The sequence below is a fragment of the Azoarcus sp. DN11 genome, from assembly GCF_003628555.1.
In the GTDB taxonomy this organism is placed as follows: domain Bacteria; phylum Pseudomonadota; class Gammaproteobacteria; order Burkholderiales; family Rhodocyclaceae; genus Aromatoleum.
Map to the genome: position 1 here is coordinate 1,520,990 of NZ_CP021731.1, position 54,856 is coordinate 1,575,845.

Annotated in this window: 59 protein-coding genes and 2 pseudogenes (2 of these 61 cut by a window edge); 26 read left to right on the forward strand and 35 right to left on the reverse strand. The window is 65.3% G+C overall.

Annotated elements, in window-relative coordinates:
- From CDA09_RS06980 to CDA09_RS06990, 5 genes and pseudogenes are all read right to left on the reverse strand, one after another.
- Positions 1-598: the start of an IS1182 family transposase gene (locus CDA09_RS06980; protein ID WP_121427554.1), read on the reverse strand. Its footprint begins 725 nt before the window's first position; 598 of the gene's 1,323 nt are visible here — the first part of the coding sequence; it begins with the start codon at positions 596-598; its stop codon lies beyond the left edge, outside the window.
- A 42-nt stretch (positions 599-640) separates the two neighbouring features.
- Positions 641-865: a TniQ family protein gene (locus CDA09_RS23820; protein ID WP_502697090.1), complete on the reverse strand. Its 225-nt coding sequence runs from the start codon at positions 863-865 to the stop codon at positions 641-643.
- A 134-nt stretch (positions 866-999) separates the two neighbouring features.
- Positions 1,000-1,308 (reverse strand): annotated as a pseudogene (locus tag CDA09_RS23825) (integrase catalytic domain-containing protein); the annotation flags it as partial.
- 220 nt (positions 1,309-1,528) lie between these two features.
- Positions 1,529-1,828, reverse strand: a complete 300-nt coding sequence (locus CDA09_RS23120; protein WP_128106536.1) for a hypothetical protein — start codon at positions 1,826-1,828, stop codon at positions 1,529-1,531.
- A 413-nt stretch (positions 1,829-2,241) separates the two neighbouring features.
- Entirely contained in the window at positions 2,242-2,916 is a 675-nt protein-coding gene (locus tag CDA09_RS06990) for a DUF6988 family protein (protein ID WP_121430765.1), read from the reverse strand.
- A gap of 100 nt (positions 2,917-3,016) precedes the next feature.
- On the opposite strand from CDA09_RS06990, the gene CDA09_RS06995 reads away from it, so the two are divergent.
- The 3 genes from CDA09_RS06995 to CDA09_RS07005 all read left to right on the forward strand — a co-directional run bounded on the left by CDA09_RS06995 (position 3,017) and on the right by CDA09_RS07005 (position 4,405).
- A complete protein-coding gene (locus tag CDA09_RS06995) occupies positions 3,017-3,655 on the forward strand; it encodes a DUF429 domain-containing protein (protein WP_121427961.1) in 639 nt (212 codons plus the stop codon).
- A 109-nt stretch (positions 3,656-3,764) separates the two neighbouring features.
- A complete protein-coding gene (locus CDA09_RS07000; RefSeq protein WP_121427962.1) occupies positions 3,765-3,977 on the forward strand; it encodes a FitA-like ribbon-helix-helix domain-containing protein in 213 nt (70 codons plus the stop codon).
- A complete protein-coding gene (locus CDA09_RS07005; RefSeq protein WP_121427963.1) occupies positions 3,977-4,405 on the forward strand; it encodes a type II toxin-antitoxin system VapC family toxin in 429 nt (142 codons plus the stop codon). Before CDA09_RS07000 ends, CDA09_RS07005 begins: the two co-directional genes overlap by 1 nt.
- 130 nt (positions 4,406-4,535) lie before the next feature.
- On the opposite strand, the gene CDA09_RS07010 is transcribed toward CDA09_RS07005, so the two are convergent.
- The 4 genes from CDA09_RS07010 to CDA09_RS07025 form a co-directional block, all read right to left on the reverse strand.
- Positions 4,536-5,399, reverse strand: coding sequence for a nucleotidyl transferase AbiEii/AbiGii toxin family protein (locus CDA09_RS07010; RefSeq protein WP_217351286.1), 864 nt, complete (start codon positions 5,397-5,399; stop codon positions 4,536-4,538).
- A complete protein-coding gene (locus CDA09_RS07015) occupies positions 5,396-6,208 on the reverse strand; it encodes a type IV toxin-antitoxin system AbiEi family antitoxin domain-containing protein (RefSeq protein ID WP_121427964.1) in 813 nt (270 codons plus the stop codon). Before CDA09_RS07015 ends, CDA09_RS07010 begins: the two co-directional genes overlap by 4 nt.
- A gap of 119 nt (positions 6,209-6,327) precedes the next feature.
- Positions 6,328-6,792, reverse strand: a complete 465-nt coding sequence (locus CDA09_RS07020; protein ID WP_121427965.1) for a hypothetical protein — start codon at positions 6,790-6,792, stop codon at positions 6,328-6,330.
- 26 nt (positions 6,793-6,818) lie between these two features.
- The gene (locus CDA09_RS07025; RefSeq protein WP_121427966.1) at positions 6,819-7,334 is read right to left on the reverse strand and encodes an HAD domain-containing protein; all 516 of its coding nucleotides are present in this window, start codon (positions 7,332-7,334) and stop codon (positions 6,819-6,821) included.
- An 897-nt stretch (positions 7,335-8,231) separates the two neighbouring features.
- On the opposite strand from CDA09_RS07025, the gene CDA09_RS07030 reads away from it, so the two are divergent.
- The 3 genes from CDA09_RS07030 (at position 8,232) to CDA09_RS07040 (ending at position 10,325) form a co-directional block, all read left to right on the forward strand.
- The gene (locus CDA09_RS07030; protein ID WP_174718482.1) at positions 8,232-8,549 is read left to right on the forward strand and encodes a metal-sulfur cluster assembly factor; all 318 of its coding nucleotides are present in this window, start codon (positions 8,232-8,234) and stop codon (positions 8,547-8,549) included.
- A 58-nt stretch (positions 8,550-8,607) separates the two neighbouring features.
- The gene (locus CDA09_RS07035) at positions 8,608-9,669 is read left to right on the forward strand and encodes a DUF8744 domain-containing protein (protein ID WP_286164400.1); all 1,062 of its coding nucleotides are present in this window, start codon (positions 8,608-8,610) and stop codon (positions 9,667-9,669) included.
- Between the two features lie 149 nt (positions 9,670-9,818).
- Positions 9,819-10,325, forward strand: a complete 507-nt coding sequence (locus CDA09_RS07040) for a TIGR00645 family protein (RefSeq protein ID WP_121427968.1) — start codon at positions 9,819-9,821, stop codon at positions 10,323-10,325.
- A 37-nt stretch (positions 10,326-10,362) separates the two neighbouring features.
- Here CDA09_RS07040 and CDA09_RS07045 read toward each other — a convergent pair whose 3' ends face one another.
- Together CDA09_RS07045 and map are read right to left on the reverse strand one after the other, a co-directional pair.
- On the reverse strand, positions 10,363-12,942 hold the full coding sequence (locus tag CDA09_RS07045; RefSeq protein ID WP_121427969.1) for a [protein-PII] uridylyltransferase: 2,580 nt from the start codon (positions 12,940-12,942) through the stop codon (positions 10,363-10,365).
- A gap of 22 nt (positions 12,943-12,964) precedes the next feature.
- Positions 12,965-13,780 (reverse strand): type I methionyl aminopeptidase, encoded by an 816-nt coding sequence (gene map / locus CDA09_RS07050; RefSeq protein WP_121427970.1) that lies wholly within the window; start codon positions 13,778-13,780, stop codon positions 12,965-12,967.
- Between the two features lie 279 nt (positions 13,781-14,059).
- Here map and rpsB point away from each other — a divergent pair, with 279 nt between their 5' ends.
- Genes rpsB through CDA09_RS07135 form a run of 17 tightly spaced genes read left to right on the forward strand, consistent with a single transcriptional unit; the run spans position 14,060 to position 29,465 of the window.
- On the forward strand, positions 14,060-14,815 hold the full coding sequence (rpsB, locus tag CDA09_RS07055; protein ID WP_121427971.1) for a 30S ribosomal protein S2: 756 nt from the start codon (positions 14,060-14,062) through the stop codon (positions 14,813-14,815).
- A gap of 55 nt (positions 14,816-14,870) precedes the next feature.
- Positions 14,871-15,776 carry a translation elongation factor Ts gene (gene tsf / locus CDA09_RS07060; RefSeq protein WP_121427972.1) on the forward strand — a complete coding sequence of 302 codons (906 nt, stop codon included), beginning with the start codon at positions 14,871-14,873 and terminating at the stop codon, positions 15,774-15,776.
- A gap of 10 nt (positions 15,777-15,786) precedes the next feature.
- Complete coding sequence (pyrH, locus tag CDA09_RS07065) at positions 15,787-16,503, forward strand: UMP kinase (RefSeq protein ID WP_121427973.1); 717 nt, start codon at positions 15,787-15,789, stop codon at positions 16,501-16,503.
- 10 nt (positions 16,504-16,513) lie between these two features.
- Entirely contained in the window at positions 16,514-17,071 is a 558-nt protein-coding gene (frr, locus tag CDA09_RS07070; protein WP_121427974.1) for a ribosome recycling factor, read from the forward strand.
- A 49-nt stretch (positions 17,072-17,120) separates the two neighbouring features.
- Positions 17,121-17,930 (forward strand): polyprenyl diphosphate synthase, encoded by an 810-nt coding sequence (gene uppS / locus CDA09_RS07075; RefSeq protein WP_121430768.1) that lies wholly within the window; start codon positions 17,121-17,123, stop codon positions 17,928-17,930.
- A complete protein-coding gene (locus CDA09_RS07080) occupies positions 17,923-18,750 on the forward strand; it encodes a phosphatidate cytidylyltransferase (protein ID WP_121427975.1) in 828 nt (275 codons plus the stop codon). Before uppS ends, CDA09_RS07080 begins: the two co-directional genes overlap by 8 nt.
- Before the next feature lie 3 nt (positions 18,751-18,753).
- Positions 18,754-19,956: a 1-deoxy-D-xylulose-5-phosphate reductoisomerase gene (gene ispC / locus CDA09_RS07085; protein WP_121427976.1), complete on the forward strand. Its 1,203-nt coding sequence runs from the start codon at positions 18,754-18,756 to the stop codon at positions 19,954-19,956.
- Entirely contained in the window at positions 19,953-21,317 is a 1,365-nt protein-coding gene (gene rseP, locus CDA09_RS07090; protein WP_121427977.1) for an RIP metalloprotease RseP, read from the forward strand. The genes ispC and rseP overlap by 4 nt, the downstream gene beginning before the upstream one ends.
- 7 nt (positions 21,318-21,324) lie before the next feature.
- On the forward strand, positions 21,325-23,637 hold the full coding sequence (bamA, locus tag CDA09_RS07095; RefSeq protein ID WP_121427978.1) for an outer membrane protein assembly factor BamA: 2,313 nt from the start codon (positions 21,325-21,327) through the stop codon (positions 23,635-23,637).
- Positions 23,638-23,671: 34 nt separating this feature from the next.
- Positions 23,672-24,175 carry an OmpH/Skp family outer membrane protein gene (locus CDA09_RS07100; RefSeq protein WP_121427979.1) on the forward strand — a complete coding sequence of 168 codons (504 nt, stop codon included), beginning with the start codon at positions 23,672-23,674 and terminating at the stop codon, positions 24,173-24,175.
- Between the two features lie 18 nt (positions 24,176-24,193).
- Positions 24,194-25,216 (forward strand): UDP-3-O-(3-hydroxymyristoyl)glucosamine N-acyltransferase, encoded by a 1,023-nt coding sequence (lpxD, locus tag CDA09_RS07105; protein WP_121427980.1) that lies wholly within the window; start codon positions 24,194-24,196, stop codon positions 25,214-25,216.
- A 5-nt stretch (positions 25,217-25,221) separates the two neighbouring features.
- Positions 25,222-25,659 (forward strand): 3-hydroxyacyl-ACP dehydratase FabZ, encoded by a 438-nt coding sequence (gene fabZ, locus CDA09_RS07110; protein WP_121427981.1) that lies wholly within the window; start codon positions 25,222-25,224, stop codon positions 25,657-25,659.
- Positions 25,656-26,426, forward strand: coding sequence for an acyl-ACP--UDP-N-acetylglucosamine O-acyltransferase (gene lpxA, locus CDA09_RS07115; RefSeq protein ID WP_121427982.1), 771 nt, complete (start codon positions 25,656-25,658; stop codon positions 26,424-26,426). Before fabZ ends, lpxA begins: the two co-directional genes overlap by 4 nt.
- 4 nt (positions 26,427-26,430) lie before the next feature.
- Positions 26,431-27,606: a lipid-A-disaccharide synthase gene (gene lpxB, locus CDA09_RS07120; protein WP_121427983.1), complete on the forward strand. Its 1,176-nt coding sequence runs from the start codon at positions 26,431-26,433 to the stop codon at positions 27,604-27,606.
- Complete coding sequence (gene rnhB / locus CDA09_RS07125) at positions 27,579-28,193, forward strand: ribonuclease HII (protein WP_121427984.1); 615 nt, start codon at positions 27,579-27,581, stop codon at positions 28,191-28,193. The genes lpxB and rnhB overlap by 28 nt, the downstream gene beginning before the upstream one ends.
- Entirely contained in the window at positions 28,190-28,645 is a 456-nt protein-coding gene (locus tag CDA09_RS07130) for a CopD family protein (protein WP_121427985.1), read from the forward strand. The genes rnhB and CDA09_RS07130 overlap by 4 nt, the downstream gene beginning before the upstream one ends.
- A gap of 25 nt (positions 28,646-28,670) precedes the next feature.
- On the forward strand, positions 28,671-29,465 hold the full coding sequence (locus tag CDA09_RS07135) for a TrmH family RNA methyltransferase (RefSeq protein WP_174718419.1): 795 nt from the start codon (positions 28,671-28,673) through the stop codon (positions 29,463-29,465).
- Between the two features lie 25 nt (positions 29,466-29,490).
- On the opposite strand, the gene bioD is transcribed toward CDA09_RS07135, so the two are convergent.
- Genes bioD through bioA form a run of 5 tightly spaced genes read right to left on the reverse strand, consistent with a single transcriptional unit; the run spans position 29,491 to position 34,216 of the window.
- A complete protein-coding gene (bioD, locus tag CDA09_RS07140) occupies positions 29,491-30,168 on the reverse strand; it encodes a dethiobiotin synthase (protein ID WP_121427986.1) in 678 nt (225 codons plus the stop codon).
- The gene (bioC, locus tag CDA09_RS07145) at positions 30,161-30,976 is read right to left on the reverse strand and encodes a malonyl-ACP O-methyltransferase BioC (protein WP_121427987.1); all 816 of its coding nucleotides are present in this window, start codon (positions 30,974-30,976) and stop codon (positions 30,161-30,163) included. Before bioC ends, bioD begins: the two co-directional genes overlap by 8 nt.
- Positions 30,969-31,709, reverse strand: coding sequence for an alpha/beta fold hydrolase (locus CDA09_RS07150; protein WP_286164484.1), 741 nt, complete (start codon positions 31,707-31,709; stop codon positions 30,969-30,971). The genes bioC and CDA09_RS07150 overlap by 8 nt, the downstream gene beginning before the upstream one ends.
- Before the next feature lie 5 nt (positions 31,710-31,714).
- Positions 31,715-32,875: an 8-amino-7-oxononanoate synthase gene (gene bioF, locus CDA09_RS07155; protein ID WP_121427989.1), complete on the reverse strand. Its 1,161-nt coding sequence runs from the start codon at positions 32,873-32,875 to the stop codon at positions 31,715-31,717.
- Between the two features lie 6 nt (positions 32,876-32,881).
- Positions 32,882-34,216: an adenosylmethionine--8-amino-7-oxononanoate transaminase gene (gene bioA, locus CDA09_RS07160; RefSeq protein WP_121427990.1), complete on the reverse strand. Its 1,335-nt coding sequence runs from the start codon at positions 34,214-34,216 to the stop codon at positions 32,882-32,884.
- Between the two features lie 136 nt (positions 34,217-34,352).
- On the opposite strand from bioA, the gene yaaA reads away from it, so the two are divergent.
- Positions 34,353-35,138, forward strand: coding sequence for a peroxide stress protein YaaA (yaaA, locus tag CDA09_RS07165; protein WP_121427991.1), 786 nt, complete (start codon positions 34,353-34,355; stop codon positions 35,136-35,138).
- A 10-nt stretch (positions 35,139-35,148) separates the two neighbouring features.
- Positions 35,149-36,276: a M14 family metallopeptidase gene (locus tag CDA09_RS07170; RefSeq protein WP_121427992.1), complete on the forward strand. Its 1,128-nt coding sequence runs from the start codon at positions 35,149-35,151 to the stop codon at positions 36,274-36,276.
- 99 nt (positions 36,277-36,375) lie between these two features.
- Here CDA09_RS07170 and serB read toward each other — a convergent pair whose 3' ends face one another.
- From serB to CDA09_RS07195, 5 genes are all read right to left on the reverse strand, one after another.
- Positions 36,376-37,206, reverse strand: a complete 831-nt coding sequence (gene serB / locus CDA09_RS07175) for a phosphoserine phosphatase SerB (protein WP_121427993.1) — start codon at positions 37,204-37,206, stop codon at positions 36,376-36,378.
- Positions 37,203-38,282, reverse strand: a complete 1,080-nt coding sequence (locus CDA09_RS07180) for a 3-deoxy-7-phosphoheptulonate synthase (protein ID WP_121427994.1) — start codon at positions 38,280-38,282, stop codon at positions 37,203-37,205. The genes serB and CDA09_RS07180 overlap by 4 nt, the downstream gene beginning before the upstream one ends.
- An 82-nt stretch (positions 38,283-38,364) precedes the next feature.
- Entirely contained in the window at positions 38,365-39,525 is a 1,161-nt protein-coding gene (locus CDA09_RS07185) for an NAD(P)/FAD-dependent oxidoreductase (RefSeq protein WP_121427995.1), read from the reverse strand.
- 150 nt (positions 39,526-39,675) lie between these two features.
- A complete protein-coding gene (locus CDA09_RS07190; RefSeq protein WP_121427996.1) occupies positions 39,676-39,840 on the reverse strand; it encodes a rubredoxin in 165 nt (54 codons plus the stop codon).
- Positions 39,841-39,892: 52 nt separating this feature from the next.
- Positions 39,893-40,378, reverse strand: a complete 486-nt coding sequence (locus CDA09_RS07195; protein ID WP_121427997.1) for a rubrerythrin family protein — start codon at positions 40,376-40,378, stop codon at positions 39,893-39,895.
- A gap of 279 nt (positions 40,379-40,657) precedes the next feature.
- Here CDA09_RS07195 and CDA09_RS07200 point away from each other — a divergent pair, with 279 nt between their 5' ends.
- Positions 40,658-41,116: a c-type cytochrome gene (locus CDA09_RS07200; RefSeq protein WP_121427998.1), complete on the forward strand. Its 459-nt coding sequence runs from the start codon at positions 40,658-40,660 to the stop codon at positions 41,114-41,116.
- Positions 41,117-41,177: 61 nt separating this feature from the next.
- Here the strand turns inward: CDA09_RS07200 and CDA09_RS07205 are convergent, their stop codons facing one another.
- The 14 genes and pseudogenes from CDA09_RS07205 to narJ form a co-directional block, all read right to left on the reverse strand.
- Positions 41,178-41,534: a hypothetical protein gene (locus CDA09_RS07205; protein WP_121427999.1), complete on the reverse strand. Its 357-nt coding sequence runs from the start codon at positions 41,532-41,534 to the stop codon at positions 41,178-41,180.
- Complete coding sequence (locus tag CDA09_RS07210; protein ID WP_121428000.1) at positions 41,531-41,803, reverse strand: MJ0235 family protein; 273 nt, start codon at positions 41,801-41,803, stop codon at positions 41,531-41,533. Before CDA09_RS07210 ends, CDA09_RS07205 begins: the two co-directional genes overlap by 4 nt.
- Positions 41,804-41,812: 9 nt before the next feature.
- A complete protein-coding gene (locus CDA09_RS07215; RefSeq protein ID WP_121428001.1) occupies positions 41,813-42,355 on the reverse strand; it encodes a nitrous oxide reductase accessory protein NosL in 543 nt (180 codons plus the stop codon).
- The gene (locus tag CDA09_RS07220; protein WP_121428002.1) at positions 42,352-43,167 is read right to left on the reverse strand and encodes an ABC transporter permease; all 816 of its coding nucleotides are present in this window, start codon (positions 43,165-43,167) and stop codon (positions 42,352-42,354) included. The genes CDA09_RS07215 and CDA09_RS07220 overlap by 4 nt, the downstream gene beginning before the upstream one ends.
- A 12-nt stretch (positions 43,168-43,179) precedes the next feature.
- Positions 43,180-44,121, reverse strand: coding sequence for an ABC transporter ATP-binding protein (locus CDA09_RS07225; RefSeq protein WP_121428003.1), 942 nt, complete (start codon positions 44,119-44,121; stop codon positions 43,180-43,182).
- Positions 44,093-45,391 (reverse strand): annotated as a pseudogene (locus tag CDA09_RS07230) (nitrous oxide reductase family maturation protein NosD). Before CDA09_RS07230 ends, CDA09_RS07225 begins: the two are co-directional and overlap by 29 nt.
- 1 nt (position 45,392) lies before the next feature.
- Positions 45,393-45,827, reverse strand: a complete 435-nt coding sequence (locus CDA09_RS07235; RefSeq protein WP_121428004.1) for a transcription regulator — start codon at positions 45,825-45,827, stop codon at positions 45,393-45,395.
- A gap of 17 nt (positions 45,828-45,844) precedes the next feature.
- A complete protein-coding gene (locus CDA09_RS07240) occupies positions 45,845-48,025 on the reverse strand; it encodes a NosR/NirI family protein (protein WP_121428005.1) in 2,181 nt (726 codons plus the stop codon).
- Positions 48,026-48,246: 221 nt separating this feature from the next.
- Positions 48,247-50,196, reverse strand: a complete 1,950-nt coding sequence (nosZ, locus tag CDA09_RS07245; RefSeq protein WP_121428006.1) for a TAT-dependent nitrous-oxide reductase — start codon at positions 50,194-50,196, stop codon at positions 48,247-48,249.
- Positions 50,197-50,397: 201 nt separating this feature from the next.
- Positions 50,398-50,907, reverse strand: coding sequence for a hypothetical protein (locus CDA09_RS07250; protein WP_121428007.1), 510 nt, complete (start codon positions 50,905-50,907; stop codon positions 50,398-50,400).
- A 21-nt stretch (positions 50,908-50,928) separates the two neighbouring features.
- Positions 50,929-51,618 (reverse strand): response regulator, encoded by a 690-nt coding sequence (locus CDA09_RS07255; RefSeq protein WP_121428008.1) that lies wholly within the window; start codon positions 51,616-51,618, stop codon positions 50,929-50,931.
- Complete coding sequence (locus tag CDA09_RS07260; protein WP_121428009.1) at positions 51,618-53,564, reverse strand: type IV pili methyl-accepting chemotaxis transducer N-terminal domain-containing protein; 1,947 nt, start codon at positions 53,562-53,564, stop codon at positions 51,618-51,620. The genes CDA09_RS07255 and CDA09_RS07260 overlap by 1 nt, the downstream gene beginning before the upstream one ends.
- Positions 53,565-53,657: 93 nt before the next feature.
- Positions 53,658-54,365, reverse strand: coding sequence for a respiratory nitrate reductase subunit gamma (gene narI / locus CDA09_RS07265; protein ID WP_121428010.1), 708 nt, complete (start codon positions 54,363-54,365; stop codon positions 53,658-53,660).
- A gap of 9 nt (positions 54,366-54,374) precedes the next feature.
- On the reverse strand, positions 54,375-54,856 hold the 3' portion of the coding sequence (gene narJ, locus CDA09_RS07270; protein ID WP_121428011.1) for a nitrate reductase molybdenum cofactor assembly chaperone. It continues 61 nt past the right edge of the window; 482 of the gene's 543 nt are visible here — the last part of the coding sequence; its start codon lies beyond the right edge, outside the window; its stop codon occupies positions 54,375-54,377.

Consider the following 54,856-nt stretch of genomic DNA (forward strand, 5'->3'; position numbering starts at 1 on the left):
GCCGCGCGATCTCGGCCGGCACATCCAGCTCGGGCTCGTTCCTCTCGGCGTCGTCGGCGGCCTTGGCCCGATTGAGCAGCGCCTCGATCTGCCGTTTCAATTCGGCCTCCGCCTTCACCATGTGGCCGTAACTCATCGCCTTGTGGCGGCTGGCGTTCGCCTTGACCTTGGTGCCGTCGATGGCCACCGTCCCGAGCTTCACCAGCCCCATCTCGCGAGCCAGTCGCACCACCTGCACGAACAACTCGCTCAGCTCCTTCAAGTGGACAGCGCGAAAGTCGCTGAGCGTGCGGTGGGCCGGGAAGTTGCCTGCCGCCAGCACCCGGAACGCCACATCCTCGTGCAGCTTGCGCGCGATCTTGCGCGAGCTGAACACGCCCGTGGCGTACGCATACAGCAGCACCTTGACCATCATGGCCGGATGAAACGGCTGGTTGCGCGGTCCGCCCCCGGCATACCGGGTGTGGAACGCGCTCAGGTCCAATCCGTCGACCGCGTCGCTAATGAAGTACGCCAGGTGGCCTTCGGGTAGCCACTCCTGCAGCGCCTGGGGCAGCAGCATCTGCTGCTGCGGGCAATAGGGCAGATAGCTCGTCATCTCGACAGTCTACCGGCCCCGACACGCCAGGGAGGGCTTACCTCACCGACGCTTGGCTTCTGCCGCGCAGACTCCTAGCCGCAGGTACGGTTCAACGTTGTTGGCTTTGTCCTCGGCCAGGCAGCACGGGCACCAACGGTCGGATTTCGGCGCCAAGCCCGGGACGCCCAACACGGGGCGCCAAGGGGCCAGGGTGTGACGGTCCAGTGATGCCATGCCCGTGAGTTCGGCCAGCCTGGCCGCCCATTGCTCGCTCTCCGGCGACATGCTCGAGAAGCTACGCTGATGCCAGACGATTGGTTTGCGGACCCACTGGGCGCACAACCTTCCCGGTTCGTGTTACCCGCCAAGTTGTGGATGTACTCGGTGTGAATGCGTCCGAAGATGCGCTCCATGACCGAACCGTGGCGCGGATTGCCGGCGGGACAGTAGCGGACGTGAATGCGCATCAGTTCGGCGAAGTGCTTGAAATCCTCGCTGCGGAAGTCCGCCCCATTGTCGACGACGATGAACTGCGGCAAACGGCGGTGGCGACGGACGATGTCGCGCAGGAGCATCATGTTCGAGCGGTACGACGGCGGGTCGAACGAGAGATAGATGCCCACGATTCGCCGCGTGAATGCGTCGATGGCCAGCGACAGCCATGGCCGACCGAGCGACTTGCCGGTCTTCAGTGAGACCAGTTCGATATCGAGTTCCGTGTGGTCCATGTGAACGTACTGGAGTGCGCGCGACCCGTGGACTGGCGTATCGGCGTAGAGCACATTCACGAACTCGGCATTCTGGTAGCGCTGCGTTTCTGCCTGCTTTCTTCTCTCTTCGTCTTCTGCGAGAAGACGGGCGATGTGCGCGTGCGGATTCGCGAGCGACCGTGGGAGCGCTGCCTTCCCCGCCTGCTTCCTGGCCCGTTCGAAGACGACGTCCAAGGTTTCAGCGAATTCGGGGCGAGGGGGGAAGCTCGCTTATCGGTTCGTCGTAGTACCAGCCGGTGCGGCGACCGATTTCGACACTACCGGACTCTCCGAGTCCCCGGCGGGGCAGAGGAATGCGGCGAACCGGCTTGCCAGCCGCGTGGGCCGCCCAGTAGCCGCGGGGTGGAACCGGTACGCGGGCAGCTGCACAGGCTTTTCCGAGCGCAACGTCCGACAATCCGAATTCCTTGGCCAGGACGGTTTTTGGCTTACGCCATACCAGTTCGTACAGGTCTTCGCGTGTCAGCGTTTGCGACATGGGACGTGCTCCTCACGGTCGTAGGCGTAATGGTCTAACTTGCCGACCACTGCGACTAGGGTGAGGGCCATGTCCCGTACTCGCCGTTGTGCGTTTCACGGAGCATTGAGAGTCAGGGGGGCGGCTGAAGACGGGCTCGAGGAGCCGCATCGGGCGCGGCGACCGCACCGACTGTGCCGACATGAGCTGGCGGGCGCCTCCGAACGGCTTCCCCGGTCGTCTTCGAGCCTGAAAAGAAAAAAGCCCGAGCAACGGGGCCCGGGCTTAAATCCACACCAAGGAGGAGGGTGGAGGAGACGGGTGAACGATACGCCTACGTATTGATGCGATGCAACAAATAATTTTTATCGCCCCATTGCAGAGGCTTCGGTCGCCTCCGTTGCCCTTCGGGTCACCAACGTCGGCTGCGCGCATCAACCCACGTGCGTCCCACGCGTGCTCGCAGCCGTTGAATGGACAATGGGCAACACGTCGGCGAAATGCTCGTGCATCTTCCTCACCGGCTGCATGTTTTCAGCAACTCCTGTCAGGATGGACTGCAGCTGCGCGGTCAGTGCGACGACCGCGTTGGAATTGCGGATGACGTCGTAAATGAGCTGCGGCGGGTAACCCGTCATGGTGCGGGACAGCGGATGCAGACCGCCGTGCGCATAGCTGTTCATCGCCTTCCACGTGACTTCCTTGTACTCGCGCAGTTGCGCGACGATGGGCGCGGGCGCGTCGGGGTGGGCTTCTAACTCCTTGAGCATATCGGCCAATCCCAGCCCCTCATTGGCGCGCTTGGCGGTTTCCATCGTGAGGGGCTCGGAAAGCTTGGCGACCCAGTTGTCGCTGGCCGCGTGGAGGAGCCAGACGCCTCGAACCAAGCTCTCGAACTGCGGGCGGGTGAGCGCAATCGCTGATGAGAACAGCCCTTGGTCGACCAGCATCAAGATACTGAGTGCGTGTTCCAGCGAAAGCAGGCCGGACTGGAATGCTGCCACGAAGCGCTGGTCCGGCGCGGGCAACAGCGACTGTACATGGCGCTGCACCTCCGTGTGGTACTGGGCGGTTCGGTCGAGGAGTCGATGAAGGTTTTCGTCGGTCATATAGAGGTGAGGGAAATGCGGGAAGACAGATGGCATACTAGCGGAACGGCCGGCGACCATGTCTCCGCGATGCGTGATGGTGTGTGAGGGAAAAGATTGAATGGTTTTCGATAGTCCGCTCACCGTGGCCGGCATCGACATCGGCGGGACCAAGAAGGGCTGTCACCTCGTCGTCCTGCACGGCAACGACATCGTCTGCAGCATCCGTAGCGGCGACCCTGACCATCTGGCGCGAACGTGCCAGGAGCTTGGTGCGGTAGCGGTCGGCATCGATTCGCCCTGCCAATGGGGGCAACCGCAATCGGGCCGGCGGGCGGAAAAGATGCTCGCCAAGGAGCGGATATTTTCCTTCGCGACGCCGACGCGGGAGCGCGCTGAGGCGAACACGTCTGGGTTCTATGGCTGGATGTTCTGCGGTGAGCGCGTCTATCAGGCCCTGGCTGCCACCCACCCGCTGTTGAGTGACGTGGGCTACGCCGGCGGGAAGGTCTGCTTCGAGACGTTCCCGCATGCCATCACCTGCGCGATGCTTGGCACCGCCGAGGCCTCGGCGAAACGCAAGCGCGTGCAGCGCCGACAGCTGCTGAGGGATGCGGGCATTGACCCGACACCATTGAAATCCATTGATGCAGTGGATGCGGCCCTGTGCGCGCTGACCGCCACATATGTGATTGCCGGTCGGAGCGAGGCATACGGGGATACCGAGGGCGGCTACATTTTCGTTCCCGCCTCGCTGTAGGCCATTTGATTCTTGCAGGGCCTTGACCGGACAGTGGAGCCGGCGATAGTGATTGCAATGATTGCGGTCCGCGCTAAAATGCAAGCATTGCAATCGTCAGGAGGGCGCCATGGCGACCAATCTTGTTGTGCGCAACGTCGAGCCCGAGGTCGCGCAGGCCTTGAAGGAGGCGGCGGCTCGGCACGGGCGTAGTGCTGAAGCGGAGCACCGCGAAATTTTGCGGGTGGCCCTTTCGCGACCGCCTCGCCGAACCTTCAAGGACGTGCTTGCGATCATGCCCGACGTGGGTACCGACGAAGACTTCAACTTCAGGCAGGGCTGATGTACCTGCTCGACACCAACATCATCAGCGAGCTGCGCAAAGGCGGGCGCGCCAATCCCGGCGTTACCGCCTTTTTTGCGACTCTGGCAGCGGAAGACATCTATCTATCGGTGCAGACCGTCGGCGAGATTCGTCGCGGCGTCGAGACCATCCGTAAACGAGGTGACCGCGAGCAGGCGAATCGCCTCGAGGCCTGGCTGGACCTGGTGATTGCCGACTACTCGGACCGGATACTGGGCTTCGACCTCGACTGCGCGCAGGTATGGGGAAAGCTCATGTCGCCGAGTCCCCAGCATCCCGTCGACAAGCAGATTGCTGCCATTGCGCTCATCTACGACCTGACGGTGGTCACGCGTAACACGGAAGATTTCGAGTCCACCGGAGTGCGGAACATCAATCCCTTCAGCTCGCCTCAGCCGATAACCTGACAGGTGGTGACGCACGCTCACCAGTATCCGGGGCGTTTCTGTTCCGGCGCGTCGAGCGGTCGCCGGAGGTATTGGAGAGGTTTGCGGACCCGGCTGTCGTCGCGCCCGCCCGTGCATCGGGGCAGTTCCGTTAGCCAAGAGCATCTAGGTGCGGCAGAAACACCTCGAAAAACACGTCGCAGGCCTGCCGAGGAGAGTAGGTAATTCCACTTGGCAGGAATCCCTCCATGTCGGTCAGGAACTTCCGCGACGACATCCGCCGCTCCAGTTCGCTCCGCACCTTCGTGGAATCCAAGGTGCTTCCCTCCTGCGCCATGTAGAAGCGGAAAGCCTCCCCAACGCGGGCAGGATTCACCCGAACATCGGCGCCCGCCGCTTGCGATGCGTCCCAAGCTCGCCACAGGTCGAAGAGGTCCCGCCCGTGTTCGCGCTGCAGGAGCGCACGCAGCTTTGTGCCCAGCATTTCGTCCAAGTCATAGGACAAGACCTCGACCTTGCGGACGCCGCCGGCGCCCGTGGGCACCTCGATTTGAATCGGCACAAGGGGGAACAGGCTCTTGCGCTCGTTGATGTTCACCTCGACCTTCAGCTTGGCCATCGCCCCTTCCTTGCTGTGCGGGTCGTAGATGTAGGTGCTGCGTATGAGCTTGGATTTGGCTGCCAGGTTTCTGACGGCGAGCGTCACCGTGGCGATGACGGACTCGTTCGGCTTGCCAAGCAGCGGGTGCAGTACGCGCGTGAGCGCTTGCTTGATGTGTCCGGCTGGCCGGTCGCCTACCAGGACCAAATCGATGTCCTCGGAGTAGCGGCTGGCCGGCGCCAAGTGCGCCTTGTGCAGTACGGTGCCACCGCGCATCGCGAGCTGGCTCTTCAGGAAAGGGTCTTCGAAAATGGCTGCGACCGCCAGGCAGAGCAGGTAGTCCTGCTCGACCATCAGGTCGTTCAGCCACGGGGCGCAGCTGCGCCAGACGTTTATTTCGCGCGCGGATATCATCGAATCTCATCTAAGAACAACAGGCGGCCGGGGGCATACAAGACGCCCCAATCCTTATTCAACTCCAAAGCACAGTCGTCCGGTGCCTGCAGCTCGAGTGGCACCGACACCGTTCGACGGGGGGCCATCCACTTCCGAATTCGTCTGGCCGGCCCGACGTGTCCGAGCGCCTCCAGCAGAAAGCCCAGCCGTTGCGCCGTCGATGTGTGGTCAAGGCCGTCCAGCGCCCTGGTCATCTCGTCCGCATTCAGGTCCTTCGCAAAGTCGTTCGACACCCTGGCCACTGCTTCAACGCCGCCGATGGAAACCTGCGCACGAAGCAGGTCCAGCAGCGTCGCCTCCCGCGTGCTGACACGCCACGGCGCCACGTCGCCGCGCACCACGACTGTCGGGGTCTCATCCAGGCGCGCTTTTACGGTGAAGTCGAGGCGATGCACCCCTACGGCGGCGCTCCTTCGCGCCCGGCTCACCATCACCTGGGTGGTCTGCAGTGCGTAATGGGCAGACCCCCAGTAACGCGCTGCGGAAAGTAGCCCGACGTAGTAGCGCGGTTCCAACCGCTTCATGTAGTCGTCCAACCACCAAGTCACGGGCGGCGCCCCGTAGTGCTCGTATTCGGGCGGCACGATGACCCAACCCGAGGTCCGTTTCGCGGCCGCGACGATGCGCTTCTTCCGACTGAGCCGGGACAGCACGCCGGTGACCGCGAGGTCGGTAGGAGCCATGCCGAGAAGCGCTGCGAATTCCGCTTGCTCGAAGTGGTAGCGGTGCTGGGCCTGGATATGCCGAAGTGCTTCGTCAGGAGACATTGCTTTCGAAGACGTCGCAATAGTCAAAATATTTTGCGAATAGTAATGTTCGGTGTTTATATTTGCAAAGAATTTTGCAGCTCGGCATCGGGCCGTCTACCCTTGGCATTCGGGACGTATCAGTAGGCACCGTGACCGAGGTCGGCTGCGGCACGGAGAATCCGCAGCACGTCAGCGGCACGGTCCGCACGTATCTCTTCGAGGGGGACGCGTCCGGTGAGCAATGGTTCTGAATACGTCAGGAAGTCACGCGCTGCCCACATCCTGTTCTTCCCGAAGGCCATGAGAATGTTGGGTAAGACTTGCATGACGGCCGGTTCGAACTGCCACGCGGGGTAACGAACCCCCGGCATCACGCTGCGCGCGGACAGCGCCAGTAACTGACCGCCAGAGCGCATGCGACGAAGGGTTCGCGCCGGGATTCCGGAAACCGTGGCCGCTTCCCTGGCTGACAACATGTCGGCGGCTCGAAGTTGCGCTCGTTGTTGTCGTCGGCCGCGAGCCAGTGGCGTGCGCTCAAGCCGCTCCGAAGTCAGGTCGTCCAGGGATTCCTCACCGAGGTGGGGCCGGTCATTGCCCTGCATGTGGGTCTCGTTCTCGTTCGGGTTGGCTACCGGTGCAGCCACTCGAGCTTCTCGCGCAGGTCCGCTTGCGCCGCGCTCGTGCCAAGCCCGAGAAGTGGGTCCGTGAGGACAAGGTTGGCGCGGTGCTCGTCTGCCCAGCCCGCGCCATTGTCATCGACGGCGAGCCAGCGAGTATGGCGATGTCGCTGGACGGTATGTCGAATCTGTTCGTAACGGGTCAGGTTGTCCCATCGTCGTGGAGCCGTTTCGTACCACGTGGCCCCGACGACACGGCGCCGCAGGGATTCGGGCAGGTGCGAACGGGCGGCGTCGAAACCAAGCACCCGCGCCCATGAGGTCGAGAGGACAACCTGCAGCGCCGGGTACGGCGTGAGGAGGTCCTCCAGGACATCGGTCCATTCGAAGAGCCGGAAGCCGTCAGTGCGCAGAACGATTCGCTCACCCTTGCGGTACACGGCGTCCGGATGAAGCACGCCGTCGTAGTCGAGGAAGAGGGTCGGGCGCTGCGGTTCTCGCTGCCGAATTCCCCCACTGCTTGCCATTCTCTGTTCCCCTCCTCAACCATCTCGGACCGAGTGTGCGCGCGCGGAGGCAAGGAGGGTATGCGGGATTATCCTAACGTATTGTTTAAAATAGCGATTTGTCAAGTTGTCGGACGATTGCAGCGCAAAGGTCGCGCTGCCGGCGCTCCCGGTAGTACGAGGTACAAGGCGCGTGCGCCAACGCCGGGCATGCCTGACCCGCTGTTCGGCACCGCTCGCGGGAGGGCGAACCTGTCAGCGGCTCCATCCGCCATCGTTTCCGGAACGACATGAGATAGACTGGCTGTTCCGTGCCCCCCGTCGGCATCGTGGAGACGCCTCGGCCGCAGGCTCGCGGCGCGAATGGCTGGGGGTGGGCGACGGCGCTTTCAGGTCGGTAGGAAACCGTGTGCTGAGGTGCGGGAGTGGTCTGTCGTGCCGCGGAGTCCCGAAAACGGCGAAAAGGCGTGTCGTTTCGCGGAGATTTTTTTTGGCCATGAATTGCTTTATTTCGTCCCGATTGGCCAAGTTATGGTTTTCGGGGTTCCGTAGCGCGGGCGAAAGCGGGCCATCTGGGCTTTTCCAGGCCCGTTGACGGTCACGAGTTCGATAGCTCTTGGCCACTTTATGCTTTATTCCGTGCCAGGAAATGCTTAACGGCGCACTGGCCTTTTTCACGTCTGCCGGTGCGCCAATGCTGGCGCGGCTTCCCTGATTCGAGCGAAAGGCGGATCCGGCCCGAGCACCCCCATTTTGGGTTGCTGCCAGTTTCGTGGGGTGATCGCCCACTTATCTATCGTGGTGAGGGGGCAAACCTTCGGTCATCCTCCCGGTGCGGCGCGGATGGAGTCGCAAGCAATTTTGCGTTCATAATTGAACTGTCCAAACCGCGGACGAGGAGGTGTTGGAATGCCCGCAATGCCCGATGTGGAGTCCATCAAGGCCGTGCTTCGCCAGGTCATCGATCCCGAGGTCGGAGTGAATATCGTCGATCTTGGTCTCGTTTACGGTATCGACATCACGCCGGACCAGATTTCGATCCGGCTGACGATGACGTCTCCAGCCTGTCCCATGGGTGACCTGATCATGGGTGATATCGATGCCGCTCTTGACGCGGCGCTACCACCCGAAATCGGGGTGGTGGTCAATATGGTGTGGGATCCGCCCTGGACGCCGGAGATGATGAACAAGGATGCACGTGGGCATTTCGGCTGGAAGGGGCACGATGACCGCTGATCGGCCGGTTGAAAGGGGGGGGGGCGTCGCGGCTGCCGAGTCGAAGATCCTTCCCCGTGTGCTGTGCCTCGCGATGGCGATGTTGTCCCTCGTCGTCGGGGTTGCATCCGGCCTGGCGCGCCTGGGTACCGTCGTGCCCGACCTTGCCGCCGGCTTGGCCGGCGTTCATGCCGCGCTGATGATCTGCGCATTTTTCGGGACAGTCATCGGGCTCGAACGTGCCGTGGCGCTGGCACATCCCGCTGCCTATGCGGGACCGCTGGCATCGGGCCTGGGCGGGTTGGCGCTGCTCCTGCACTTGCCGCTGGCGTGGGTGCAGGCCTTGTTCATTCTGGCTTCGCTGGTCCTCGTCGGCGGGGCGGTCGCGGTGACGAGGCGCCAACTGGCGCTATTCACGCTCACGCTCGCGGTGGGTGCCGCCTGCTGGCTCGCCGGGAACGTTGCCTGGGCGGCGAGCGGGCTGCTTCAGGCAGCCATTCCTTGGTGGTTGGCATTTCTGGTGGTCACGATCGCGGGGGAGCGGCTCGAACTGACCCGGTTCCTCCCCGCACGGCGGGAGGCACCGCCGCTGTTCCGAATCGCCGTCGGCACGATTCTCGCCGGCGCGGCAGCGACGATCTGGTTCTCGTCAGCCGGGCTGGTGCTGTTTGCCGCGGGCCTGTGCGCGCTGTCGATGTGGCTGCTGCGCTACGACATCGCCCGTCATAACGCCGGGCAACGAGGCCTCGTGCGTTACATCGCGCTCTGTCTGTTGTCCGGCTACGCATGGCTGGCGACGGGAGCAGCAATCGGACTCCTCGGGGGATTCGAGTCCGCGCATCCGCTGCGCGATGCGGCCCTGCATGCGATCACGCTCGGTTTCGTGTTTGCAATGGTGTTCGGCCATGCCCCGATCATCTTTCCTGCGATCGCGCGCGTCCGCATGCCCTACCATCCGGTTTTCTACCTGCCGCTTGCGTTGCTTCATGTCTCGCTGGCGGCACGGATTGCGGGTACCGCGCTGGGCGACGCGGCGTTCCTGCTCCGGCTCGGCGGGGTCGCGAACGCCGTAGCCCTTGTCGCATTCATCGTGACCATGCTCGCCAGCGTGCTGCGCGGCCGTCAGAGTGCCAGACGATGAGGTGATCGCGGCCGATTCGGTTGTAGTCGTCCTGTAACCGGATCATGCGATGGTGATTCGCCATCCGGGTTCCCGTGGTGCGGCAGGGGGCCGTCTGCCAGCTGGTAAAATCCGGACATGACGGTTCACTGAAATTTCCCTGCCTTCCAATGAAAAAAATCGAATCCGCATTCGAACATATGCTCTTTGCCAGCCGCTGGCTGATGGCGCCCGTCTATTTCGGGCTGATCATGGCGCTGGTGGTGCTTCTCGTGAAATTCGCGAAGGAGATCTGGTTCCTCTTCAGCCACATCATGAGTGCAACCGGGGCGGAGATGATCATCGGCGTCCTGTCGTTGGTCGATATCGCGCTGATCATGAGTCTGCTGATCATCATCATGTTCAGCGGCTACGAGAACTTCGTCTCGAAGATGGAGGACCTGCACACCCATACGGATCGCCCCGAATGGATGGGGCATATCGGTTTCTCCGACCAGAAGATCAAGCTGATCGGTTCGATCGTGGCGATTTCGGGTATCGAATTGCTGAAGGCCTTTCTGAACGTCGACAACGTGCCGGATCGGCACCTCGCCTGGATGGTCGGCATCCACGTCACCTTCCTGATGTCGGGGGTGCTGTATGCGCTGATGGATCGCCTGCAGGGCAAGGGGCACTGAGGCCCGTCGCGGGTGCCCGGCTCCGGGCGCTGACTGGCTAGACCTGAAGCCGCTCGAGCAGCTCGCGCTCGATCTGCAGGATCTGGCCTTCTAGCGCCAGGCGCCCGCCGCTGATGAGGAAGGTGTCCTCGGCGCGCTCGCCCAGCGTCGCGATTTTCGCCGTATGCAGGCGTATTTCGTGCCGCACGAGCACTTCGGCGACCGAGAACAGCAAGCCGGGGCGGTCCGCGGCCACGAGCGAAAGGATGAAATGCTTTCCCGGCTCGTCCGGCTGGATGCTGATCTGCGGAGTGATCGGGAAGTGCTTCATCTGACGGGACAGCCGGCCCTGCGTGGGGCGATCCGGCGCCCCTGGATGCGTGAGACGCGCGGTCAGCTCGTGCTCGATCAGCGTGATGACGTCCCGATAGTGCGCGGCATTGCCCGGGTCCTGCAGGATGAAGCTGTCGAGGGCATAGCCGTGGCGCGTCGTATGCACCTTGGCGTCGAGAATCGTGAAACCCAGCCGTCCGAAAAAGCCCGTCATGCGCACGAAGAGGTCCTTCTGGTCCGGGGTGAACACCATGACCTGGACGCCTTCTTCGCCCTCGAGGACCCGGGCCTTGACTACCGGCTCCTCGCCTTGCGGGCGGAAATACAGCACGCGCGTATGCCAGGCGATCTCTTCGGCGGAATGGCGCATGAAATAGACGGCGTCGAGCTGCGTCCAGAGCGCTTCCTCGATTCCCGGGCGCAGTCCGTAGTAGCGCAGTAGTTCGCGGGCGTCTTCCTGGCGATCGTCGAGGCCCAGCGCCTGCTGGGGCGTGGCGCCGCGCAGCAGGCGTTGCGTCGCGAAGAACAGGTCCTCGAGCAGCTTGCCCTTCCAGCCGTTCCACACCTTCGGGCTCGTGCCGCGAATGTCGGCGTGGGTGAGCAGGTAGAGCGCGGTCAGGCGACGCTCCGTCTGCATCGTGTCGGCGAACCGGCGGATGACATCGGGATCGGTCGTGTCCTCCTTCTGCGCGACCTGTGACATCGTGAGGTGGTGGGCGACCAGCCACACGACCAGTTCGGCGTCCTCCGCTGCCACTGCGTGCTGCTCGCAGAATTCCCGCGCGTCGGCCATGCCCAGCTGCGAGTGGTCTCCCCCGCGCCCCTTGGCGATGTCGTGGAAGAGGGCGGCGATGTACAGCAGCCAGTGGCGGTCGAATCCCAGTATCAGCCGCGTCATCAGCGGATATTCGTGCGCATGCTCGCCCATCGTGAAGCGGCGCATGTTGCGCAGGACCATCAGGATGTGCTGGTCCACCGTGTAGACGTGGAACAGGTCGTGCTGCATCTGGCCGACGATGCGGCGCCACGCGGGCAGGTAGTGGCTCAGGATGCTGTACTGGTTCATCCGGCGGAACTCGTGCACGATCCCGCGCTTCTGCTTCAGGATCTCCAGGAACAGTGCCCGGTTCGCGGGGGCGGCGCGAAAGGCGGCATTGATCCGGGTGCGGTTCAGCCACAGGGCGCGCAGGGTCCGCGCCGTCATGCCCTTCAGTTCCGAGCGCTGCTGGAGCAACAGGAAGCACTCCAGCAGCGCGGAAGGATTACGCTCGAAGGTGTCCTCGCTGCGGATGTCGAGCAGCTCGCGCACCGCCTGGAAGCGCTCGTTGATCACGAAGGCGGCGCCCCCCCGGTTGGGGAAGATCTCGGCGCCGTAGTTCTGCAGCAGGATGGTGTTGGTCTGCGTGACCTTCTTGGCGTTCACGTAGTATCGCTGCATGAACACTTCGGACGCGCGCTTTGCCGCCGTCGCCTCGATGCCGAAGGCGCGTGCGAGCTTCTCCTGGTGGTCGAACAGCAGCCGATCCTCTGCACGCCCCGTCAGGTAGTGGAGGCGGATGCGCACGTGCTGCAGAAAGCGTTCGATGCTGCGCAACTCGCTTGCTTCCGCGCCGGTGATCAGGCGCCGCCGCGCCAGGTCGCGCCAGTTTCGCCCCAGCCCGGCCGCGCGCGCGATCCAGCCCAGCATCTGCAGGTCGCGCAGCCCCCCGGGGCTCTCCTTGCAGTTCGGTTCCAGCGCATACGGCGTGTCGTTGAAGCGCGCGTAGCGGTTTTCCTGTTCGAGCTGTTTCGCCTTGTAGAAGGCGTGCACGTCCAGTTGCGCCCGGTACTGCTGCACGAATTTGTCGAACAGTCGGGCGTTGCCTTCGAGCAGCCTCGCCTCGAGCAGATTGGTCTGGACGGTGATGTCTTCCTCCGCCGCTTCCAGGCACTCGTCCGGCGTGCGCACGCTCTGGCCGATCTCGAGGCCGACGTCCCACAGCGCGCCGATCAGGGTGCTGATGCGCGCCTGCAGGGGGCCGTCTGCGGCGGCTGGCAGCAGCACCAGTAGGTCCACATCCGAGTGGGGAAACAGCTCGCCGCGACCATACCCGCCAACCGCCAGGAGCGCGACCTCCGCGGGCATCGCGCAAGCGCGCCACAGATGGATGATGGCCTCGTCCACCAGATGGGCGCGGCCCTTGAGCACCGTCGATGTCGCCGGATGTGCGTCGTAGGCGGCGCGTATGCGCGCGTTCCCCTGCGTGAGGTGCTCGCGCGCATGCGCCAGCGCCGCCTGGAAATCATCCACCGACATGACGCTCATGAGCTGGATCTGCGCGCCAGTATCAACGGGGTGGTTGCGTAGCCAAGGCCGGCGCCGGCGGGCAGCCCGGCGACAGGGTCAGCACTTCGACGCCAGTCTCGGTGACGAGAATCGTATGCTCCCACTGCGCCGACAGGCTGCGGTCCTTCGTCACGATGGTCCAGCCGTCGGGGAGCTCCGAGATTGCGGCCTTGCCGGCGTTGATCATCGGTTCGATCGTGAAGGTCATGCCCGCCTTGAGCTCGGGGCCGGAGCCGGCCTTGCCGTAATGCAGGACCTGCGGCTCCTCGTGGAACTTGGCACCGATGCCGTGGCCGCAGAACTCGCGGACGACCGAAAAACCGTTGCCTTCGGCATGTTTCTGGATGATCTGCCCGATGTCGCCGAGGCGCGCGCCCGGCTTCACGACCGAGATGCCCAGCCACAGGCATTCCAGCGTCACCTGGCACAGCCGCTTCGCAAGGATCGAACCGTCGCCGCCGACGATGAACATCCGGCTCGTGTCGCCGTGATAGCCGTCCTTGATCACCGTGATGTCGAGATTGACGATGTCGCCCTTCTTCAGCGCCTTCTCGCCGGGGATGCCGTGGCACACCTGATGGTTGATCGAGGTGCAGATCGACTTGGGGTAGGGCGTGTAACCGGGGGGGGCATAGTTGAGCGGGGCGGGAATCGTCTGCTGCACATTGACCATGTAGTCGTGGCACAGCCGGTCCAGTTCTCCCGTCGTGACACCCGGTTTGACGAAGGGCTCGATGTAGTCGAGCACATCCGCCGCGAGCCGGCCGGCAACGCGCATTTTTTCGATTTCGTCGGGTGTTTTTATGGTGATGCTCATCTTTTCGGGGTTGGCACGTTAAAAAAACAAGGCTAGCGCATGCCGAAAGCCGCGGCAAATCGGATGTGCTGCGGTCGAGCGCGGGAACGTCGTCCTTGAGCGGGGTAAGGCGAACCTGCTATCATCTACGGCTTGTCTGCCAATGGTGGCAGGCAAAATCCACACGCCCCGCAGAACGCCGTAAGGGTCCGTTGAAAAGCGCTGCGCTTCGAGACGGTTCAGGTCATCCACGGATGGCCGTGCAGGGCGGAGGTCAACCCTTAGAGTTCGGAGTAACACATGTCTGTCACGATGCGTCAGATGCTGGAAGCCGGCATCCACTTTGGTCACCAGACCCGCTTCTGGAACCCGCGCATGGCCCCCTATATCTTCGGCCAGCGCAACAAGATCCACATCGTCAACCTCGAAAAGACGATGGTCAAGTACAACGAAGCGATGGACTTCGTTCGCAAGCTCTCCGCCAATCGCGGCACCATCATGCTGGTCGGCACCAAGCGCCAGGCTCGCGAAATCATCGCCGAAGAAGCCCGTCGCGCAGGCATGCCCTTCGTTGACGAGCGCTGGCTCGGCGGCATGCTCACCAACTTCAAGACCGTCAAGCAGTCGATCAAGCGCCTCAAGGAAATGGAAGCGATGGTCGAGGACGGCTCGATCGAGCGTCTGTCGAAGAAGGAAGCGCTGATGGCGACGCGCGAAATGGACAAGCTGCAGAAGTCGATCGGCGGCATCAAGGACATGGGCGGCCTGCCGGACGCGCTGTTCGTCATCGACGTCGGCTACCACAAGATTGCCATCACCGAAGCGAAGAAGCTGGGCATTCCCGTCGTCGCGGTGGTCGATACCAACCACTCGCCCGAAGGCATTAACTACGTGATTCCGGGCAACGACGACTCGTCGCGCGCGATCCGCCTCTATGCTCGCGGTGTCGCCGACGCCGTGCTGGAAGGCCGCAGCCAGGTCCTGCAGGACATCGTTGCCGCCGGTTCGGACGAGTTCGTCGAAGTCGACGAATCGTCGTCGGGCGAGCAGGCCTGAGTTTTCTCGGCCCTGGAGAACAGGGCCGATATGCTTACGAATTTGAGGAGTTAGCATGGCGGAAATCACCGCAAGCATGGTCAAGGAACTGCGCGAGAAAACCGACGCGCCCATGATGGAATGCAAGAAGGCTCTGACCGAAGCTGCTGGCGACATGGGCAAGGCGGAAGAGATCCTGCGCGTGAAGCTCGGCAGCAAGGCCACCAAGGCTGCGTCGCGCGTTGCCGCTGAAGGCGTTGTTGCGATCAACATCAGCGCCGACGGCAAGCTCGGCAGCATCCTCGAGATCAACTCGGAAACCGACTTCGTCGCCAAGAACGACGAGTTTCTGAAGCTGGCCGCCGACTGCGCATCCTTGGTCGCCGAGCGCAATCCGGCCGATGTTGCCGCACTCTCGGCCCTGCCGCTGGGTGACGGTACGGTGGATTCCGTGCGCACGGGTCTGGTCGGCAAGATCGGCGAGAACATGACCCTGCGCCGCTTCGTGCGCGTCGAAGCCAAGGGCCGCCTGGCGTCGTACATCCACGGTGGTTCGAAGATCGGCGTGCTGCTCGACCTCGTCGGCGGCGACGAGCAGCTGGCGAAGGACCTGGCGATGCACATCGCCGCGTCGAAACCGAAGGCCTTGGACGCTTCGGGCGTTGCGGTCGAGCTGATCGAGTCGGAGCGCCGCGTTGCACGCGAGAAGGCTGCCGAGGACGCTGCCAAGTCCGGCAAGGCGATTCCGGAGGACATCCTCGCCAAGCGCGTCGAAGGTTCGGTGCAGAAGTTCCTGAAGGAAGTCACGCTGCTCGGCCAGCCCTTCGTCAAGGACGACAAGCTCACCGTCGAAGCGCTGCTCAAGTCGCGCAACGCCTCGATCGCCAGCTTCTCGCTCTACGTCGTGGGCGAAGGCATCGAGAAGAAGGTGACCGACTTCGCCGCTGAAGTCGCCGCGCAAGCTGCGGCCGCCAAGAAGTAAGAGGTTCGTGATGAGTGTCGCCGCCTACAAGCGCATCATGTTGAAACTGTCCGGCGAAGCCCTGATGGGTGACGACGCGTACGGCATCAACGAAGAGGTGGTCAGCCGCATCGTCGCCGAGATCGCCGAGGTCGCCCGCCTCGGTGTGCAGGTCGGCGTGGTGATCGGCGGCGGCAACATCTTCCGCGGCATGAAGGGGGCGGCGTCCGGCATGGACCGCGCCACCGCGGATTACATGGGCATGCTCGCGACGGTCATGAACGCGATGGCGCTGGCCGATGCGTTCCGCCGTGCCGGCGTCGAGGCGCGCGTGCAGTCGGCGCTGCGCATCGACCAGGTCGTCGAGCCCTATATCCGGGGGCGTGCCATCCGTCACATGGAGGAAGGGCGCGTCGTCATTTTCGCGGCCGGTACCGGCAACCCGTTCTTCACGACGGATACCGCTGCCGCACTGCGCGGGTCGGAAATGGCCGCGCAGATCGTGCTGAAGGCAACCAAGGTCGATGGCGTGTATACCGCGGACCCGCACAAGGACCCGCAGGCCAAGCGCTACCATCGCATCAGCTTCGACGAGGCGATCGGCCGCAACCTGGCCGTGATGGACACTACCGCGTTCGCGCTGTGCCGCGACCAGAAACTGCCGATCAACGTGTTCTCGATCTTCAAGCCGGGTGCGCTCAAGCGCGTCGTGCTGGGCGAAGACGAGGGCACGCTGGTCCATTCCTGAGGATTCGAGAATGATTGCCGAACTCAAGAAAACGACCGAGCAGAAGATGCACAAGTCGATCGAGGTGCTGAAGGCCGACCTGGCCAAGGTGCGCACCGGTCGCGCACATACCGGCCTGCTCGACCACGTGACGGTCGAATACTATGGCAGCCCGGTTCCGATCAACCAGGTCGCCAACGTCACGCTGGTCGACGCCCGTACGATCGGCGTCCAGGCGTGGGAAAAGCCGATGCTGGCGAAGATCGAGAAGGCGATCCGCGAAAGCGATCTGGGCCTCAATCCGGCCAACATGGGCGAGATGCTGCGTGTGCCGATGCCGGCCCTGACGGAGGAGCGCCGTCGCGACCTCACCAAGGTCGTGCGCCACGAAGGCGAGACGGCGAAAGTGGCGGTGCGCAACCTGCGCCGCGACGCCAACCAGCAGCTCAAGGATGCGGTCAAGGACAAGACCATCTCGGAAGACGAGGAGCGCCGCGCCCAGGACGACATCCAGAAGCTCACGGACAGGAACATCGCCGAGATCGACAAGCTGCTCGCCCAGAAAGAGCAGGAACTGATGCAGATCTGATCCGGCCCGGATCGGATCTGGCAGCGGGACACCACGCGGGAGACGCATGATGGCGCGTAAACCCTTTACCAGCTCCACGCGCGAAATCCCGGAGGTGGCCGGCGTTCCGCGACATATCGCCATCATCATGGACGGTAACGGCCGCTGGGCGCGCAAGCGCTTCATGCCGCGCGTCGCCGGTCATGGCCGGGGCGTCGAATCCGTGCGCGCGGTCATCCGGGCGTGCATCGCGAAGGGGGTGTCCCATCTGACCCTGTTCGCCTTCAGCTCCGAAAACTGGCGCCGCCCCGCCGACGAAGTCTCGTTCCTGATGCAGCTCTTCATGCGTTCGCTGCAAAAGGAGATCGATCGCCTGCACGAGAACGGCATCCGCTTTCGCGTGATCGGCGATCTGTCCAGATTCGAGCCGGCACTGGTCGACATGATCCGGCGCGCAGAGGCGCTGACGGCCGACAACGACCGCCTCACGCTCACGATTGCGGCGAATTATGGCGGCCGCTGGGACATCCTTCAGGCAGTCGAGCGCATGCTGGCCAAGCATCCCGAGCGCCGTACCGGATTCACCGAAGAGGACTTGAATGCGGAGCTTTCGCTCAATTACGGTCCCGAGCCCGACCTCTTCATTCGAACGGGTGGCGAGCAGCGCATCAGCAATTTCCTGCTGTGGCAGCTCGCATACTCCGAACTCTATTTCACCGACACGCTCTGGCCGGATTTCGACGAGAAGGCGCTCGACCTGGCAATAGCGTCGTACCAGTCGCGCGAGCGCCGGTTCGGTCGCACCAGCGAGCAGCTATGTGAATCCGGCAAGCTGCCGGCACTGCCCACAGCGAACAGCGACGCGGCGGATCATGCTTAGAACCCGGGTAATTACCGCACTGGTGCTGCTCGGTGTCCTGCTGGGGGCGCTTTTCCTGCTGCCGCCCCTCGGGTGGCTGACGTTTGCCAGCCTGATCTGCGGCGGTGCGGCGTGGGAGTGGGGGGGGCTGGGACGGTTCGCGATCACGCAACGTGCGATGTATGCGGTGTTGATGGGCCTCGCGTGCCTGCTGCTCGGCGCCTTCGCCGGGCTTGGGAGCGCAGCGGGTCAGGCGCCGATCGGCCTGTTCGGTTTCTACGCGCTCAGCGCGATCTTCTGGCTTGCCGTGGCGCCTTTCTGGCTGAAGCGGAAATGGCGGCTGCAGGGAAGCGCCGGCACGGTCCTCGTCGGACTGATCGTCCTGCTTCCGCCGGCGCTCGCCCTCGCGCATCTGCGTCTGGTCAACCCCTGGCTGCTGCTTGCCGCGATTGCGTCCGTATCCGTCGCGGACATCTCGGCTTATTTCGCCGGGCGTGCATTCGGTCGCCGTAAGCTCGCGCCCGAGATCAGTCCGGGCAAAACCTGGGAAGGCGCCGGCGGCGCCGTCGCCGGGGTCATGATGTTCGGCGTGCTGGTCGCCTTGGCTTCGTCCCCGGAGTTTGCGCGAGGGACGCCGATCGCAGTGCTGCTCCCCCTGTCGGCCGGATTCACTGCCGTGAGCATCCTGGGCGATCTGTTCGAGTCCCTGCTCAAACGCCAGGCTGGCGTCAAGGACAGCGGTTCGCTGTTGCCGGGCCATGGGGGCATCCTGGATCGCATCGACAGCCTCACTTCAACCCTCCCGCTGGTCGGCCTCGCGGCCCTCTGGTTCGCAACCTGATCAATGCCTGATACGACAATTCAACGCGTGACCGTGCTGGGGGCAACCGGCTCGATCGGCATGAGCACGCTCGACGTGATCGCGCGGCACCCGGACCGTTTCGAGGCGTTCGCGCTCACGGCCCAGGCCAGCGTCGACCGGATGGTGGAACTGTGCATGCGCTTTTCGCCGCGTTTCGCGGTGATGGCGAACCCGTCGGCGGCGGCGCAGTTGCGCGATCGCCTCGGGGGCGAAGGCGCGCCGACCGAAGTCCTCGAAGGCGCCGGGGCACTGATCGAGGTCGCGCAACATGACGAGGTCGATGCCGTGATGGCGGCCATCGTCGGTGCTGCCGGACTGGCCCCGACCCTGGCTGCGGCGCGTGCCGGCAAGCGGGTGTTGCTCGCAAACAAGGAGGCGCTGGTCCTGTCCGGTGCCTTGTTCATGGACGCGGCGGCGGCGAGCGGAGCGCAGTTGCTACCCATCGACAGCGAGCACAACGCGGTCTTCCAGGCACTGCCCCATGACTATCGCCGCAATGCGGACGAGCGTGGAATCCGGCGCATTCTGCTGACCGCATCCGGCGGCCCGTTCCGCGAGCGCTCCCTGGAGAGTCTGCAGGACGTGACGCCCGACGAGGCGTGTGCGCATCCCAATTGGGTGATGGGGCGGAAGATCTCGGTCGATTCGGCGACCATGATGAACAAGGGACTCGAAGTCATTGAGGCGCACTGGTTGTTCGGTGTGCCGGCCGAGCGTATCGATGTGGTCGTTCACCCGCAGAGCGTGATCCATTCGATGGTCGAATACGCGGACGGTTCGGTCCTGGCGCAGCTTGGGAACCCCGACATGCGCACGCCGATCGCACATGCGATGGCCTACCCGGAGCGTATCGACGCGGGGGTCCGTTCGCTGGACCTGTTCGAGATCGCGCGCCTGACGTTCGAACGGCCCGATTTCGCGCGTTTCCCCTGTCTGGCGCTCGCGTATCAGGCGCTTCGGGAAGGCGGGGCGGCGGCAGCGGTGCTCAGTGCCGCCAACGAGGAAGCGGTTGCGGCGTTCCTGGACGGGCGTCTGGGTTATCGCGCGATTGCCGACGTAATTTCGGCCACGCTGGAACGTGCGCAGGGCTTGTCGGTCGACTCGCTCGACGCAATCATCAATGCGGACGCCCGTGCTCGTGACATCGCGTGCACGGAGATCCTCGCGCGCTCGACGAGCCGATGAACCTGTTCGAATACCTGATTCCTTTCGCGCTGGCCCTCGGGCTGCTGATTCTTGCACATGAGCTGGGTCATTACTTCGTCGCGCGCTGGTGCGGGGTCAAGGTACTGCGCTTTTCGATCGGATTCGGACGGCCGCTCCTGAGCTGGACCGCCGGTGCCGATCGCACCGTTTGGGCGCTTGCGGTGTTTCCGCTCGGCGGCTACGTGAAGATGCTCGACGAGCGCGAAGGCGAGGTCGCCCCGGCGGAGTTGCACCGGGCATTCAACCGCCAGCCCGTTGGCAGGCGGTTCGCCGTCGTTGCGGCAGGCCCCATCGCGAATTTCCTGCTGGCCGTGGTGCTCTACTGGGGCCTTTTCTCGACCGGAACCGAAGAGCTGAAACCGATGCTCGCGGTGACCGGCGCGGCCACGCCGGCGGCCGCGGCAGGGGTTCACGACGGCGACCTGGTGCTTGCAGTCGATGAGGAGGCGGTGCGGAGCTGGCCCGAATTGCGCTGGGCGCTGTTACGTCGGGCACTCGATGCCCGCGAGGTTTCGCTGCGTGTGCGCACCGCGGAGGGTGTGGACACCTATCGGAAGCTGGATCTGACCGGCGTGCAGATCGAAGACGGCAATCAGGATCTGATCGCGAACGTCGGCTTGAAGCCGTGGCGCCCGCTTATCGAGCCGGTCGTCGGCAAGGTCGTGGAAGGTGGCGCCGGTGCCCGGGCCGGGCTGATGGCCGGTGACCGTTTCGTGGAGACCGATGGCGCGAAGCTGGCGTCCTGGAGCGAGCTGGTCGAGCGTGTCCGGCAACGGCCAGGGCAGGCGATCGCGGCCGTCGTGCAGCGGGGAGGGCAACGCATCGATCTGAAGTTGGTGCCGGACGCCGTGGACGAGCGCGGCACGAAGGTCGGCAAGATCGGGGTTGCGGTGGCTGATGGCGGAGCGAGCAGGGAGGCGCTGTTTGCCGTGGTGCGATATGGCCCGGTCGAGGGCTTGGGCAAGGCGCTCGCGCAGACGTGGGAGACCAGCGTTCTCAGCCTGAAGATGATCGGGCGCATGATCACGGGCGAGATTTCGTGGAGGAATCTGTCAGGGCCGGTCACGATCGCCGATTATGCGGGGCAGTCGGCCAAGTTGGGCCTGGATCACTACCTGAAGTTCATCGCGCTCATCAGCATCAGCCTGGGCGTCCTGAACCTGCTGCCCATCCCGGTGCTGGATGGGGGGCATTTACTGTATTATGTGATAGAGATTATCAAAGGCGGTCCCATCCCCGAACGCATCATGGAGATCGGTCAGCAGATCGGTCTGGTTGCGCTCGCGATGCTGATGGCGTTTGCCTTCTACAACGATATAAACCGTCTCATTTCCGGCTGACTCCCTGATGAAACTGAAGCTCCTGTCCGGGCTCGTAGCGGCCCTTTTTGCCGCTGCACCGGTATTTGCATTTGAACCGTTCGTCGTCAAGGACATTCGCGTCGAAGGTATCCAGCGCACCGAGGCGGGTACCGTGTTCAACTATCTGCCCGTCCGCGTCGGCGAGACGTTTACCGAGGCGCAGGCGGCGGAAGCGATCCGTGGCCTGTTCGCGACCGGATTCTTCAAGGACGTACGCATCGAGGTCGAGGGCGACGTGCTGGTCGTCCTCGTCGATGAACGCCCGGCGATCGCGCAGATCGACTTCGTCGGCGTGAAGGAATTCGACAAGGATGCCTTGAAGAAGGGCCTGAAGGACGTGGGCCTGGCCGAATCACGGATCTTCGACCGGGCGCTGCTCGAGCGCGCTGAACAGGAACTGAAGCGGCAGTATCTGAGCCGCGGAAAATATGCGGCGACGATCGAGACGACCGTCACGCCGCTCGAGCGTAACCGGGTCAGTATCAATTTCAAGGTCGATGAGGGCGATGTGGCGAAGATCCGCCAGATCAGCATCATCGGCAACAAGGCGTTCAAGGAGTCGGAGCTGCTGGGTTTGTTCCAGCTCACGACGCCGGGTTGGCTCACCTGGTACACGAAGAACGATCAGTATTCGCGCCAGAAACTGTCGGCGGATCTCGAAACTTTGCGCTCGTATTATCTGAACCGTGGCTACCTCGATTTCAATATCGATTCCACCCAGGTGTCGATCACGCCCGACAAGAAGGACATCTACATCACGCTGAGCGTTACCGAGGGCGAGCGCTACACGGTCTCTGCCGTGCGTTTTGCGGGCGATCTGGTGCTGCCCGAGGAAGAGTACAAGAAGCTCGTCGTGATCAAGCCGGGCGAGATCTTCTCGCGCGAGAAGCTGACCGAGACCACGAAGGCGGTGGCCGACCGATTGGGCAATGAAGGCTACGCGTTTGCGAACGTGAATGCCGCGCCGGAGGTCGACAAGGAAAAACGCGAGGTCGCCTTCACGATCTTCGTCGATCCGGGTCGCCGGGTGTATGTCCGTCGCATCAACGTCGGCGGCAACACGAAGACGCGCGACGAGGTGATCCGGCGGGAAATGCGGCAGATGGAAGGTGCCTGGTACGACGCGGCGCAGATCAATCGTTCGCGCACGCGGATCGACCGGCTCGGGCACTTCGAGGAAGTCAACGTGGAGACGCCCGCGGTCACGGGCACCACGGACCAGGTCGACGTGAACTTCAACGTCAAGGAAAGGGCGACCGGCAACCTGTCGCTGGGTGCCGGTTTCTCCAGCTCCGAGAAGGTCGTCCTCTCGGCGTCGGTGTCGCAGCAGAACCTCTTCGGTTCGGGCAACGCGCTGACCCTGGCGGTGAACACCAGCAAGTCGAGCCGCACCCTGGCGCTGTCCTTCACCGATCCGTACTACACGATCGACGGCGTGAGCCTCGGGTGGGATCTCTATAATCGGACTTACGATCCCTCGAATACGCTTTCGGTCGCCAAGTACAAGACCGTGTCCACGGGGGCGGGGCTGCGCGTCGGCTACCCGATTGGTGAAGACGACTCGATCAACTTCGGCTTGGCCGTCGATCAGACCAAGATCACGACCTTCGCAGACAGTCCCGTGCAGTACATCAATTTCTGCAAGGAACAGGGCTGCAGCAACGACAACGGCATCGGCAGCGTCACGGTTGACAGCCTGGTGGCATCGGCCGGGTGGGCGCGCGATACGCGCGACAGCGTGATCTATCCACGCAAGGGCAGCTACCAGCGCGTGTTCGGCGAAATAGCCGTGCCGCCGGGTGAGCTGAAGTACACGAAGGTCAACTACCAGTATCAGCATTGGTTCCCGTTCGGGCGCGACTACGCGCTGATGCTCAATGCCGACCTCGGCTGGGCCAGGGGTTACGGTCAGAAGACGCTGCCGTTCTACAAGAACTTCTATGCGGGCGGCATTGGCTCGGTGCGCGGCTTCCGGCAAAGTTCGATCGGGCCGAAGGATCCGGTCAGCGAAGACGCGCTGGGTGGTAACCGGCGCGTGATCGGCAACGCCGAGTTTTATTTGCCGCTGCCGGGGTCCGGGATGGATCGTTCGTTCCGAATGTCGGCGTTCGTCGATGCCGGTACCGTGTGGGCAGCGAGCGACAAGGCGAAATTGAGCGACCTGCGCTACAGTACTGGTTTGGCGTTCTCCTGGAGTTCGCCGATTGGTCCGCTGAAGTTCAGTCTCGGCTTCCCGATCAAGAAGGAAAAGAATGACGAGACGCAGAAGTTCCAATTCCAGCTTGGCTCGGTTTTCTGATCGGCCGGACTCTCTGAAAACGTTGGAGAAATAAGTGAAAGCTACGACATTGTCCGTTCTTGCCGCTGCGGTTCTGAGTATTGCGGCTCCGACGGCATTCGCCGAGTCGAAGATCGGGTTCGTGAATTCCGATCGCGTGATGCGCGAAGCGGCGCCCGCCGTGCGCGCCCAGCAGCGCCTGGAGAAGGAATTCGAGAAGCGCGACCAGGAACTCCAGCGCCTCGGCAAGGAACTGCAGACCACGCAGGAAGACCTCGAGCGCAACGGCGTCACGATGGCGGAAGCCGACCGCCGCACCAAGGAGCGCACCTTCAACGATCTGAATCGCGATTTTCAACGCAAGCAGCGTGAATTCCGCGAGGACCTGAACCAGCGTCGCAATGAGGAACTCGCGTCCGTCCTCGACCGTGCAAACCGTGTCGTGAAGCAGATCGCGGAGGCCGAGAAGTTCGACGTGATCCTTCAGGAAGCAGTCTATGCCAGCCCGCGGATCGATATCACCGAAAAGGTGATCAAGGCGCTCGCCGACGGCAAGTAAGGCGAACGTTTGGATCACATGTTCCGGCTGGATGAGCTGGTCGCCCGGCTGGGCGGCGAACTGGTAGGGGATCCGGCCACGGTCGTGCGGCGTGTGGCGACGCTGGATCAGGCCGGAGAGGGTGACCTCGCGTTCCTTGCGAACCCGAAGTATCAGTCGCGACTGGGGACCTGCCGGGCCTCCGCCGTCATTGTGGCGCCGGCAGTGCGGACGTTGAGCGATCGGCCGCTGATCGTTACCGACGACCCATACGCCTATTTTGCTCGGGTTGCGCAGCTTTTCAATCCGCCCGAAACCTTCGCTCCGGGAGCGCATGCGAGCGCGAGCGTCGCGAGTCCGGTGCCACCGTCGGTGGCGATCGGCGCGGGCGCTTCGATCGAGGCCGACGTAACGCTGGGCGAGGGGGTCGTGATCGGCCCGGGGTGCCGCGTCGCACGGGGGGCGTGCATCGGCGCGCGGACAAGGCTGCACGCCAATGTCACCATTTACGCCAACTGTGTGATCGGCGCGGATTGCATCGTGCATTCCGGCGCGGTAATCGGTTCCGACGGCTTTGGTTTCGCGCGCGAGCACGACGGCAGCTGGATCAAGATTCCGCAGGTCGGGCGCGTGGTGATCGGCGACGATGTGGAGATCGGCGCGAACACGACGATAGACCGCGGGGCGCTCGACGACACCGTGATCGGGCACGGCGTGAAGCTCGACAACCAGATCCAGATCGGCCATAACGTCCGCATCGGCGACTACACGGCGATCGCCGGATGTGTCGGGGTGGCGGGCAGCACGACGATTGGCGCGCGCTGCATGATCGGCGGCCAGGCGGGAATCATCGGCCACCTGAGCATTGCCGACGACGTGGTCGTGTCGGCGGGTACGCTCGTCACGAAGTCGATTACGAAACGCGGTGTCTATACCGCCAATCTCCCGGTGCAGGGGCACGCCGACTGGGTCAGGAATTTTGCGCATCTGCGCCATCTCGATGCGCTCGTGGATAGAATACGCGCCCTCGAACAACGCCTCGAAGAACACAAGCCTGAGTGAGCTCCATGGACATCAATGAAATTCTCCAATACCTGCCGCATCGCTACCCTTTCCTGCTGGTCGACAGGGTGCTGGAGCTCGAGGAAGGCAAGCGTATCCTGGCGCTGAAGAACGTCACGATGAACGAGCCTTTCTTCCCCGGACACTTTCCGCATCACCCGGTGATGCCGGGCGTGCTGATCGTCGAGGCGATGGCCCAGGCGGCGGCGCTCTTGTCGTTCAAGACGATGGGGATCAAGCCGGACGAGAACTCGGTCGTGTATTTCGCGGGCATCGACAACGTGCGTTTCAAGCGCCCCGTGGTGCCGGGTGATCAGCTGCACTTCGACGTGGAGATCACGCAGGGCAGGCGCAATATCTACAAGTACAAGGGCGTGGCGCGTGTCGCAGGAGAGATCGCGGCCGAAGCCGAGCTGATGTGCGCGCTCAAGACTTTGTCATGATTCACGCGACTGCCATCGTCCATCCGGGCGCCAGGATCGGGACGAACGTCTCGGTCGGCCCGTACTCCGTGATCGGTGAGCACGTCGAGATCGGCGACGACACGCGCATCGGCCCCCATGTCGTGATCGAGGGGCGCACGAAGATCGGGCGGGACAACCAGATTTTCCAGTTCTGTTCGATCGGTGCCGTGCCGCAGGACAAGAAGTACGACGAGGAGCCGACCTTGCTCGAGATCGGCGACCGCAACACGATCCGCGAGTTCTGCTCGTTCAACGTCGGTACCAGCCAGGACGCCGGTGTCACGCGTATCGGCAGCGACAACTGGATCATGGCCTACGTGCACGTCGCGCACGACTGCAATGTCGGCAACCACACGATTTTCGCGAACAATGCGACGCTGGCCGGGCACGTGCATGTCGGTGACTGGGCGATCCTCGGCGGCTTCACCGGCGTGCATCAATTCGTGCGCGTCGGGGCGCACAGTTTCTGCGGCGTGGGTACGGTGCTGCTGCAGGACCTGCCGCCCTACGTGACTGTCGCGGGCAATCCGGCCAAACCGCACGGCATCAACAGCGAAGGGCTGCGCCGGCGCGGCTACTCGGCGGATGGCATCGCCGCGATCAAGCGGGCATATCGTGCGCTGTATCGCTCCGGCCTGAGTCTCGACGAGGCGCGTGCGCGCGTCGGCGAGCTTGCCGCGGATCATGCGGAAGTGGCGCTTTTCAGCGATTTCATCACAGCATCGGAGCGCGGTATCGTCCGCTGATGCCATGGCAATCCGCATTGCGATGGTGGCGGGCGAGGCTTCGGGAGACCTGCTCGCGAGCCACCTGATCCGGGCGATCCGGCACAGGATTCCCGATGCCGAATTCTTCGGCATCGGCGGGCCGAAGATGCAGGCCGAGGGTTTCGATGCACGCTGGGCGTGCGAGCGGCTCGCGGTGCATGGCTATGTCGATGCGCTGAAGCGCTATCGCGAGCTTTCCGGGATCCGCAGGACGCTGCTGAAGCAGGTGAAGGCCGAACGCCCCGATGCCTTCATCGGGGTCGATGCGCCCGATTTCAATCTCTGGCTGGAACGCAGGATCCGCGACGCCGGCATGCCGGCAATCCATTTCGTGAGTCCGTCGATCTGGGCCTGGCGCGGCGGGCGGATCAAGGCGATCGCACGCTCGGTCTCGCACATGCTGTGCCTCTTTCCCTTCGAGCCCGGCCTGTACGAGAGCGCGGGTGTGCCGGTGAGTTATGTCGGGCACCCGCTTGCCGATGTGTTTCCGATGAATCCCGACCGCGAGTCCGCGCGTGAGTTGCTGGGCCTGCCCGCAGAGGGACAGGTGATCGCGCTGTTGCCGGGGAGTCGCCAGTCCGAAGTGCGCAATCTTGCGCCGATCTACATCGAAACGGCGCGAATGCTATTCGAACGGCACCCGGGGGTATCTTTCGTCGTGCCCCTGGCGACGCGCGAAACGCGCGCGCTGTTCGTCGAGGCGCTGCGTGTGGCGCAGGCCGAGGAGTTGCCGGTGCGCATGCTGTTCGGGCACGCGGTCGAGGCGATGACGGCGGCCGACGCGGTGCTCGTGGCGAGCGGAACCGCAAGCCTGGAAGCGGCCTTGCTGAAGCGCCCGATGGTCATCAGCTACCGCATCGGCAAGTGGCAGTACCGGCTGATGAAGCGGATGGCGTATCTCCCGTGGGTGGGCTTGCCGAACATCCTGTGCAACGAGACCGTCGTGCCGGAACTGCTGCAGGACGATGCGACACCCGTGGCGCTGGCAGATGCGCTCGACCGCTGGCTCGGCGACCCCGAGGCCTGTACGTTGCTCGCCGAGCGTTTCGAGGCGCTGCACCAGCAGTTGCGCCAGAATACCGCGGAGAAGGCTGCGGCCGCGATCCTCCCTTACCTCAACAAGGCGCCTGCATGGAATCCGTCCCGGCAACCGGCCTGATCTGCGGCGTCGATGAGGCCGGACGCGGGCCGCTGGCGGGTTCGGTGGTGGCGGCCGCGGTGATCCTCGATCCGACGCGGCCGATCGAGGGGCTCAACGACTCGAAGAAGCTCACCGAGCGTGCGCGCGAGCGCCTTGCACCGTTGATCCGTGAGCGCGCGCTGGCCTGGGCCGTGGCCGAGGCGAACGTCGAGGAGATCGACCGCTTCAACATCCTGCATGCGACCATGCTGGCGATGCAGCGCGCGGTCGCGGCGCTGGGACGCGTGCCGGATCTGGTGCGGGTGGACGGCAACCGTTGCCCGAAGCTGGACGTTCCGTGCGAGGCGGTGGTGAAAGGCGACGCCACGGTGCCGGCGATTGCCGCGGCGTCGATTCTCGCCAAGACGGTGCGCGATGCGCAGATGATGGCGCTGGATGCGGTCCACCCACAGTACGGCTTCGCGGCGCACAAAGGCTATCCGACGGCCGCGCATCTCGCCGCCCTGCGACGCCACGGCGTGATCGACTGTTATCGGCGCAGCTTCGGCCCGGTGCGCGCGCTGGTGGATAATCCCGAACTCTGGCCTGCGGGGACCTTGCTATGACGCTTCGGCATCTGGTGCTCTTCCTTCATCTGGCGAGCGTCATCGTGTGGGTGGGCGGAATGGTTTTCGCGTATCTGTGCCTGCGGCCGGCCGCCGCGGCGTTGCCGCCGTCCCAGCGCCTGCCCTTGTGGGTCGGCGTGTTCGAGCGCTTCTTTCCGATGGTGTGGGTGGCGGTCGTGCTGATCCCGGTGACCGGGATCGGAAGGCTGATCGAGGTCGGGTTCGGTCATGCGCCGCGCGCATGGCACATGATGATGCTGACCGGCCTGGTGATGATCGCGGTGTTCGTGGCGCTCTGGTTCGGTCCGTGGCGTCGCCTGCGGGCCGCCGTGGCGCGCGAGGAGTGGGCGGCGGGCGCGGTCGCGCTCAACCAGATCCGCCAGCGCGTCGGCTTCAACATCGCGCTCGGCGCCGCGACGGTTGCGATCGCGACGCTGGGGCTGGGCGTCTGAGGCCCGCTTTCCTGCCGGCGCGATCTTGAAAGCGATCACTTCCCGCGACAATCCCAATGTGAAGCGCCTGCACGCGCTCGCGACCTCGTCGCGCGAGCGGCGCAGCAGCGGGCTGACCTTGCTCGATGGGGCGCACCTCGTGCAGGCGGCGCTGGATGCCGGCTGGTCCTTGCGGGAACTCGTCGTCAGCGCGCAGGGGCTGGCGCGACCGGAGATTCGCCGGATCGTCGAACGTTGCAGTTCCCTGCCAGCACTTCAGCTCACCGACCCGCTGTTCGCGCATGTGAGCCCGGTCGATTCTCCGTCGGGCATTCTGGCCGTCATCGACATCCCGCCGTCGCCGATGGCGAAGGGGCTGCGTGATTCGCTGCTGGTGCTCGACGGGGTGCAGGACGCCGGCAATCTCGGCACGATCCTGCGCACGGCGGCGGCGGCGGGGCTGAAGGAGGTCCTGCTCACCCCCGGATGCGCGCAGGCGTGGTCGCCGCGAGTGCTGCGCGCCGGCATGGGCGGGCACTTCTGCCTGCGGATTCACGAGCACGTACAGGTCGCCGAGGCGCTGCGCGAGTATCCGGGGCAGGTCCTCGCGACCGGCCTGGGGGCGGGGGCGCGTCCGCTCTACGACTGCGATCTGCGCGGGTCGGTCGCGTGGCTGTTCGGAGCGGAAGGGCAGGGGCTGTCGGCGGAGGTCGCCGCCCTGGCGAGCGGGCTGGTCGTGATCCCGATGCCGGGGGCGGTCGAGTCCTTGAACGTCGGTGCGGCCGCGGCGATCTGCCTGTTCGAACAGGTCCGTCAGCAGGGCGCCGGGAGGCGCGCGTAGCCCGCTACTGCGACGGACGGCCGGATCAGTCCGGCAGGCGTAGCGCGTGGGCGGCGCTGGCCGCGTTGCCGTCGTTGACGTACGGGACGACTCCCAGCAGGGGCGCGGGAATCCTGGCATGCAGGGCAGCGAGGTTCTCGTCGAAGCGCAGCATCGCCGGGTCGACGCGGTTTGCGATCCAGCCCGCGAGATGCAGGCCGCGCGCCGCGAGGGCCTCGACCGTGAGCAATGCGTGGCTGATGCAGCCCAGGCGCATGCCGACGACGAGGATCACCGGCAGCGCGAAGTCCCCGGCGAGATCAGCGGTGTCGTAGCGCTCGTCGAGCGGGACGCGGAAGCCTCCGACGCCTTCGACGATCACGACGTCGGCGCTTGCGGCGAGCTCCTCGAAGGCGCGCAGAATGCGTGCCGGTTCGATGTGGACGCGCTCTTCGGCCGCGGCGATGTGCGGAGCGATCGGGCTCGCGAGGCAATAGGGGTTCAGCAGCTGGAGGCCGGGGTCGAAGCTGCCGGCCGTGCGGATGCGTGCGGCATCTTCGTTGACGCGTTCGCCATCGACCAGGTCGGCGCCCGCGGCGATGGGCTTCATGCCGACGGCGCTGTATCCGGCGGCGCGAGCCGCGTGCAGCAGCGCGCAGGTGACGAAGGTCTTGCCGATTTCGGTGTCGGTGCCGGTGAGGAACCAGGCGCGGCGCTTAGTCATGGCGTATTTCCGGTTTCCTGAGGGCGAGCAGGATGAGGTCGTAGGTCGCGGGGAGAAGTCCGTCGGGGCGGCGGTGGGCCTCGTAGGCGGCTTCGAGGGTGCGCCATGCGGCGCGTCCGAGGGGTTTGCGACGTCGTTGTTCGCCGACGCTGTGTGCGCCGATGGCCTTGATGTCGCGCAGCAGGGCGCGCAGGTCGGGGGCGAGCGCCCAGGCGGGATCCAGGTCCCGGCCGATGGGCGCGAGCCCTGCGCTTTCGGCCGCCGCGATCCATTCGGTCGCCGGATGGAAGCGGATCACGTGGCTTGCCTCGTCGACAAGCGCGAAGGCCTCGCGCAGTTCATGCAGGGTCGCGGGGCCGAGGGTCGCGATCCAGGCGACGCCGCCGGGGCGCAGGGCGCGCGCGATCTGCGCGAGCGCGAGCGCGGGGTCGCACCATTGCAGCGCGAGGCTGGACCAGACTGCATCGAGGCTGCCGGCCGCCAGCGGAAGGGCTTCGAGGTCGGCGCACAGCGGTGAGATGGCGTCGCCGGGGTGCTCCTGGCGCAGGCGCGCGAGCATGGCCGGTGCGAAGTCGAGCGCGACGATGTGCACGGCCGGATGGGCGCGGGCGATCAGCTCCAGCCCGAAACCCGTGCCGCAGCCGGCGTCGAGGATGCGGGAAACCGATCCGGACGGGGGCGTCGCGGCGGCCAGCGCGGCGAGGCGATGGCAGACTTCGCGCTGCACGGCGGCGGCGCGGTCGTAGCTTTCCGCGGCGCGGTCGAAGGCCTTGCGCACCTGCTGCTTGTGACGGCGGCGCTCAGTCATCGAGGCTTTCCGCGATGCGCGCGGCGCATTCGCGCGGGCGGGACAGGAAGGGCGCGTGGCCGCAGTCGTCGAAGCGCGTGAGCCGTGCGTTCGGCAGCTTTTGCGCAAACCATTCCGCCGCTGCGAGCGGCATCAGGGCGTCGCCCGTGCCGTGGATCAGGTGCGTGGGCTGCCGGATCTCCGCCAAGGTCGCGCGGAGGTCGGTGCCGGCGAGGACTTCCAGTCCGCTGGAGAGGCCCGGTACGCGGTCCGGACCGGCGTCCGCCAGGGCTGCGGCGAGGCTCGCCGCGACCGTGCGCCGGTTCGCGTCGCCGAGCGATTGCAGGGCGATGAACTTCTTCTGCGTGCCGGCCGGGTCGGTGGCGAAGTTCGCGTTGAAGGCGGTGACCGTCGCGGCGTCGAGGCCGTGGGGCCACGGGGTCTCGCCCTCCCGGGCGACGAAACAGGGTGTGGCGCCGATCAGGATCAGGCGCGCGACCCGTTCGGGATGGCGGCGGGCGAGGTCGAGCGCGATCAGGCCGCCGAGCGACCAGCCGCACAGGACGGCGCGCTCGGGCAGGACGGGCAGCAGTGCATCGCTCCACGCCGCGAGATCGGCGGAGGGTGCCGGGAGGGCGTCGCCGTGGCCGGGCAGGGCAGGTGCGAGGGTGACGACGCGCGACGGCAGGACTTCGCGCAGGCCGGACCAGACGCTCGGGGTCAGGCCCCAGCCGTGCAGCAGGACCAGCGGCACGGCGCTCAAGCGCTGCGCTCCAGGCCGTTCAGCGCGGCGACGAGGCGCTCGACGTCCTGATGCGTGTGCGCGGCGGTGAGCGAGACGCGCAGGCGTGCGCTGCCTTGCGGGACGGTGGGCGGGCGGATCGCCGGAACCCACAGGCCGGCGTCCCACAGCGCGCGGGCGACGGCGAGGGTTTCGGCGTTGTCGCCGATCACGACGGGCTGGATCGGGGTGCGCGAGGGCATCAGTTGCCAGCGCCGCAGTTGCAGTCCGGTGCGGAGGTGTTCGATCAGGGTGGTGAGATGCACCCGGCGCGCGTCGCCGTGCTCGATCAGATCGAGGCTCTCGAGCAGGGCCGTCGCGAGCGCGGGCGGCGCGCCGGTCGTGAAGATGTAGGTGCGTGCCTTCTGCATCAGCCATTCGATGACGTTGTCGTGGCCGGCGATGAAGGCGCCGGAGACGCCGGCGGCCTTGCCCAGCGTTCCGATGTAGACGAGGCGCCACGAGGCGAGGCCGGCTTCGCGCAGCGCGCCGCGACCTTCAGGGCCGAGCACGCCGAAGCCGTGGGCGTCGTCGACCATCAGCCAGGCGTCGAAGCGCTCGGCCAGCGCGAGGAGGTCCGCGAGCGGCGCGACGTCGCCGTCCATGCTGAACACGGAGTCGGTGACGATCAGCTTGCGCTTCGCAGTGCTTGCGGCCAGCGCGCGTTCGAGGGGGGCGAGGTCGGCGTGCGGGTAGCGGCTCAGGTCGGCGCGCGAGAGCAGGGCGCCGTCGACGAGCGAGGCGTGGTTGAGGCGGTCGGCGAAGATCGCGTCGCCGCGGCCGACGAGGGCGGGGATCACGCCGGAGTTGGCCATGAAGCCGCTCGACAGGTAGAGCGCGCGTTCGCAGCCGACGAAGGTAGCGAGCCGGCGTTCGAGCTCGTCGTGCACGGTGTAGTGGCCGCTGACCAGGTGCGAGGCGCCCGAGCCGCAGCCCCAGCGGTCGGCGCCCGCCTTGAGCGCCGCGGCGAGCTCGGGCTCGGCGGCGAGGCCGAGGTAGTCGTTGCTGCAGAAGGCGAGCATGTCGCGGCCGTCGACGCGCGCGTGCGGGCCGCAGGGGGTATCGAGGCTGCGGCGCACGCGGCGCAGGGACTGGGCGTCGAGTTGGGCGAGGTCGGCCTTCAGCGAATCGAGCAGCATGAGGGGTCAGGCGAGGGCTGCGGCGAGCGCGGCGCCGGCGCCGGCGACGAGGTGGGCGACGTGGCCGTCGTCGAGCACGTAGGGCGGCATGAAGTACACCGTGTTGCCGATCGGGCGCAGGAGTACGCCATGTTCGAGGCCGGCCGAGAAGAAGCGGCGCGAGAAGTCGGGGCGCTCGCTGGCGACGTCGAACGCGAGGATCATGCCGCGCTGGCGCAGGTGGCGGACGGCTGGATGGTCGCCGAAACGGGCGCGGATGGCGTCGCCCAAGCGCTGCGCGAGGCCGCGGTTGGCGGAGAGGACGTCGTCCTGCGTGAAGATGTCGAGCGTCGCGAGTGCGGCGCGGCAGGCGAGCGGGTTGCCGGTATAGGAGTGCGAGTGCAGGAAGCCGCGGGTCGTCGCGTCGTCGTAGAAGGCGGCGTAGATCGTGTCGGTGGTGAGCACCAGCGACAACGGCAGGTAGCCGCCGGAAATGCCTTTCGACAGGCAGATGAAGTCGGGCCAGATGCCGGCCTGCTCGCACGCGAAGAAGGTGCCGGTGCGCCCGCAGCCCACCGCGATCTCGTCGGCGACGAGATGCACCTCGTAGCGGTCGCACAGCGCGCGCGCGAGGCGCAGGTATTCGGGGTCGTACATGACCATGCCGGAGGCGCCCTGCACGAGCGGCTCGACGATCAGCGCGGCGGTGTCGGCGTGGTGTGTGGCGAGATGGGCTTCGAGGGCCGCCGCGGCGCGGCGGGCGACGTCGGCGGCCGATTCGCCGGGTTCGGCGAGGCGCGCGTCGGGTGTCGCGACGATGCTGCCGGACCGTATCAGGGGCGCGTAGGCATCGCGGAAGATCGCGACGTCGGTGACGGCCAGCGCACCCGCCGTCTCGCCGTGGTAGCTGCCGGCGAGGCTGACGAAGCGGGACTTTTCCGGTCGGCCGAGGTTGCGCCAGTAGTGCGCGCTCATCTTCAGCGCGATCTCGGTCGCGGAGGCGCCGTCGGAGGCGTAGAAGGCGTGGCCGAGGCGGTGGCCGGTGAGGGCGGCGAGGCGCTCGGAGAGCTCGACGACCGGTTCGTGCGTGAAGCCCGCGAGCATCACGTGTTCGAGGCGTTCGAGCTGGTCGCGCAGCGCGGCGTTGATGCGTGGGTTGCAGTGGCCGAAGAGATTCACCCACCAAGAACTGATGCCGTCGAGCAGGCGCCGCCCGTCCGCGTCGATCAACCACGGCCCCTCGCCGCGCACGATCGGCACCAGCGGCAGATGCTCGTGCTGCTTCATCTGCGTGCAGGGGTGCCAGACGGACTTGAGGGAGCGGTCGAGCAGGGAGCGGTCGGGCGAGGACGAAGCGTGCATCAGGGGTTCCGGCGGCGTGCAACAGGGAAATGTCGCGCAACGAGGGTTTCCTGTCAAACCCGCAACAGGCGGATCGGGGCGCCGGCGGTGCGATTTGCTAACATGTGACATCCCCCAACCCGAAGAGCCGATTGCCATGATTTTCGTGATCTCCCCGGCCAAGGCGCTCGACTACGAAACGCCGCCGGTGACCGACGTGCATACGCAGCCCGACTACCTCGGCGATGCGGCCGAACTGATCGCGGTGATGCGCGAGAAGTCGCCGGCCGAGGTTTCCGCGCTGATGGATATCTCCGACCAGCTTGCGACGCTCAACGTGGCGCGCTACGAATCCTGGGCGCCGCCGTTCTCGCTCGCCAACGCGAAACAGGCCGTGCTGGCCTTCAACGGCGACGTGTACGAGGGGCTCGCCGCGACGACGTTGTCGCCGGCGGAGCTCGAATGGGCGCAAGCGCACTTGCGCATCCTGTCGGGCCTGTACGGCCTGCTGCGGCCGCTCGACCTGATGCAGGCGTATCGCCTGGAGATGGGGACGCGGCTCGCGAATCCGCGCGGGAAGAATCTGTACGCCTTCTGGGGCGACAAGCTGACCATGGCGCTGAACGGGTTGCTCGCACAGCAGCGCGAGGCCGGTGCCGTACCCGTGCTGGTCAATCTGGCGTCTGAGGAATACTTCAAGTCCGTGATCCCGGCGAAGCTTGCGGCGCCGGTCGTGACGCCGGTGTTCGAGGACTGGAAGGGTGGGCGCTACAAGATCATCAGCTTCTACGCGAAGCGCGCGCGCGGGCTGATGTGCCGCTACGCGATCCGCAACCGGGTCGAGGATGTCGAGGGCCTCAAGGGCTTCGACCTGGAAGGTTACGCGCTCGCGCCCGAGGCGTCAGACCGGGACACGCTGGTGTTCCGCCGTCGCGTCGAGTGAGGGCCCTCGCATGAAGATCAGTCACAGCTTCGACTCGGGTGCGATCGAGGTGCTGAGCGTCGACGATCCGGGGAACATCCGCCTGCGCCTGCGGGCGGACAATGCCGCGGAGTTTCGCCAGTGGTTCCACTTCCGCGTGCAGGGCGCGGCGGGGCAAAGCCTGCGCATGGTGTTCGAGAACGCCGCGGAAGCGGCTTATCCGGACGGATGGCCGGGCTACCGCTGCGTCGCGTCGTACGACCGGCGCAGCTGGTTTCGCGTTGCCGACACGCGCTACGAGGATGGCCAGCTGATCGTCGAGCACGCGCCCGAGCACGGCAGTGTCTATTACGCGTACTTCGAGCCGTATTCCTACGAGCGCCACCTCGATCTCGTCGGCTGGGCGGAGATGTCGCCCTTCGCGCAGGCGGATAGCCTGGGATGGACGGTCGAAGGGCGGGAGATCGACCGCATCGTCGTCGGGCGGGCGACGCCGGGACACCGGCCGGTGTGGGTCATCGCGCGTCAGCACCCGGGCGAGACGATGGCCGAGTGGTTCATCGAAGGCTTGCTGGAGCGGCTGCTGGATGCCGCAGACCCGGTCGCGCGCCGCATCCGCGAGCGCGCCGTGCTCCACATCGTGCCGAACATGAATCCGGACGGCGCGATCCACGGCAACCTGCGCACGAACGCCGCGGGGCGCAATCTGAACCGCGAATGGCGTGCGCCGGACGAGCAGGCGAGCCCCGAAGTCTTCCATGTCCGCCGGGCGATGGAAGCGACGGGCTGCGATCTCTTCCTCGACATCCACGGCGACGAGGCGCTGCCCTACGTGTTCTTTTCGACCGCGGAAGAGGTGCCCGGCTTTACCGTGGAGACTGCCGCGCGGCAGGCCCGCTTCGTCGCGGCGTTCGCTGCGGCGAGCCCGGATTTCCAGACTGAGGAGGGTTACAAGCCCGGCCGCTTCGGCGAGGAGCTGCTGACGCTGGCGAGCAAGTGGGTGGCGCACCGCTTCGGCTGCGTGTCGCTGACGCTGGAGATGCCGTTCAAGGACAACGCGAACCTGCCCGACGGGCATGCGGGCTGGAGCGGTGCGCGCAGCAAGCGGATGGGTGCGGCGATGCTGAACGCGATCCTCGCGCACCTGGAAGGTGCGTGAAGATCGGTAGGGCGGATGAGCTGCGTGGCGGCGTTATCCGCCGCATGTGCGGGCGGTCAGCGTAAGGCCATGCGGCGGAAGGCGCTTCGCTTTTCCGCCCTACGCGAAAAGGTTCAGCAGCCCGTCCAGGCCGACGTGGTCGAGGCGGCAGTCGGCGATCTGGCGCAGCACTGGCTTGGCGCGGAACGCGACGCCGAAGCCGGCTTCGGTGAGCATCGGCAGATCGTTCGCACCGTCTCCGGCGGCGATGACCTGATCCGGGCGCAGGCCGAGGCGTTCGCGCGCGGCGCGCAGGTGGGCGGCCTTGGCGGCACCGTCGACGACCGGGCCGCTGACGCGTCCGGTGAGCTTGCCATCCACGACTTCGAGCTGGTTCGCGTGGGTTTCGTCGAAGCCCAGGCGGGCCTTGAGGCGCTCGGTGAAGTAGGTGAAGCCGCCCGACACCAGCACGGTATGGATGCCGGCCGCTTTCAGGCCGCGCATCAGCCGTTCGGCGCCGGGGTTGAGTTGCAGGCGCTGCTCGTAGACGTCGGCGAGGGCGGATTCGGGCAGGCCGGCGAGCAGGCTCACGCGGCGCGTGAGGGATTCGGTGAAGTCGATCTCGCCGCGCATCGCGGCTTCGGTGATCGCGGCGACTTCGCCCTTCAGGCCCTGCATGTCGGCGATTTCGTCGATGCACTCGATGTTGATCAGCGTCGAGTCCATGTCGGTGACGAAGAGGCCGAAATCGGCCAGCCGGCGGCCGGGTTCGACCCAGGCCCGGTCGAGCGCCGCCGCGGCGCAGACCGCGTCGATCTCGCTGTTTTCATGGGCGCCGACGAGGCGGAACGCCTGCGGCGTGATCTGTTCGATGGCGCTCGCGCCGGTGAGCTTGGCGACGGTTTTCAGGGCGACCGAATCGACGTCCTCGCCCTGCACGACGAGATTCATTCCGCGGCGCTCCGGCGTTGCAGTGCGTCGCGCAGCACGGCGTGCGCCTTGCGGATGGTGTCGGCGGTGTCGTCCCAGCCGATGCAGGCGTCGGTGACCGAACAGCCGTACTTGAGCTGCGACAGATCGGCGGGAATCGGCTGGTTGCCGGATTCGAGGAAGCTCTCGATCATGAGGCCGACGACCGAGCGGTTGCCTTCGCGGATCTGGAAGATCACGTCCTTCATGACCAGTGGCTGCAACTCGGGCTTCTTCCACGAGTTGGCGTGTGAGCAGTCGACGACGATGTTCTGCGGCAGCTTGGCCTTCGCCAGCGCCTGTTCGGCGAGCGAGATCGACACGGTGTCGTAGTTCGGACGGCCGCCGCCGCCGCGCAGCACGATGTGGCCGTAGCGGTTGCCGCGAGTGCGCAGGATCGCGGATTGTCCCGCGCCGTTGATGCCGAGGAAACTGTGCGGATGCGAGGCGGAGACGATGGCGTTGATCGCGACGTCGAGATCGCCGTCGGTGGCGTTCTTGAACCCGACCGGGGTCGACAGGCCGGACGACATCTCGCGGTGCGTCTGCGATTCCGAGGTGCGGGCGCCGATCGCGGTCCACGAGATGAGGTCGCCGTAGTACTGCGGAGCGATCGGGTCGAGCGCCTCGGTACCCGCGGGCAGGCCGATCTCGTTCACGGCCATGAGGAAGCGGCGTGCCTTCTCCATGCCTTCGTCGATGCGGAAGGAGTCGTCCATGTAGGGGTCGTTGATGTAACCCTTCCAGCCCGTGGAGGTGCGCGGTTTTTCGAAATACACGCGCATCACGAGGACCATGGTCTCCGAGACGTCGTCGGCGAGTGCCTTGAGGCGGCGCGCGTAGTCGACACCGGCAACAGGGTCGTGGATCGAGCACGGGCCGACGACCACGAACAGGCGGTTGTCCTTGCGGTCGAGGATGTCGTTGAGGGCCCGACGGCCGGCCAGGACCGTCTCGGCGGCATTTTCGGTCAGCGGGACGCGCGCCTTGATCTCTTCCGGCGAGGGCATGTGATCGAGGGCGACGATGTTGAGGTTTTCGGTGTTGGCGACAGGCATGGCGCGCTCCGCAGTGCAGCAAAGAGAGAAATTGTAACCCGAAGCGCGGGCGCTCCGGGCGCGCGAGGCGTGCCTGTCGGCACTACGCGAGTGCGGCAGGGGCCTGCGTCGTGAGCGCCTGTTTGCGGGCGGTGGCGGCGCCGAGCAGGGTGAAGCCGAGCAGGGTGCCGTCGGGCGCGAGAAACTGCGCTTCGACACCGGCTTCGCCGTTCGCGGCGGGGACGATGTGCCAGTTGCCCTCGGCGTTCGCCGCCGGGGGGCAGACGACGGTCGGGCAAGCGGGCGTCTTCACGACGACGGGCATCGCGGGGTAGACGATCGACGTCGGCTTGCCGGCGAGTGTCGCCGCCAGCGCGCGGGCCTGGTGCATGATCGGCATCACGAAGGGCAGCACCAGGCCTTCGACTTCGGCGCAGTCGCCGAGCGCGCGGATGTGCGCGTCGGAGGTGGCGAGCAGGCGGTCGACGCGGATGCCGCGATTCACCACCAGTCCGGCAGTGCCGGCGAGCGTGGTGCGCGGGCGCAGGCCGACTGCGGAGAGCACGAGGTCGGCCTCGAGGACGCTGCCGTCGTCGAGCGTGACGCGATAGACGCTTCCGTTGCGCGCGACGGTGGTCGCAGAGGTGTTCATGCGGAAAGTGACCCCGGCCGCTTCCAGTTGCTGCCGGAACCACGTCGCGGCCGCTTCGGGGAGCAGGCGGCCGAGCGGCCAGGCCGCGATGTCGATCACGACCGGCGAGATGCCGCGGGCGAGCATGTCGTTGGCGAATTCGCAGCCGATGAGGCCGGCGCCGAGTACGACGACGCGCTTCGCGCCGTCGAGCCGCGCGGCAAAGCGGGCGAAATCGTCGAGGTCGTTCACCGACAGGATGTCCGCGGCACCGTCGCCGGCGACGGGAAGGCGGATCGGATCGGCGCCGATCGCGAGGACGAGATCGCGGTAGGCGATGCGCTCGCCGCTGGTCAGCGCGACGACGCGGTTCGCGCGATCGATGGACGCGATCTCGACCCGCGGGCGGATCGTCGCGAGCACTTCGCCGGCCATCTTGTCGGCCGATTTCATGACCAGGCTCTCGGCGGTCTTGTTGGCGGACAGCGCGTTCGAGAGCATCGGCTTGGAGTAGAAACCCGCCGCGTCGCGGCTCAGGATCATCAGCGGCGTGTCGCGGTCGAGCTTGCGGAATTCACGCGCGAGGTTGTATCCGGCGAGGCCGCTGCCGGCGATGACGATGGGCTGGGGCATGGGTGCGATCTCCATTCTGGTCGTTGTTCGGGAGCGCGAGCGGTGGAAGGGGCCTGCCTCCGCCCCGTACGACATTGGGGTCGGGGGTGATCTGGGGCGGGGCAGGCGTCAGGCGGAAACCGGAGACTGCCACCGCAGTCTCCGGCCAGGTCAGACGGCGACCATCTCGAAGTCGGCCTTGGCGACGCCGCAGTCGGGACAGGCCCAGTCGTCGGGGATGTCTTCCCAACGCGTGCCGGGGGGGATGCCTTCGTCGGGGAGGCCGGCCGCTTCGTCGTAGATGAAGCCGCAAACGATGCATTGATAGGTCTTCATGATTTCTGGTTCCGTTCTCTATGGGTTGTCGGGGTCTAGCGGGCGGCGCGGTTCAGGCGGAGATCCGGTCCAGGACTTGCTGGTAGTGGTTGGCGTGACGCTCCTCAACCTTGGCCAGCGCGGCAAAGCGCTTGGCGGCCTTCTCCAGCACGGCCTTGAATTGTTCCGCGTGTTCCTGCGATTCCGCGATCTGTTCGTCGATCTCCTGGACGGCTGCCTCGTTCCCTTCGGCAACGGCTGCGTGGCGGAAGTTCGGGTACATCTCGGTGTATTCGTAGGTCTCGCCTTCGATCGCGAACTGCAGGGCGCGGGCCGGGCTCATCTTGTCCTTCGGGAAGAGCAGGTCGAGGTGGCCGAACGCGTGCATGACTTCCTGCTCGGCGGTCGCCTCGAAGGCCTTGGCGGTTTCCTCGTCGCCCATCTCGCGACACAGCTTGGCGAAGTAGCGGTACTTGATGTGAGCCATCGATTCGCCGGCGAAGGCCGATTCGAGGTTCTGGATCGTGACCGACTCGGGATTGTGGAAGGGGCTGGCCATGTTTTCTCTCCTTGCGTTGTTGATGTTGCGTTGAGTGAATGCTACGCACCGACGGGCAATAATAAAAATTGAGCGTACGAATATTAATGATAGTGAGTAGCTATTCAAACGAGCTGGCCGCCTGCAACATTGCCCTCAACCTTGGCGAAAGTGTTACTGTTTATATTTGCACAAATGTTAATCGCGGGGAATCGTGTCAAATGCATTGCATGCGGCGCGAAGTGCATTGCCTGATTCTGGGCCCCGCGGGATTTCGAGTTGATGACCAGGAGAATGAAAATGAAGAAGATTTCCGTAATGGGTGCGGTGGCGGTGGCCGTCCTGCTGTCGGCCTGTGGCAAGAGTGAGCAGACCGCGCCCGCTGCACCCGCAGCGGCGCCCGCGCCTGCGGCCGCTCCGGCGCCCGCCAGTCCGGCAGCTTCCGGGGCGCAGGCTCCCGCGGCAGAGTCGCAGCCCGCGCCGGCAAGCACGGCCGTGGCCGACGATGCGGTCGGCAGCAGCACCTTCAAGAAGGTGTGCTCGCTTTGCCATGCAGCCGGCGTGGGCGGGGCACCGAAGCCCGGCGACAAGGCGGACTGGGGCCCCCGCATCGGGCAGGGCAAGGACGTGCTCTACAAGCACGCGATGGAAGGCTTCACCGGTCAGAAGGGCATGATGCCCCCGCGCGGCGGCAATCCGGCGTTGAAGGACGAAGAGGTGAAGGCCGCCGTCGACTTCATGGTTTCGAAGTCCGAGTAAGCTTGCCAAGTTGAACAAAGAGGGGCGCGCGCCCCTCTTGCCGCCGGTCAGCGGAAAGGATCTAACGCAGATCCAGTGCCGGATCGGTGATCAGCGCCTCGATGACGCGCGAGACGTTGTCGGCCGGCGTGTCGTCCGGGCGGGTGAGCGGATCGGGGCGCAGCCTGCCGTCGGCGTCGTGCAGATGGTTCGGAAAGGTCGCCAGTTCGCGGTGCAGCGGTGCGGTGTCGATGCCGAGTTCGGCGTCCCCGCAGCTCCAGCGCAGCGAGTATGCGTCGGCGGCCGCATAGCGCACGATGAGCGTGACGCCGTTTTCGAGGTATACGACGAGGGCATCCTGCTTGTGCTCGACCGGTCGCGACAGGCGCGCTCCGAACGTACGGTCGATGTGCTCGGCGAGTTCGATGTGAAGGCTCATGTCCGCCTGACCTCGTTGAGGCATTCGGCCATCATTGCGCGCACGGTTTCGCGCGTATCGGCCAGGATGCGTGCGCTCAGATAGTGCTCGTAGGACGGGTGCTCCGCGACCGTGCCGGTATAGATCCGCTCCAGCAGCTCGATTTCGTCGGACGCACCGGTCGCCCGGAGGATCGCGTCGCGGCTTTCGCGCAGTTCGAAGACCAGGCGCGACAGTTGCTCGAGCTGTTGTGCGTCGGTCGGTTCCAGGTTCTCGTAGAAGTTGGCCATGATCGTCGCTCACATCTTGCTGTCGTGAAGAACTCCGCCGTCGAGTACCGCCATATCGGGGGTGACCGCGTCGAAGGCGAGAACCTTGCCGCCGTATGTCTCGGCAAATGTCCGGGCGTCCGCCTGTTGCGCGAAGGAGGCGATCGTCGGCCCCATCGAGCCCGTGCGCGAGCTGCCGATGACGTACCAAGCCGTTTTCGCGTCGATCCACGAGTCGCGTGGCTGGTTCCAGTCGGCCTTGCCCATGTCCTGAACGAAGATGGCCTTCACCGGGCGAACCTGTTCCGGCTTCAGGTAGATGCTGAACATCTCCACGGTGTCGCAGAAGAAATCCGGCTCGGGGCGGTCGCCGTAGAAAATCTGCGCCTTCGGGCCGGGGTAGTCGGCGAGCAGCATGCCGTCGAGGGAGCACGTGGTGCCGGGGTTGAGCTCGACGGCTGCGAGCTTCTTGCCGCCGTCGCTGCCTCCCTGGCTGCAGGCGGCGATGAGGCCGGCCGCGAGGGCGGCAAGCAGGGTCGTGCGGACGGGGATGCGTTGTCGATCGGGGGTCACTTGCGGAATCTCCAGGCGGCAACGCCGAGCGGCGTTGCGATCCAAGCAGTCATCACGAGGCCGAGCAGCCAGGGCTCGGCAAGCGCGCGCGGGAACACGGTGGCGAGCCCGTACAGCGTGCGGACGTCGTCGAGGGAAAAGATGTTGAGGATGCGGAAGACATCGGCCGGGTTCAGCAACAGGAGGTAAGGGAATATCTCGCCGCCGTACTTGCCGCCGGTGACGACGAGTGCGCCAAGCAGCAGGAGGTCGAACACCAGCACGAAAAGGAACCACAGCGCGATCGCGAAGCCGGAGGCGCGCGTGCGGTCGGCGGCGAACACCGACACCATCACGGCGAGGCTGAGGAACGCCAGTCCCAGCAGCACCGAGCTCAGCATGAAGCCGAAATAATGCATCAGCGCGGCGAGGTTGAGCTGCGCCGATAGCACGATCGCGACGAGGCCGAAGCCGGCGATGGTTGAGAACGCGAGCGCGGCGGCGAGGCCGAGGTACTTGCCGAGCAGCAGCTCGAAGCGCGTGATCGGCATCGACAGCAGCAGGTCCAGCGAACCGCGTTCGCGTTCGCCGACGATGGCGTCGAAGCCGAGCACCAGCGCGATCAGGGGGACGAGATAGATCACCAGCGAGACGAGGCTGGCGATCGTGAATTCGATCGAGCGGAAGCCGACCGTGCCCTGCTGCGCGCCGCCGAAGTAGGCAATCACGAGGGCGAAGACGGTGAATACAAGGGCGACCGCGAGTACCCAGCGATTGCGGATGCGGTCCCAGAATTCCTTGCCGGCGATGGCGGCGATCTGTCGCAGTTCCATGGGCGCGCCTCCTTAATCGGCGAAGCCGAAGAACACGTCTTCGAGCGAAGGCTCGTGCACGTGCAGGTCGAGTACCTTGCTGCCGAGCGAGGTGAGGGCGTTCATCACCACCATCTTCGACTCGCGCCGACACTCGACGGCGACGTGGTCGTCGCGGGCTTCGATGGCGATCACCGGCAGGTCGCCGAGCACCTGGCGCACGTATTCGAAGTCCTCATGCGCGAGGTGGACGCGGAACCACAGCGGCAGGTCCATCTGTTCGCGCAGGTCTTGCACCGTGCCCACGGCCTGTACCTTGCCGGCAGCCATGATTGCGAGGCGATCGACACGTTCCTGGATCTCGGCGAGGATGTGCGAGGTGAGGATCATCGTCACGCCCTCGGCCTTGAGGCCGCGCAGGATCGCGTAGAACTCCCGGATGGCTTCCGGATCGAGGCCGGTGGTGGGTTCGTCGAGGAACAGGATGCGCGGGCGGCCGAGGAGCGCCTGCGCAAAGCCGAGGCGCTGGCGCATGCCTTTCGAATATTCGCGCACGCGTCGGCGCGCGGCCTGGGCGAGGCCGACGCGTTCGAGCGCGGGGCCGCATTCGCTCGCGGCAACCCCCTTCAGGCGTGCGAAGAACTCGAGCGTTTCGACGCCGGTGAGGTTGTCGTAGAGGACGACGTTCTCGGGCAGGTAGCCGATCTTGCGCCGCACGGCGCGGAAGCCGCTGCCGGTGACGGGCGAACCGTCGATACGGATGTCGCCGGCAGTGGCCGGAATCAGGCCGAGCATCATCTTGAACAGGGTGCTCTTGCCGGCGCCGTTGTGTCCGATCAGGCCGAACAACTCGCCGGGCGCGACCGCCAGGTCGACGCCGTCGACCGCGCGCACCGCGCCGTAATGCTTGGTTGCGCTGCGCACCGCGATCACCGGAGCGGCGCCTTCAGCGGGAGCCGGGGAAGTATCTGCCAAGCCAATCTCTCCAGTTTGCGTACTTGGGCCGCATGTGCGGCTTCGGGTCGACGACGCTGGGCGCGCGCAACAGCGGAAACTGCTGGCCGACGAGGCGCAGCGTCTGCACCGCCGGGCTCGCCAGCAGCAGTTTCACCAGCGGGTGCTACCAGGACAGGCGGTCGACGAGGTCGTTGGCTTCGTAGGGGACGTCACCCAGGCCGTCGCCGTTGCGGTCCCAGCCAAGATAGTTGCTCCAGTGGTTGCCGTCCTTGACGCCCCACAACTCGTCCTTCGCGCCGACGTAGCGGACCTGTTCGCGGTTGCTGATGAAGTCGTTGTCCTCGACCGCGTTGTTTTTCGACCCTGCCCAGAGGTGCACGCCCACGATGTTATCGACGACGAGGTTGCCGCGCAGCGTGTTGTACTCGGCGTCGTAGATGAAGAAGCCGCGGTTGTTGCCGGCGACGATGTTGTTTTCGACCACGGAGTCCTGGATCGTGCGCAGCATGATGCCGTGGTCCGAGTTGGCCCAGGCGCGGTTGTTCCGCACCGTCTGCTCGCGCACTTCCATGAGCGCGAGGCCGCCGCGGTTCATGTATACGTCGTTGTCTTCCCACAGGTTGTAGTAGGAGTTCATGTAGTGCGTGCCGTAGCGGCTGTGGTGCAGGCGGTTGCCCCGGAACACGGCATGGTGCGAGACGTCGACGTAGATCGCGTCGCGCACGAAGCTGATGCGGTTGCCGATGATCTGTGCGCCGGTGGTGTTGTAGAGCTGGATGCCGTTGCCGCGGCTCGCGGAGCGATAGTCGCGTTTCCCGGTGATGACGTTGTTTTCGATGCGGACGTCCTTGACCCTTTCGATCCACAGGCCGAAGAGGTTGTAGGTCAGGTCGCAGTTGCGTACGACCGCGCGGTCCGCGCCGGAGGGGATGTAGACGCCGGCGTTCTGCGCTCCGAGATCGTCGCCCGAGTCGCGCACGATCAGGCCCTCGATGACGACGTCGGGGGAACTGATCCGGATCGTGTCGCCCTTCTGGCCGCCGCTGAGCGTGGGGCGGTTCACGCCGCGCAGCGTCAGCGGTTTGGTGATCAGCAGGTTTTCCGTGTAGGTGCCGCGCGCGACCTCGATCACGTCGCCCGCGGCGGCGCGCCCGATGGTGGCCTGGATCGATTCGCCCGGAACGACCGTCAGCGTCGCGGCCAGCGCCGGCAGGGCGCACGACAGCGCCAGCAGGGCCAGACAGGCGTGCCGCAGTGTGCGGGTGTGCACCGTCGCAATGGCGCGCATCTCACCCCAGGACAACGAGGAACCCGAGCGTCTTCAGCACGATGAACAAGGTCGCGCCGATCAGCAGGTTCTTGAAGCCGACGTAACACACCATGTCCATCGTGTTCGCCACGCGATAGCGGCGGCCCCACCACGGACCGTCCTTGACGTAGGGTTTGGAGCCGAGTCGCACGAAGACCTCGAACACGCTCCAGCCGAACCACCAGCCGATCACGGCGGCAGCCTGCAGGTGGCCGAGCAGCGCCAGCACCCACACGACGGTGGCGGCGAGGCCGAGCGCCATGCCGGCCCCCTGAAGGGCGCGCTGGCGCTGGAAACCGTGATGGCTCCACGGCCATAGATGATCCCACACTTCGGCCGCGATGAAGCGCGTGAGGCTCGTCGTTTCCGCGTAGGGTGGGTTCGCGGGGTCGGTCGGCATCGTCGGGTTGACCATGTCTCTTGCTCCGGAAATCAGTTCTTCGCCGCCGCGCCGGCGCGCGTGGGCACCGGCTTGATCGGGATGTAATAGCCATCGGCGCCGATCGGCGTGATCGGGAGCCCGGCCTTGTCGCGGCGCTTGCGTTCCTGTGCAAGCGGCGGGCAGGCGTGGTCGTCCGTATACAGGATCATGCAGTCGAGGCAGTGCAGGCACTCGCGGTGGTCGATGCGCCCGTCCTCGTCGATCGCCTGCGAACCGCAGCCGACCGCGCAGGCCTTGCAGCTGGCGCATTCCTGCTTGCGCTTGAGTCCGAACCAGCGGAAGGTCGAGGGCATCGCGAGCGAAGCGCCGAGCGGGCACAGGTACTTGCAGAACGGCCGTTCGATGAAGATCGACAGCCCCAGCAGTCCGGCCGCGAACAGGGTGTAGGGCCAGCTGCGGTTGAACAGGCCGACGAGGAAAGTGGTCTTGAAGGGTTCGACCTCGGCGAGCTTCTCGGCCAGCCCCATCGAGAACATGGACACGGTCAGCAGCCCGAAGAACACGAAATACTTCACCCACTTCAGCCGGTTGTGCCAATGCCGCGGCAACTGGAACTGGAAGCGCTTGAGGCCCACGGCACCGCCGACCTTGTAAAGCAGTTCCGACAGCGAGCCGAAGGGGCACAGCCAGCCGCAGAAGAGGCCGCGTCCCCAGACGAACACCGTGACGATGATGAAGATCCAGAACAGGAAGATGAAGGGGTCCGACAGGAACAGTTCCCACTGCCAGTGCAGCAGCAGGGCATGGAACCAGGTGAGCACCTGCGTGATCGAGGGCTGCGCGAGCATGCCGAAGCCGACGAAGCCGATGCTGATGATCCATCCCGCGTACTTGAAGGCGTTGACCGGCCACTTGTTCTTGCGCGTCGCGCGACGCGTGAGTTTGTCGCGGAAGGCGTAGACGGTGGCGACGGCGATCAGCAGCGCGGCGAAGAGCGCGATCTCGACCGCGCGCGTCTTCCACACGCGCACCCAAGGCGCGTCCGGCTTGACGACCTGGGGACGGCCGCCCTGCAGGTACTGCGCCGGCAGCCAGTATTCGGTATCGAAGTTCGCGAAGCTGCGCGCGCCGGTGGCGCGATCGACGCGGTTGCCGAGGAAGACGAATTTCCACGGATAGGCCGCCGAGAACGCCTTCGAGCGCACGATGAAGATCGACGATTCGGTGAAGGCCGGCGCGCCCGGAGCGGCGATCCCATAGAGGTTGGTGGCGTCGGTATCGCGGAAGGTGAAGGCGTCCCCACCCTGGCGCACCTGCACGCGGTCGTAGATGCCGCCGCGCACGAAACCGGAGCCCTTGAATGACTGGGTGCCGCCGGTACGGATCACGAAGAGCGCCTGTTCGCCTTCCTTGAGGCTGGACATCAGGCTGTTGTACGGGCCGTCACCGAGAATCGCGCGGCCGATGTCGGGCTGGTTGAGGTAACCGAACCACAATTCGATGAACGGGTCTGCGCTGCGCGCGAGACCGGCCTGTTCGGCCGTCACGAGAACGCGCTGCACGCTGCCTTCGCGGACGAGCGTGGCCCAGTCCGGTTTCGTCCCGGTCTGGACGAACTTGGCCTGTTCGCGGATTGTCGGCTTCAGGATGCCGACCTGGCGCGCGATCGACGTGCCCGAGGTCATCATCACCTGGTTCTGCGAGATCACCGTGACGGTTGCGCCCGAGATCGCGTCGAGACCGACGATGTTTTCCTCCGGCCGCGAGCGGCCGATCTCGATGTTGTTGCCGACGAACTGGCCCAGGTACTGCTGGTTGAAGCGGACCAGGGACGATTCGGGAATGCCCAGCAGCAAGATGGGCTCCGAGTGCTTGAGGATCTTGACGCCGACGAACTTCCCGGCGGTGTCCATGCCGATCAGCGTGATCACCGGCTTGCCGGAATATGCCGGGGTATCGGTGATGTCGGTGGACAACATCACATAGCCGACGAGCTTCTTCTTGCCGCCTTCCTCCACGTACCCCTCCACGTACGAAGGCTGGCCCTTGCGTTCCGAAAAACTGGTCGCACCGGGCAGCACTTCCGCGCACGGCGCGTATTTGCACAGATCGGGGGAAGTGTTCAGTTCGTCCGGAAGCTTGGCCTCATAGGTGTTGGCGAGCGCCAGGGACGCAAGAGACGAGAGCAGCAGGGGGAGCAGGGTGTTGCGCAGTGCAGCCAGGAGTTTCATCGGACTTACCATTTGGCGGGACTGGAGCCAGTCTACGAAATGCCCCTTCGTGTGTAATTGTTTCTGGTCAATTTGGGCAAATGTAAATTGCGTGCCGGATGCGAAAAAAAGGAGGGGCGCAAAGCCCCTCGAAATGTCACCCATCGGTACCTCCATGAAAGAAGGCACTCACCTGCGCCAGAGCCTGCTTCGCCCCGGCGCAGTCCGGCTGGAGGCCTTTGTCAGGCCTCGACGATCATGCGGCTGCGCATCTCCAGGTGCAGGGCGTGGCAGAAGTGCGTGCAGTAGCACCAGTAGACGCCGGGCTTGTCAGCCTTGAACGTGACCGACTTGGTCTCCTGCGGGTTCACGATGAAGTTGATGTCGTACTTCGGGATCGCGAAGCCGTGCGTCAGGTCCTCGACCTTGTCGTGGTTGGTCAGGATGATCGTGACCTCGTCGCCCTTCTTCAGCTTGAACTCGGGCAGGCTGTAGGCGGGGGCCTGGCTGGTCAGCTTGACCGTGACCTTCTTGCCGTCCCGGAACACGCCGCTGTCCTTGAACTCCTTCACCGCGTTCGGGAAGTCGTCCATGTTGTAGATCTGGCGCGTCTTGATGATGTCGCGGCGGATCACGATGGAGTCGTGCGGCTCGGACAGCACCGAGTGGTCGGCCACCAGCTTCATCTTGTCGCCGCTGATGTCGATCATCTGGGCCGTTTCGGGGTGCAGCGGGCCCACGGGCAGGAAGCGGTCCTTGGAGAACTTGTTGTCCGAGATGAAGTATTTGCCGTCGGATTCCTTCGTCTCGCCCATCGACGTGAAGCCGTGGCCCGGCTGGTAATGCACGTCGATGCGGTCGACGACGACGGTGACGTTCTTGTCGCCCTTGTAGGCCTTGATCGCGGCCTCGACGTTCCACTTCACGATCTGGCTGTCGAGGAACAGGGTGGTGTAGGCGTTGCCCTTGTTGTCGAACCCGGTGTGCAGGGGGCCGAGGCCGATTTCCGGTTCGGCAACGACGGTGTCGCGCGGTTCCTTGAGTTCACCGTCGAACCATTTCAGCACCAGCTCATGCTCGATCACCGAGGCGGTGGGCGACAGCTTGCCCGAGCAGGCGTAATACTTGCCGTCCGGGCTGATGTTCACGCCGTGCGGGTTCTTCGGGATCGGGACGTAGCAGGTCAGCGCGGTCTTCGGGTCGGCGTTCGACGCCTTGCGGCCGTCGACGACAGGAACCTTGGAATCGCCGATGTAAGTGACCTTGCCGGCCTTGACGGCTTCCTCGATCCGGGCGACGTGGAAGAACAGGCAGGCGTCGCGTTCGGCCGCCATCATGTCCGGGTAATGGACACCCATCTCGGTGTTGTACTGGTTGGTCGCCGCGAGCTTGCCGTCGTACGAGGTCGCAACGAGGTCGCAGTTGCCGTCGATCAGCACCTGCCAGCGCACCTGCATCGATTCGCTATCCACGCAGGTGAAGAGCGAGCGGTATTCGTCGATCTTGTCCATGTTCTTGCCGACGTTCGGCAAGGGAATGGAAAACTCGGCGCCGCAGAAGACGCGGGTGGTGTAGTTGATCGCGGCGTCGACCGGGTCGCGCTTGTCCGGGAACGTGCCGTGATAGCCCTGGATGTTGGGAATCTCGGTGATCTTGTCGCACTCCATCGTGTCGAGGCGCACGCGCGCAATGCGGCCGTGGATCTTGTCGTTCACGAACAGGTACTTGCCGTCGTACGTACCATCCTTGTACGAGGGGTGGACGTGGTGCGTGTCGCCGGTCTGGTACTTGAGGCTGCCGTCGGGCTTGGTGCCGATGATCGCCTTCGATTCGTTGGTGATGCCCCAGCCGACGAGGCAGTCGGTGTTGAAGACCGGGATGCATTTCAGTTCGCGGCCCGACGGGAGGCCATAAACGCGCACGTTGCCCGAATGGCCGCCGCTCGAGAAGGAGTAGTAGGTGTCGAGCTGGCCCGGAGCGACCTCGTACTTGCCGAGCTCAGCCGCCTCGGCCGCGGGGTGGGCTGCGGGAGCCGCTGCCGGAGCGGGAGCCTGTTCCTGCTTGCACGCCGCCAGGCCGACCGACAGACCTGCACCGGCAAGACCCGCGAATGCGGCGGTATTGAGGAATTTCCGGCGGCTCGGGTCGGGTTGACCGTCGAGTTGCTGGGCGTTGGTCTTGTCCTGGCTCATGTGATGGGCTCCGTTATTCAAGCGTCGTTTGTTTTGCCGATGAAAGGTGTGCCGTTGTGGCGGCGCACGCGTGCAGGGCGGCCCGAATCGGGCGCTGCCGCAACTCTAGTGAGGTGGTGGCGGGGCGTCCTTGATTTGGGATAAGGAAAACATCTCTCTGGGAAGGGTCAAAACGCCGGAGCGCGCCTGTGCAGGCGGCGTTCAGGCCGGCCGGAGGGAGACGAAAATCATCACCAGGAGCGGGGTCCACATCACCACCGGGACGCTGTAGACCATGTAGGTGACATGCAGCGCCTGGACCTCGTTGCCGAGCCGGAACTCGTCGCGGACGTCGAGATAGAGCGTGCGCAGTGCGACCGCATGAGCGAGCAGATGGGTGACGACGAGCGCGCCGAGGCTCGGCACGGCGAGGACGACGGCCGAGGCCCATAGCGGGGCTGCCGCGCGGGCGGCGATGGCGAGCGCGCGGGGACGCGAGGGGGGCATTGCGTCGGCGGGGGTCGTCAGGCGCAGCATGCCGGCGACGATGGTCACCGACACGAGTTCGGCGACGAACACCAGCAGCGCAATCCATTCCCAGTTCGCGCTGGCCGCGTCGAGCCGGTAGGCGGTGGCATGGTCGCGCATGGCGAACTGGATCATGATGGGGGGAATCAGCGCGAATGGCAGCACCATCCGGCTGAACACACTGCTGCGCTTGGCTTGGGTCAAGAGGCCTCCGTCGGCCACCTTTCAAAGCTGGGGATCCTGCACGATTCCCTGTTCGACCGCAAATACCGCCGCCTGCACGCGGCTCGACAGACCGAGTTTGCGCAGGATGTTCTGGACGTGGATCTTGACCGTGCTTTCCGCCAGATCGAGTGCGCGCGCGATTTCCTTGTTGCTGTGTCCGCGCGCGACGAGGACGAGGATTTCACGCTCGCGCGGCGACAGCTTGTTCAGTTCGGAGGCGACCACCGCGGGGGCGGCCGTTTCGTGTGCGACCTTTGGCGATCCGCCGCGAACGCCCTGCACGAGCTTGCCCATCATCTGCGGCGAGATCACCGATTCGCCGGCTGCCGCTTTCGTGATCGCAGCGGTCAGCGTGTCGGCCTCGATGTTCTTCAGGAGGTAGCCGCAGGCTCCCGCGCGCAAGGTTTCGATGAGATCCTCGGCGTCCTCGGAGACGGTCAGCATCAGGACGTGCGCCTCCGGCGCCTCCTCGGTCATCATCGCCGCGGCGTCGCGGCCCGAGAGACCGGGCATGTGCAGGTCGAGCAGCACCACGTCGGGGCGCAGCCGCGCCGCCTGCTTGACCCCTTCCATCCCGTCGCCGGCCTCGCCGACGATCTCGAACTCCGGATGGAGTTGCAGCAGGGATTTGATGCCGCTGCGGAAGAGGGCATGGTCATCGACGAGGAGCACGCGGATCGGGGCGGGCATCAGTGAGGTTCCTGGCTGACTCGGGGAAGGTCGAGGCGGACTTCGGTGCCGCGGCCGGGCGCCGAATGCAGGGAGAAGTCGCCGCCGATGCGCTGCGCGCGCTCGCGCATGACCTGCAGGCCGATGTGGTTTTCCTTGTCATGTGCGGTGCATCCGGCTTCGTCAAAGCCGATGCCGTCGTCGCGCACGACCACCGTCAGCCCATGCACGCCGCGCCGCAGCGCGACGTGTACGGATTTCGCCTGGGCGTGCTTGCGCACGTTGGACAGGGTTTCCTGGACGATATAGAGCGCCTGTGTCTCGACCTCGGCGTCGAGCGGCGCACCACCGCCCTCGAGTTCGAGGTCCGTGGCGATGCCGGTCTGGTCGGAGAGCCGCCTGAGCGTGGCGCCGATCGCGCCGGAGAGGTCCTGCTTCGCGACACGCGTGCGGAAATGCACCAGCAGCTCGCGCACGTCGTCGTAGCTCTCCTGGACGCCCTGGCGAAGCATGGCGAGGGTGCCCTGCGCCTGGCGCACGTCGTTGTGCCGCAGCGCGTCGTCGAGCATCTGCACCTGCAGGTTCATGAAGGCGAGGCCCTGGGCGATCGAGTCGTGCAATTCGCGGGCGAGCAGGTTGCGTTCCTCCGATACCGCGAGCTCGCGGTCGCTCGCGTGCAGGCGCTGGTTCTCGACCGCGATGCCGAGCTGCTGGCCCAGCGTTTCGAGGAGCTGGCGGTCGGAGTCCTCGAGGCGTTGCGCGTCGCGGAAATACAGGTTGTAGATGCCCAGGGTCTGCTGGTTGGCGCCGATCGGGATTGCGGCGACGGCCTTGAAGCCGGCGCGGTGGCACGCGCCGAGATCGAGTCCGGGATCGGGGCCGTCGAGTTTGCACACGAGCGAAGTACCGCCGCGGGCCGCCTGGCCGCACATGCATTCGCCACAGCTCAGCGTCGCCTCGAAGTCGATGAATTGCTCATCCAGCCCGGAATGCACGGTCATGCAAAGCTGGCTCGAATCCTTGTCGAGCAGCCGCGCGGAACTCGCCGTTGCGCCGCACAACTTCTGCACGCGCTGCAGGAAGCCGCGGCACAGGGCATCCACGTCCTGCGGTTGGCGCAGGAAGGCTGACATGTCGTAAAGGATCTCGAGCTGGCGGTTCTTTTCCTCGAGGCTGCGGGTCTTGACGTCGACCCGCTCCTCGAGCGTTTCGTACAGCCCCTGCAGGTGGACGGCCATGCGGTTGAAGCCGTCGGACAGATCGCCGAATTCGTCGTTGCCGAGGACCGGGACGCGGACGCTGAAGTCTTCCTGCTCCATCCGCTTGATGCCGGTCTGCAGTTCCGATACGGGGCGGATCACGAGTACGAAGAAGAAACGGATCAGGAACAGCGTTCCGATCACCGCCAGCGCGATCAGGCACACCTGCGAGGCCCGCAGGATGTCGGTGTTGCGCGCGTAGCTCTGTTCCATCTTCAGCACGACGGCGTTCATGCCGGTCACGAAGCCGCGGATCGTGTCGTCGAACGCGGGGGGGTCCGCGGGGATGGTGAGGGCGTTGGATGGATCGAGCACGCCGTCGAGCAGCGGACGGACCCGTTGGGACCAGAATTCCACCATCCGCTGCATGTCCGCGGGAATGGCGTTGTCGCGCGGGACGAACAGCGGGCGTTGCGGGTTGCCGTGGCGCAGTTCGTCGAGGATGAAGTCGAATTCGGCGACTTCCGTCCCGAGCGTCTCCCGGATGCGCACCGTGTCGGCCGGCGAAGCCTGCGGGGCGTGCGCGAGAAGGTGGCCGATGCGATGCATGCGCATGCGCAGGCTGCCGGCGTCGTTGATCGCCGCGGCGGCGCCTTCGAGTTGCCAGGACATGAAGAGCGTGACCCCGATCGCCGTCAGGGCGACGAGGAAGAACACCAGCAGGATGCCGGTGATCTTGGTGCTGAGACTCTTGCCGAGGGGAAGCATGGACATTCGATGAAACAGGGTGGCGTGCAGACTACGACGCCTGCCGCCACCCCGCAAGTCGGGGGCGCCTGCCGCCCCCGGAGGATGTCCGCCTCAGGCCGAAGCGGGCGCCTTGATGCGCCGCTTGGAGCGCACGATCTGGTAGGCGCGGCCGACGTAGCTCAGCGGCGCGGTGAGAATGTGCACGAGGCGAGTGAAGGGAAACATCAGGAACACCGTCATCCCCAGCACCAGGTGGAAGCGGAACACCGGCTCCACCGAGGCGAGCAGCTCCGGTTTCGGCTGGAGGGTGAGCACGCTCTGCACCCAGCCCGCCAGCGCCAGCATCACGTCCGGATTGCCGTGGTTGGCATGTCCGATCGACACCGGCAGCGTCGACAGGCCGGCTACCAGCGTCAGCAGCAGCCAGCTCAGGATGAAGGCATCCATGCGGCGGCCGGCGGCGCGCACGCGCGGGTTGAACATGCGGCGCAGCCACAGGATCGCACCGCCGATCAGGCACATCGCGCCGAACACGCTGCCGGCGACGATCGCGATCCACTGGTGCTGCAGGTCGGTGACGCCCAGCCCGACCCACAGCGCGTGCGGCAGCACGAGGCCGGCGAAGTGCCCGGCGAAGATCGACAGGATGCCGACGTGGAACAGGTTGCTCGCGATCCACATGTTGCTCTTCGACAGCAGCTGCGAGGAGTCAGTCTTCCACGTGTACTGCTCGTTGTCGTAGCGGATCCAGCTGCCGATCGCGAACACCGAGAGCGCGATGTAGGGATAGATCCCGAAGAAGAAGTTGATTGCGTTCATGTCGTCTCCTCAGGCAGCCAGGCGGGTCAGGCTGCCCTGTTTCTCCACGATCCGGACCAGCGGCGCGTACGGGCTGGCGGATTTTTCCAGGTTGTCGGCGAGCACCTTGAGCACTTTCGCGACGTCGCCGAGGAAGATCCAGGCTTCGCCGATGCTCAGCGTCGAGCAGAACTCCAGCATCACCGGCAGGTAATCCGGGAGTTCCTTCTCGTCGGCCTGCAGGCCGTAGCTGCGGTAGAACTCGCCGAGGTCGATCAGCGCCGGTCCGCGCGTTTTTTCCTCGCCGAAGAGGTGGTGCGTCAGGTGCAGGCTGTGTTCGGCCGTGAGGTCGAAGCACTGCACGTAGGCGCCTTGCAGCTCCAGCGGGTCGGAGGCGAGCAGCATCGCGATGAAGTCGGCGATGCCGCGGTACTCCTCGACGCTGAGGGCGGTTTCCTCGTCGAGCGACTCGACGAAGGCGTACGGGTCCTTTCCGGCGAGCTCGCGCAGGT

Bases quoted from the DNA above. Each gene is read 5' to 3' on its own strand.
- bioF (WP_121427989.1), bottom strand. From the start codon at position 32,875: ATGCTGCTCGATTCGCTGAAGGCCGACCTCGCCCAACTCGACGCCCAG.
- rpsB (WP_121427971.1), top strand. From the start codon at position 14,060: ATGTCTGTCACGATGCGTCAGATGCTGGAAGCCGGCATCCACTTTGGT.
- uppS (WP_121430768.1), top strand. From the start codon at position 17,121: ATGGCGCGTAAACCCTTTACCAGCTCCACGCGCGAAATCCCGGAGGTG.
- bioC (WP_121427987.1), bottom strand. From the start codon at position 30,976: ATGACTGAGCGCCGCCGTCACAAGCAGCAGGTGCGCAAGGCCTTCGAC.
- rnhB (WP_121427984.1), top strand. From the start codon at position 27,579: ATGGAATCCGTCCCGGCAACCGGCCTGATCTGCGGCGTCGATGAGGCC.
- CDA09_RS06995 (WP_121427961.1), top strand. From the start codon at position 3,017: ATGGTTTTCGATAGTCCGCTCACCGTGGCCGGCATCGACATCGGCGGG.
- CDA09_RS07235 (WP_121428004.1), bottom strand. From the start codon at position 45,827: ATGGTCAACCCGACGATGCCGACCGACCCCGCGAACCCACCCTACGCG.
- CDA09_RS07000 (WP_121427962.1), top strand. From the start codon at position 3,765: ATGGCGACCAATCTTGTTGTGCGCAACGTCGAGCCCGAGGTCGCGCAG.
- CDA09_RS07030 (WP_174718482.1), top strand. From the start codon at position 8,232: ATGCCCGATGTGGAGTCCATCAAGGCCGTGCTTCGCCAGGTCATCGAT.
- CDA09_RS07130 (WP_121427985.1), top strand. From the start codon at position 28,190: ATGACGCTTCGGCATCTGGTGCTCTTCCTTCATCTGGCGAGCGTCATC.
- CDA09_RS07170 (WP_121427992.1), top strand. From the start codon at position 35,149: ATGAAGATCAGTCACAGCTTCGACTCGGGTGCGATCGAGGTGCTGAGC.
- CDA09_RS07045 (WP_121427969.1), bottom strand. From the start codon at position 12,942: ATGAGCGTCATGTCGGTGGATGATTTCCAGGCGGCGCTGGCGCATGCG.
- serB (WP_121427993.1), bottom strand. From the start codon at position 37,206: ATGAATCTCGTCGTGCAGGGCGAGGACGTCGATTCGGTCGCCCTGAAA.
- CDA09_RS23120 (WP_128106536.1), bottom strand. From the start codon at position 1,828: ATGTCGCAAACGCTGACACGCGAAGACCTGTACGAACTGGTATGGCGT.
- CDA09_RS07195 (WP_121427997.1), bottom strand. From the start codon at position 40,378: ATGGCCAGCCCCTTCCACAATCCCGAGTCGGTCACGATCCAGAACCTC.
- yaaA (WP_121427991.1), top strand. From the start codon at position 34,353: ATGATTTTCGTGATCTCCCCGGCCAAGGCGCTCGACTACGAAACGCCG.
- bioA (WP_121427990.1), bottom strand. From the start codon at position 34,216: ATGCACGCTTCGTCCTCGCCCGACCGCTCCCTGCTCGACCGCTCCCTC.
- CDA09_RS23820 (WP_502697090.1), bottom strand. From the start codon at position 865: ATGTCGCCGGAGAGCGAGCAATGGGCGGCCAGGCTGGCCGAACTCACG.
- CDA09_RS07240 (WP_121428005.1), bottom strand. From the start codon at position 48,025: ATGAAACTCCTGGCTGCACTGCGCAACACCCTGCTCCCCCTGCTGCTC.
- bamA (WP_121427978.1), top strand. From the start codon at position 21,325: ATGAAACTGAAGCTCCTGTCCGGGCTCGTAGCGGCCCTTTTTGCCGCT.
- lpxD (WP_121427980.1), top strand. From the start codon at position 24,194: ATGTTCCGGCTGGATGAGCTGGTCGCCCGGCTGGGCGGCGAACTGGTA.
- CDA09_RS07020 (WP_121427965.1), bottom strand. From the start codon at position 6,792: ATGCAGGGCAATGACCGGCCCCACCTCGGTGAGGAATCCCTGGACGAC.
- lpxA (WP_121427982.1), top strand. From the start codon at position 25,656: ATGATTCACGCGACTGCCATCGTCCATCCGGGCGCCAGGATCGGGACG.
- CDA09_RS07210 (WP_121428000.1), bottom strand. From the start codon at position 41,803: ATGGCCAACTTCTACGAGAACCTGGAACCGACCGACGCACAACAGCTC.
- rseP (WP_121427977.1), top strand. From the start codon at position 19,953: ATGAACCTGTTCGAATACCTGATTCCTTTCGCGCTGGCCCTCGGGCTG.
- bioD (WP_121427986.1), bottom strand. From the start codon at position 30,168: ATGACTAAGCGCCGCGCCTGGTTCCTCACCGGCACCGACACCGAAATC.
- CDA09_RS07015 (WP_121427964.1), bottom strand. From the start codon at position 6,208: ATGTCTCCTGACGAAGCACTTCGGCATATCCAGGCCCAGCACCGCTAC.
- pyrH (WP_121427973.1), top strand. From the start codon at position 15,787: ATGAGTGTCGCCGCCTACAAGCGCATCATGTTGAAACTGTCCGGCGAA.
- lpxB (WP_121427983.1), top strand. From the start codon at position 26,431: ATGGCAATCCGCATTGCGATGGTGGCGGGCGAGGCTTCGGGAGACCTG.
- CDA09_RS07040 (WP_121427968.1), top strand. From the start codon at position 9,819: ATGAAAAAAATCGAATCCGCATTCGAACATATGCTCTTTGCCAGCCGC.
- CDA09_RS07200 (WP_121427998.1), top strand. From the start codon at position 40,658: ATGAAGAAGATTTCCGTAATGGGTGCGGTGGCGGTGGCCGTCCTGCTG.
- nosZ (WP_121428006.1), bottom strand. From the start codon at position 50,196: ATGAGCCAGGACAAGACCAACGCCCAGCAACTCGACGGTCAACCCGAC.
- CDA09_RS07180 (WP_121427994.1), bottom strand. From the start codon at position 38,282: ATGCCTGTCGCCAACACCGAAAACCTCAACATCGTCGCCCTCGATCAC.
- ispC (WP_121427976.1), top strand. From the start codon at position 18,754: ATGCCTGATACGACAATTCAACGCGTGACCGTGCTGGGGGCAACCGGC.
- narI (WP_121428010.1), bottom strand. From the start codon at position 54,365: ATGAACGCAATCAACTTCTTCTTCGGGATCTATCCCTACATCGCGCTC.
- CDA09_RS07205 (WP_121427999.1), bottom strand. From the start codon at position 41,534: ATGAGCCTTCACATCGAACTCGCCGAGCACATCGACCGTACGTTCGGA.
- CDA09_RS07190 (WP_121427996.1), bottom strand. From the start codon at position 39,840: ATGAAGACCTATCAATGCATCGTTTGCGGCTTCATCTACGACGAAGCG.
- tsf (WP_121427972.1), top strand. From the start codon at position 14,871: ATGGCGGAAATCACCGCAAGCATGGTCAAGGAACTGCGCGAGAAAACC.
- CDA09_RS07220 (WP_121428002.1), bottom strand. From the start codon at position 43,167: ATGGAACTGCGACAGATCGCCGCCATCGCCGGCAAGGAATTCTGGGAC.
- CDA09_RS07260 (WP_121428009.1), bottom strand. From the start codon at position 53,564: ATGCTTCCCCTCGGCAAGAGTCTCAGCACCAAGATCACCGGCATCCTG.
- CDA09_RS06990 (WP_121430765.1), bottom strand. From the start codon at position 2,916: ATGACCGACGAAAACCTTCATCGACTCCTCGACCGAACCGCCCAGTAC.
- fabZ (WP_121427981.1), top strand. From the start codon at position 25,222: ATGGACATCAATGAAATTCTCCAATACCTGCCGCATCGCTACCCTTTC.
- CDA09_RS07255 (WP_121428008.1), bottom strand. From the start codon at position 51,618: ATGCCCGCCCCGATCCGCGTGCTCCTCGTCGATGACCATGCCCTCTTC.
- CDA09_RS07005 (WP_121427963.1), top strand. From the start codon at position 3,977: ATGTACCTGCTCGACACCAACATCATCAGCGAGCTGCGCAAAGGCGGG.
- map (WP_121427970.1), bottom strand. From the start codon at position 13,780: ATGAGCATCACCATAAAAACACCCGACGAAATCGAAAAAATGCGCGTT.
- frr (WP_121427974.1), top strand. From the start codon at position 16,514: ATGATTGCCGAACTCAAGAAAACGACCGAGCAGAAGATGCACAAGTCG.
- CDA09_RS07185 (WP_121427995.1), bottom strand. From the start codon at position 39,525: ATGCCCCAGCCCATCGTCATCGCCGGCAGCGGCCTCGCCGGATACAAC.
- CDA09_RS07010 (WP_217351286.1), bottom strand. From the start codon at position 5,399: ATGATATCCGCGCGCGAAATAAACGTCTGGCGCAGCTGCGCCCCGTGG.
- CDA09_RS07025 (WP_121427966.1), bottom strand. From the start codon at position 7,334: ATGGCAAGCAGTGGGGGAATTCGGCAGCGAGAACCGCAGCGCCCGACC.
- CDA09_RS07080 (WP_121427975.1), top strand. From the start codon at position 17,923: ATGCTTAGAACCCGGGTAATTACCGCACTGGTGCTGCTCGGTGTCCTG.